Genomic DNA, 57,671 nt, shown 5'->3' on the forward strand with positions numbered 1-57,671 from the left:
TTTTCGTCTAAACTCCATTTCTTGTATTTCATATCTCAAATATATTAGTTTTGAAATTTAAAATAGCACTCCGAACTTTTAAGGGGCTAAACTAATAGAGATTGGTTTTGTGTAGGGAAAATTTTCAATTTGAATATCAATTTGGCTTAAATCGAGTTCATTATTTTCTTGTAGTTGAAAAAAAAAATCTTCATCTTTAGAAATATTATTTTTCATTTCAATTGGGTAAATAGTGATTATCTGAAGCTTAAAGGTCTCTCCATATACCAAAGGTGCGTTTACAAAATTTAGAGTAGAGGAGACGTCATCTTGTAAGAGTTTCCATTTTTCAACTAAAGGATAATGGCTTTTAAGAAACAACTGTGGTTCCGTTAAAAAGTAACCATCATTATAATCTAAAATGAAAGTGTTTCTATTCAAATCCGTATAACCACTAGACCAAGTGGCGTCTGCCAAATACCATTTGGTATTCAATTTTATGGCATTCCAAGAATGATTAGGAATTGATAATTCACCAATATTAACTTCGGGACTTCTTCCGTATCCGTCAATAATTTTAGCTTCTATATTTGCTAAAGAACATAATTCTCTAATTAAATAGGCATACCCAGTACAAACTGTCTTTTTATTTTTCAGTAATTTTTTAAATAGGACTTTATTAAAAGATTTGTTCCATAGGTTTAGTTTTATAGAATCATTTTTAAATCGTGTCCTTTTTCTGGTGTTTTTAGAAACTGCAGCATGATCACCTTTTATATTTTTACAAACCCAAATATAAATTGCTCTAAATTTTTCTGCATCCGTATCTAAATTTTTAGTTAATAGGAGTGCAAGTTTTGGCAAACTCTTTAAATTTTCATTTTTATAGCTATTAGCAATACTGTCTGCATTTGCAAAATTGATATGCTTAAAATCAGATTTTTGAGCGTATGTTTTTAATGATATTAGCACATAAAGGAAAAGGATTTTTTTCATTACTGTTTTTTAGAAATTAACCTTTTCCAGAATGAACGTTTGGTTTTATAAACTTCTTTTGTAGCCACTTTTCCCATTATTATACAAGAATCTAGCTTTAATTCTAAATTATAATTCAGTTTTAGGTTTAATTGTTTTTCCTTAAATACTATGTTTTCCGTTTTGTAACCTAAATAACTAATAATTAAAATAGCACCTTTTTCTAAAGGTTTCGGAAATGTAAACTCGCCATCAAAATTAGTGGCAACTCCAATTGTTGTTCCTTTTAAAAGGATGCTTACACCCGGTAGAACTCCATCCTCATCGCTAATAATTCCTTTAACAATTTGTTTTTTTGCAGGTAATACGGATGTTTCTTTAGTTTGATTACTGTTTTTATTTATTTCTATGGGGTTATTTTTCTCTTGAGCTTTTATCTCGCTTACAGAAAACAAAGAAATAAAAGACAATCCCAATCCAGCAAGTGCTCTAAATTGCCATCTGTTTACAGGTATTTCTTTCTCTTGATATGATGTTAATTGTGTTTTGTTAAAAATGCCACAAGTATTAATTTGGGGGTTCTTAAAATAGTGTATAATTTCTTGAGAAGTCATTTTTGTAAAATCGATAACTTCTTTATTGCAAGAATTGCAAAAACCACCCTTATTGGTTTTTGTGAAATTCTGGAACTTTTCTGAACAAGGCGTTTTTATTGATAAGTCAAATTGCGTTTTCATGATATGTTTTTTTAATAGTTACATATCAAAGCTATTGAATAGGGAAGGAGTTTAAAAATGATATTGAGTAATCTGGTTTATTTTATAAGTTAAGTACCATTTTGAGTTAGTTTAAATAAATTAATAATTTTAAAATCTAAAACCTATTTTTATTTAATTCTTTTAGATTGTGTAGAAAAAGATAAACCTTGTTGTCCTTTTGTAGAGTTCATAATTCCTTCAAACAAAGGTTCTGGACAGTCTTTTGGAGTCTTCCATTCAAATATAAAATTAGACCCCGTACCACCTTCTGTATCTACTTCGTCTATGATTATTTCTGTAGTTTCTAAAGGAGCTAAATAAATAGGTTTCTTAAAATATGTACGTACCAATTTACCATGTGTATCATAATAATTCGCTTTTAAAATGTAAATAGTATCTGTATCGCTTGTATTTCTTAAACTAACCATTGCTGTTAAACTATGTGTTTTATGTTCTGAAACACTGTAGATTTGAGAGTAAATAGAAAGGTAAGATTTACCATATTCTAAAGAATCTTTTGGGTTAATATTCGCATATCTTTTTGTCCAGTTTTTTACATTTATAGAACTTACTTCTTTCTCTTCTTTACAGCTTACTATTAAAAGACCAAGTATTAAAAATAGCGTGAATTTTTTCATTTTAATTTTTTAAAATCAGGTTATAATTGTTTTAAAACAAGATTTAACGAATTTACTCGTTTTTATCTTTAAAATCAAAAAACAATTCTGAATTAATAGAACTGTTTTTTATAATTAAGATATTTTTTTTATTTTGTACAGATTATATATATAAATAAATGTTCATCAAAAAATAATCTTATTTGTCCGTTGCAATTCCAAAATAAAGCCAAGTTACATTTTCTGAAAATGGATTGCTCATACTGTGGAATTCTCCTTGTTCAATAGTGATACAATCTCCAGGAACTACAATCATTTTTTGATCATTTACAATAAATTCTGCTTTACCAGATTGTATGTAAAATACTTCATACATTGTATTGTGTTTATGAGTTTCTACGGATTGACCAGGTGTAAAAGTTGCAGAGCCAAACATCATTAATTGAGGTACAATTCCTTTTTCGATAAAAACTTTTTTCTTAACATCTTCATCATGGCTTGTGCCTATTTCTGGTAATGTGTTTGTGTGTACTAATTTCATTATTAGTTAATATTAATTTTAATTAACAAAAATAGTTAAATCACAAAAGAATAAGATTTAATACTTAATGAATTTAATCCGTTATTTTGATGTTTATTTGGTATAACATCATTTTAAACTTCATATAAATTAGATGGTATTCTTTTTTTTAAGTGATACTATAAAAACTTCTCTGTACATACAAAGAGGTTTTTATAGTTATAAATTAATCTATTTTATCTTGATGTTCTATATGATGTTGATTTCCAAAAATGGATTTATCTTCTTCATTTATTGAGTTGGATAATCCAATCATAAATGCGGTAATAATCATTAAAAACTTTCTTTTGAGCCAATATTTTGCACGGATATACTTTCTTGTATGCGGATTTTTTTTCTGTTTATACATTTTAATAATGATAAAGAATGAGACATTAGTTTTATCATTTGTAGCTTTTCAGCATTTGCAAAGAACAAGGTAAAGTTCTAAGCAATGTATACATTAGAAATAAAATTACTAGCTGTAATTTTATTGATTAAGAAAATATGTTGATTGTTTTGTAAAGCAATTTCTAAATGCAATTGCTTTTGTAATTTTAGGGTAAGTAGAATTCGCTTTTGAAAAGTAAATTTTAGAGAAATATTTTGAAAGAGATAAACTAAAAAGCAGTTATAAGCTATTGTATTCTTATTAAAAGCACCAATTTTGGTGTTTTTATAACTTATTTTTTGTTGTTGATTTATTTTGGAAGACTGATAGTATTCTGAAGAGTTTTCTTGACAATAGATAGTAGATTCTGCAACCGAATGAAGAAATATCAGAAGAAAAACAAAAAGATGTTTCAAGTGCATTTTGAATCTATTTATAAAAATGGTTTAAAAAAACCTCTCTGAATACACAGAGAGGTTTATAATTTATCTGTGGTGATTCATCACTATTTAATTAACGCGTAAGAACGTTTTATAAAATTTGTTAATTCTTCACCATGTAACAAGTTTTGAGATAATCTAGCCAAATCAAAAGCTTGAGAAATTAAACCTTTCTGCTCAGCTTTGTCTTTATTGCTTAAAATATCAGAAACTAAAGGGCTATTTGTATTCACTATTAAGTTATACATGTCAGGGAAATTACCCATTCCCATCATTCCACCACCACCAGAAGCTTGCATTTCTTTCATTCTACGCATAAATTCAGGCACTGTAATCATAAATGGAGAAGCAGCAGAATCCATCGCTTCTAATTGAACCGTATATGTTTTAGAATTTACCGCACCTTCAATAATTGGTTTTAAAGTTGCAATTTCTTCCTCAGTTAATTTAGAAATTACGTTATCGTCTTTCTTAATTAAGTTGTCTACGTGATCTGCATCAACTCTAGAGAATTTTACTTTTGCATCACCACCTTCTAATTTCTGCATTAAATGCGAAATAATAGGAGAATCTAATAACAAGACTTCATATCCTTTAGCTGTTGCATCTTGAATATAACTGTGTTGTGCTTCTTTGTTTGATGTATATAAAATAACGTGATTTCCTTCTTTATCAGTCTGAGAATCTTTCGTTTTTTCAATTAATTCATCAAACGTAAAATACGTATCTGCAACTGTTGGGTACAATGCAAATTTCTTCGCTTTGTCAAAGAATTTATCTTCAGACAACATTCCGTATTCAATAATTACCTTAATATCATTCCATTTTTTCTCAAAATCTGGTCTGTCTTTTTTGAATATAGAAGATAATTTGTCGGCTACTTTTTTAGTAATGTAACCAGAAATTTTCTTTACAGCTCCGTCTGCTTGTAAACCAGAACGAGAAACGTTTAAAGGAATATCTGGAGAATCAATTACACCTTTTAGCATTTGTAAAAAGTCTGGTACAATTCCTTCTACATTATCCGTTACAAAAACTTGGTTTTGGTATAATTGAATTTTATCTTTTTGTACATCCATGGATGGAGATAACTTAGGGAAAAATAAAATACCGGTTAAGTTAAAAGGATAATCTACATTTAAATGAATATGGAATAAAGACTCTTCAAATTGCATTGGATACAATTCTCTGTAGAAGTTTTCATAATCTTCATCACTTAAATCTGCAGGCGCTTTGGTCCAAGCAGGTTCTGTATTGTTGATGATATTATCAACAGTAATTTTTTTATGAGGCTCTGTAGTTTCTTTACCTTCAGCATCTGTTGTAGTTGCAGGTGTAAACTCAGGATCGTTAATTTCTTCTGTTCCAAATTTAATTGGCACTTGGTTAAAACGATTGTATTTGTTTAGTAAACCACCAATTTTACTTTCTTCTAAGAAGTCTAAAGAATCTTCTGCAACGTGTAAAATAATTTCTGTTCCTCTGTCTGTTTTATCGCTTTCTACTAAAGTAAACTCTGGAGAACCATCACAAGTCCAATGTGCAGCAGGTGCATCTTTAAAAGACTTTGTAATTAATTCTACTTTTTCTGCAACCATAAAAGCAGAGTAAAAACCTAGTCCAAAATGACCAATAATTCCTGCTTCGTTGTCTTTATATTTATCTAAAAACTCTTCAGCTCCAGAAAATGCAATTTGGTTGATGTATTTTTCAACCTCATCTGCAGTCATTCCTAAACCTTGATCTTTTATTGTAATAGTCTTAGCATCTTTATCTATACTCACTTCAATTTTAGCATCGCCTAATTCCGTTTTAGCTTCACCAATAGCAATTAAATGCTTTAATTTAGAAGTTGCATCTGTTCCGTTAGAAATCAATTCACGTAAAAATATTTCGTGATCTGAGTATAAGAATTTTTTAATCAGTGGAAAAATATTCTCTACCGATACATTAATATTTCCTTTTGCCATTTTATGTCTATTTTGTTTAATTTATTATTTCTGTTAAGTACTATTCAAAAAAAATACCAAAGCGTTTTTTATGACAAGATGACAGAAATATTATTTTATTTGGCAAGTATCTTATTTATTATTAAAAATTAGTATTTTTATGTATTACAAATTTGCAAATAATTAAAAAATCAAAATATAATTATGTATAATTCAAAAATTACTGGACTAGGCTATTATGTTCCCGAAAATGTTGTTACTAATAACGACTTAAAAGAGTTCATGGAAACTTCAGATGAATGGATTGAAGAAAGAACAGGTATAAAAGAACGACGTTGGATAGATCCAAAAACAGGAGATACTACGGCGGTTATGGGAGCTAAAGCGTCTAGAATAGCAATTGAAAGAGCGGGTTTAACAAAAGATGATATCGATTTTATTGTGTTTGCAACTTTAAGTCCAGATATGTATTTTCCTGGAGGTGGCGTGCAAGTGCAAGATATGTTAGACATGCCAACAATTGGTGCTTTAGATGTGCGTAACCAATGTTCTGGGTTTATTTATGCAATGTCTGTTGCAGATCAGTTTGTAAAAACCGGCATGTATAAAAATGTTTTAGTGATTGGTGCAGAATATCATTCTGGTGGATTAGATAGATCTACAAGAGGAAGAAATGTATCTGTAATTTTTGGAGATGGAGCGGGAGCAGCAATACTTTCTAGAAGTGAAGAAGCCGGAAAAGGAATTTTATCTACTCATTTACATTCGGAAGGAAAACATGCAAAAGAATTAATCTTAGAAGGTCCATCTACAAAACATTGGGTGCCAGAAATATTAGAAGCCAATGATCCGAATGATGTTTCTTATTATCCTTATATGAATGGTCAGTTTGTTTTTAAACATGCCATTACTCGTTTTTCTGAAGCGATAGTAGAAGGTTTAGAAGCCAATAAATTAGAGAAAGAAGATATAGATATGTTAATTCCGCATCAAGCTAATTTACGTATTTCACAATTTATTCAACGTAAGTTTAGATTGCCAGATGATAAAATATATAATAATATTCAAAAATATGGAAATACCACTGCAGCTTCTGTAATTATTGCATTAACGGAAGCTTGGGAATTAGGTAAAATAAAAGACAACGATTTAGTAGTTTTGGCAGCTTTTGGTAGCGGATTTACTTGGGGTTCTGTTATTATCCGTTGGTAATTTTTAGAATTTAGGAATCAATATTTTTTAAGTAAAAACAAATGCCAATATAAACTTATATTGGCATTTTTTTTTGTTACATATTATAAAAACACTCTTTAAAAGTAGTTTTTAAACTATTTTTATCAAATAAAAGTACGTTATTTAGATACTTTAGGGTAATCTGTATATCCCTTAGATCCTTGGGTATAAAAAGTATCTTGATTCCATTCGGCCAATTCTAAATTGTTTTCAAAACGTTCTACCAAATCTGGGTTCGAAATAAATGGTTTACCATAAGCTACTAAATCAGCATCTCCATCTTCTAATACTTTATTTCCTTTTTCTTTATCAAACGAAGTGTTAATCATTAAAGTTCCATTATATAAAGGACGGAAATGTTTTGCAATTTCTGTTACTGCAAAAGGAACATTAGAAACATCTGTAAACGGTTCCGAAAGGTGTACATAAGCTAAATTGTAATCGTTTAATTTTTTAATAATGTATTCGAAGGTTGGTATGGTTTCTTCGTCTAAATTGATGCCAAACAGACCGTTTAAAGAAGGATTGAAACGTACGCCTATTTTTTCTTGAGGTATTACTTCTTTCATTGCATCTAAAACTTCAAAAAAGAAACGCGTTTTGTTTTCAATGCTTCCTCCATAATTATCTGTTCTTGTGTTAGAACAGTTTGTAAAAAATTGATGAAATAAATAACCATTAGAAGAGTGAATCTCTACACCATCAAAACCTGCTTTTACAGCATTCGCAGCTGCATTTTTAAAATCGTTAACCGTAGTTTTAATATCTTCAATAGTCATTTCTTTTGGTGTAACGGTATCTTTAAAACCTTCTGGTGTAAAAGATTGTGCGTTTGGGTTTATTGCCGATGGAGAAAGAGGTAATTCTCCATTATGAAAATCTGGATGCGATATTCTTCCAACATGCCATAATTGTATAAAGATTTTTCCACCTTTATCATGTACACGTTTGGTTACTTTTTTCCAACCTTCTACCTGCGCGTCAGAATATATTCCTGCTGTATAAATATAACCAACTGCATCTTTAGATACCTGAGATCCTTCTGTTATAATTAAACCTGCAGAAGCACGTTGCTCATAATACAAACCATGCAATTCGTTCGTAGCTACGTTACCTTCGTTATTTGCTCTACTACGCGTCATGGGAGCCATTACGACTCTGTTTTTTAAACTAATATTTCTATTATATGGAGTTAATAACTGTTGCTTGCTCATTTAATGATGATTTTTATATTGTTAATATAGATACAAAGTTACAAGACTTGTAGGCTAATATTATTGATCTATATTAATTAAGAAAGATTTAACTTTTAGGTTGTCTTCTAACCCGGCTTAAGTTTTCTGGAGAAACACCTAAATAATTTGCAATGTCGTAATTAGGGACTCTATTTTCTATGTTTGGATAAGAAGAACAAAACTCTAAGTAACGCTCTTGTGTGTTTTTTTCTAATGTAGATAAAATTCTTTTTCGCTGCGCGATGACAGCCTTGGTGGTTAAAATTCTAAAATAACGTTCAAAAACAGGAGCTTCATCATAAATCTTTTGAAGATTATTATAGCTAATAGATAATAATTTAGAGTCTTCAATTGCTTCTATGTGTAGTATGGAAGGTATTTGATTGTAAAAAGCATCAAAATCTCCTATCCACCAATTTTCTACTGCAAACTGAATGATGTGTCTATGGCCTTTATCATCAGAATAATAAGCCTTTAAACAACCTTTAACAACAAAATATTCTTGGTTTACAATGGCTCTAGGTAATAATAAAAACTGACCTTTTGGTATAGAAGTTTCAGTTAAAAGCGCATTAAAAAATTCTAAATCAATGGTTGTTGGTGTAATATGATTGTTGATGTGATTTGTTATAGATTGATACATCTTAGAAATATACTAAAATGATTATTTATTTAAAATGAAATACACTTTTTTTATTTTGATATGAGCGTGTTTATTATAATAAACTCATAAAATAAAATAGTGTTTAGAATGTGATGTATTGTTGTTTTACAATGCTTTTATTGGGCAATTAATACTTCATTCTCTGTTTTTATATTTTTTTCAAAATTAGAAATATTCTCTATAGTTATTTTGGCTATTTGTTCTAATGCTTCTTTGGTTAAAAAACCTTGGTGAGCTGTGATTAATACATTTGGGAAACTTATTAGTCTTAATATTAAATCATCATGAATAATATCTTCAGACAAGTCTTTATAGAATAGTTTCTCTTCTTGTTCGTATACATCTATACCTAAATACCCTATTTTATGACTTTTTAAAGCGGTAATAGCATCAGCGCTATCAATTAACGCACCTCTACTGGTGTTAATAAGCATCACACCTTTTTTCATTTTTGAAAACGTTTTTTTATTCATTAGGTGATGCGTTTCTGGTGTAAGTGGGCAATGTAAAGAAATAATATCAGATGTTTTTATCAATTCATCAAAGGGTAAATAATCAACACCTATTTTTAGCAATTCTTTGTTTTCATAAAGATCATAAGCAACTACTTTACAACCAAAACCTTGCATTATCTTTGAAAATGCTTCACCAATTCTACCTGTACCAATTACACCAACGGTTTTGTTATGTAGATTAAAACCTATCAGTTTTTCTAAGGAGAAATTACCTTCTCTAATTCTGTTATATGCCTTATGGGTTTTTCTATTTAATGTCATAATTAAAGCAACTGCTTGTTCTGCAACTGCTTCTGGAGAATACGCGGGAACTCTAACAACTGTAATCTTATTTTCTGCAGCTGTTTCTAAATCTATATTATTAAAGCCTGCACAACGCAAAGCAATTAGCTTAATTCCATTTTTTGCAAGTTTTTTTATAGTTTCACTATCTAATTTATCATTTACAAAAACACAAACAGCATTAAATCCTAATGCTAAATTGGTTGTTTTCTTATTTAAAGACTCTTCAAAATAGGTAAAAGAAAGGGCTCCTTTAATGTTGTGTTTTTCTAATGATTCTTTATCGTAAGACTTTGTACTAAAAACAGCTATTTTCATAATAATCTAGTTTGTAATGCTCTATAAAAAGTATAAGTTGGTGTTATATAAAGGTAATTATATTTATAGATTAATAACTAAAAAAAATTATCAACTTTATGTTGGTTTTTACCTTTTGTTAAAGTTGATTTTTTTGTATAAGTGAGCTTAAAACTTAAAATAGTGAAGCTAAATTTTATTTTTTTTTAGTATGGAATGGTTTATAGAAATCTCATTGTTTATATTTGTTATGATATTAAATTTGTTTAACGTAAATTAACGGAATGAAAAATGTAACATTAGTTCTAGGCGCTTCAACAAATCCTAATAAATATTCTAATATTGCTATTAAAAGGCTCGTAGATAAAGAAATACCTGTTGCTGCTTTAGGAATAAGAAAAGGAACTGTATTAGGGGTTGTAATTGATACTGAAAAAAAAGAGTATAAAAATATAGATACGGTTACTTTGTACCTAAACCCAAAAAATCAAGAAGCGTACTATGATTATATAATTGGTTTAAAACCTAGAAGAGTAATTTTTAATCCTGGATCTGAGAATGAGGAGTTTGTAAAACTTTTAGAGAAGAATTCTATAGAGGTAGAAGTTGCTTGTACATTAGTAATGTTAAGTATAGATCAATATTAAAAAGTAAATTATTAATGGCAAAATTTAATAAACTTATTAGCCAAAGCTGTATGTCTTTCGGGTGATACAAAGTCCAGAAATAATTTACACCTCCTTCTTTCCTTTTTTCTCAAGAGAAATCAGTACGTGCTGTAAAGTTTTTACTTAGATATTCAAAATTTTAATGAGCTGTATTTGTAATACAGAAGAAGGTAGTGAAGTAAGGATTGTAAAAATCAAGTTCAATTAACTTTTTTATAAGTTCTTCTATTTCTACTTTTGGGTAGGTGTTTAACGTTTCGTTGTATATTGAATTTATTTCAACTGTTCGAAATAATAAATTATTAGTTATACTTTAAACATTTTTCCAGGTTCAGCTAAGTAAGTGTTTTTAAATATTTCTTGTGCTTCCTCTTTAAAAACGTTAATGTCTTTATATCTTCCAGAATAATGACCTATTATTAATTGCTTAGCGTTTGCTTGTTTTGCAATTTCAGCAGCTTGTTTTGTTGTAGCGTGTTTTGTCTTTTTTGCCAAGTCTTCTCTGTCTGCTAAAAAGGTAGCTTCATGGTATAATAAATCGACTTCTTTTATAAGAGGAACAATATCTGGTTTGTAACACGTATCGCTACAAAAAGCAAAACTTAAAGGTTTTTCTGGCGGAATTGTTAATTCTAAATTAGAAACAACTTCTCCAGAAGGCAAAACTACATCTCTACCTGCTTTAATATTTAAATAATCGGCTTTATCAATTTCTGGATATCCACTAATATTTAACATGTTTAGCTTTCTAGATTTCTCTTTTTCTGTAAACAAATAGCCGTTTGTATACACTCTATGGGTTAACGGAATAGTGCGTACGGAAACCTTATCGTCTTCAAAAATAAGTTCACTTTCTTTAGAAGTTAACTCATGAAAAATCATTTTATATTTTGCGTGAGATTGAGAAATTTTTAATTGTAATAAAGTAACTTCTTTTATGCCTTTTGGGCCATAAATATGGAGTTCTTTTTCTCTATTTAAAATTCCGAAAGTAGCTAATAATCCAACCAATCCATAAAAATGATCACCATGTAAATGTGTTATAAAAATATGATTGATTTTAGAAAAACCAACTTTATATTTTCTCATTTGACGCTGAGTACCTTCACCACAATCAATTAAAAAATGGCTATTGTTAATTTCCAAATACTGTGAAGTAGGAAAAGCGTTTATTCTAGGTGTTGCAGAATGACAACCTAATATAGTTAGGGTTATGCTCATCTAATAACAAGTCGTTTAGATATGGTTTTCTTTTTGTCTTGTATGCTATAAATATACATACCATTAGGCAAATCGTTTTTATAAAAAGGAATATTGTTTTTACCCGGTTTTGTTTGAATACTTTTTCTGAAAACAGTTTTTCCTAATACATTTTTGACGGTAAAATAAATAGTCGATTTTGAGTCTGATGAAAAACTAATTTTGGTAGTATTTGTAAAAGGATTTGGAGCAGCAGATAAACCATCAATAGAGTTTTCCTGAGAAAAAACTATAGAAGTACAACTTAAAAATAATATAAAAAGTAGTTTTTTTACCATTTGCTTTTTGTTTAAAATCCTAGTTCCCTTTCCATAGCTTCCATTTCTATTACATCTATTGCTTCTTGCAAAGTAGGAGTAATGTTAAAGTTTTCTGGAAAATCGTCTATATTAATACTAGAATTTACTATTACAAATGATGTGCCATTTTCCTTTTTTTGAGCTGCTATTCTCAAAAATAGTGAAAAATCTTTTATTGAAGCGTTAATGTTGTCTGAAATTTGTATGATAATATGTTCTTTACTCCTTTTTTCTTCTTCAATTAAGAAAGAATTGTAAAATTCGGTAAATGATTTTTCATCACTTAAAATAAGTGTATAGGTGTCTTTTTTGTCTATTTTCATTATTACAGATTTAGTACAGCGATCTTAAACTTCGTTTAGATTCATCTCTTAACTTGTTGTGCTAATAAATAAATAACGGCCATTCTTACGGCAACTCCGTTTTCTACTTGGTTTAATATAATAGATTGATCAGAGTCGGCAACATCACTTGTAATTTCTACACCACGGTTTATCGGTCCTGGGTGCATAATCACAATTTTCTTGCCAAGGTTGTCTAAAATTTCTTGATTAATTCCAAAAAGTTGGGTGTATTCTCTCGTAGAAGGAAAATATTTAATATCCATTCTTTCGTTTTGAACACGTAAAACATTGGCAACATCACACCATTCTAGTGCTTTTTTTAGATTGGTTTCTACTTTTACTCCTAAACTAGAAATGTATTTAGGAATTAACGTTGTTGGGCCACAAACTCTTACTTCTGCACCTTGTAATTGTAATGCAAAGATGTTAGATAGTGCTACTCTAGAGTGTAAAATATCACCAACAATTACAATTTTTTTACCTTTTACGCTTCCTAATTTTTCTCGAATAGAATAAGAATCCAATAAAGCCTGTGTTGGGTGTTCATGCGTTCCGTCACCTGCGTTTACTATTTTAGCATCTACATGTCTAGATAAAAAAACACCGGCACCAACACTTGCATGTCTCATTACAACAATATCTACTTTCATAGCTAAAATATTGTTTACGGTATCAATGAGAGTTTCTCCTTTTTTTACAGAAGATTGCCCTGCAGAAAAATTAATTACATCTGCAGAAAGTCGTTTTTCTGCCAATTCGAAACTTAATTTGGTACGCGTACTGTTTTCAAAAAACAAGTTAGCAATGGTAATATCTCTAAGAGAAGGTACTTTTTTTATAGGTCTGTTAATTACCTCTTTAAAATGATCTGCAGTTCTAAAAATAAGATCAATATCAGTTTCTTTTAGATACTTTATTCCTAATAAATGTTCTACACTTAATTCTGACATAATTATTTTGATTCTATGTAAACTGCGTCTTTTTTATGCGTTTCTTTCCAAGTAACCAACACTTTTTCGAGGTTAATAGCGTCTACTTGTCTACCTCTATAATTTGGTTGTATTGGTAAATGCCTACTAAAACGTCTGTCTATTAATACTAATAATTCAATATTATCAGGTCTTCCATAGGCTTGCATTGCAGTTAATGCAGCTCTAACACTTCTACCAGAATACAAGACATCGTCAATAATTACTACATTTTTACCTTCAATAATAAAGTCCATTTCAGTTGCTGTAGCTGCTAAAGGCGCATCTCTTCTTCTAAAATCGTCTCTGTAAAAGGTAATATCTAATAGTCCTAATTGTAAGTCTTTAACGTTATAAGTTGTTTTTAATAAATCGGCTAATCTATTAGCTAAAAAACTACCTCTTGGTTGTAAACCTATTAATACGGTATTAGAAAAATCGTTATGATTTTCGATTAACTGACAAGCCAATCGATGTAAAATTATTTCAATATCCTTTGAGTTAAGTAAGTTTTTTTTGCTCATAAAGAAAGCTATCAATTTAGCTTGATAGTTATTGAAAATCAAAATTAATGTAAATTAATGTATGTGCAAAATAAAATGAGACTCGAATTGTAATTTTTACAATAGATTTATAAGAAAAGAACTATTTAATAGTAGTTTTAAGTACGTAGAAGTCTTGTTTTTTTAAGTGATTTTTAGTTGATTTTGATGTTAATTAAATTGTTGAAAACAAAAAAACCTAAATACTATGAATCTTAGGAGTTGTAGTACCTTTAATAAACTAATTCAAATCTCATAGTTATGTCTCTCTTAAAGTTTGAATCGATGCTAAAAACCAACGCAGTTTATTTTTTTGATTTGGTAGAGTTCGAAGAAATAATTGTGCATTATTTAGACGCAGGTAAACATGCTTTGGCTAAAAAAGCAGTAAAACTTGGGCTGCAACAACATCCTGCTTCCGTAGATTTAAAATTACTGCAAGTAGAGATTTATGTTTTTGAGGATGAATTAGATAAAGCTTCTATGTTGTTGAAAATTATTGAGCGCTTAGAGCCTAATAATGATGAAGTTTTTATACAAAAAGCAACCATTAGTTCTAAGCAAGGAAATCATAAAGAAGCCATAGAATTATTAAAAAAAGCCTTAACATTTACAGATGATAAGGTAGATGTGTGGTCTCTTTTAGGAATGGAATATTTGTATTTAGACGACTTTAAAAATGCACGTTTAACCTTTATAAAATGTGTGCATGTAGATTTTGAAGATTATTCTGCGCTGTATAATGTGGTGTATTGTTTTGATATGGAGCAAGAACATGATGCAGCAATAACCTATTTAAATGCTTATGTAGATATTAATCCATATTGCGAAGTTGCGTGGCATCAATTAGGAAGACAATATTTTATTTTAGAAAAATATAAAAAAGCATTAAATGCTTTTGATTATGCTGTTATAATTGATGAGTCTTTTATTGGAGGTTATTTAGAAAAAGCAAAAACATTAGAACAATTAGGGAGTTATAAAGAAGCTATAGATAATTATCTAATTACTTTAGAATTAGATGACGCAACAGCTTTTGTGTACCTAAGAGTAGGAGAGTGTCATGAAAAATTACTAAATTTTGATAAAGCGATTTCTTTTTATAAAAAGGCGGTTCACGAAGATCCTTTATTAGATAAAGGTTGGATGTTATTAACCAATTTATATTATCTAGAAGAAAACTATCAAAAAGCAGCATATTACATCTCTAAAGCGTTAAAAATAGAAGAAGATAATTCTTTGTATTGGAGACAATATGCAGAAATTAATCTTAAACTTAATTTTTATGAAGAAGCTGTGACTGGTTTCGAAAAATGTTTAGATTTAAATGATGATTCCTTAGAAATATTTATAGGTTTAGCAGATGTATTATCTTTTTTAGGCGAATTTAATGATGCTCTTAATACTTTAATTAAAGCGCAAAAAGTGTATAAAAATGCAGCTGAAATTGCGTATAGATTGTCAGGGTTATTTTTTATTCTGAATAAAGAAAAATACGGATTTGATCATCTAATAGCAGCTTTAAAAATAGATTACGATTACAATATCGTTTTAAAAGAATTGTACCCAATTGTGTATGATAATAAAAAAGTACAAAAGCTTTTAGTTGATTTTAAAAAAGCGATGGAATAACTTTTTCTGAGACTTAATTTCTAATAAATTTCAAATTTATTTTATCCTATGCAACGGATATAACTATTTGTTGATTTTAGCTTTACCCAATGTTTTTTATTCATTTTTTTTATAAAAAATTTCCAATAAAAAACAGAAAGCAATAATTCCTAAAGCAATAAATACATCAAATTTATTAACGGAATATTGTTGAATAAGTAGGGCTATCATTGCTGTAAAACATAAGATAGCGCCTAAAATAGGAATACTCTTTTTACTTCCTGTTTCTTCAGATAATTTAAAACCACTATAGTTTACAACGGCAAAAATAAATAGAAAACCAACACTACCAGCAGTTGAAATGCTTTCTAATTTTAAGGTATTTACTAATACTAATGTGGCAATTGCTGTTATAAATAAGCCAATTGGTTGGTTCCATAATTTGTGTGTAAATTCTTTAGGAAGTTCATCATCTTCTGCAATTTCATAATTTACTTCGCTTCCTCCATAAAGTGAAGCATTTATTGCAGAAAAAGTAGAAATTAGTGCTGCAATAGTAATAATTGTAAATCCAGGTTTACCTAACATGGGTTTTGCCGCTTCTGCTAAAACATAATCTTGTGCGGTTGCAATTACATTAAAATCTAACGAGCCAACGGTAATTGCAGCAATAATTATATATAGAAAGATTACAAAAAGAACGGACCAATAATAAGCTCGTGGAATATTTACTTTTGGGTTTTCTATATCAGGAGCAGCATTGGCAATCAATTCAAAACCTTCGTAGGCTACAAAAATTACCATTCCTGCAGTAACTAGTTTAAAAGGAGATTCCCAATAAGCTGGTGATAATTGTTCTAAATGCGTGTTTCCAAACAATCCATAGATCCCAAAACCCACAAAAGATAATAAGATTATCAACTTTATAATAACAGCATACGCTTCTATTTTTCCAACAACAGAAATACTATAATAATTAATTGCAGTAGCAATAATTACAATTGCAGAAGCATAAACATGCGTGTCTATAACTTTGTTACTAGTTAATTCAAATAAATTTGGGGCATAAGAACCAAAAGCAGAAGCGTATAAAGCTAACATAATAATATAACTTGCCCAAAGTAAATTATTTATTCCTCCACTAAAAACGCCAACTCCAAAACCTTGGTTTATAAACTTAACAGTTCCACCTCTGTCTGGATATTTTAGAGATAATTTTACGTAGCTATAAGAAGTTATCAAAGCAATAAAACCTGCAATTAAAAAAGAAATGGGAGTGCCTCCTTTTGCCAAGGCGACTGCCAATCCTAGTACTGCGAAAATTCCACCACCAACCATTCCTCCAATTCCAATGGAAATAGCTTCTTTTAAATCTATTTTAGTGCTCATTTTTTTATGTAGATTTTTTTAAAGGTAACCACTTAGAGGTTCTTATCGTTTTATATTTAATAAATTTATTCTTTTGAAGCTTTATCTACAATCAATCTTGTTTCTCTATTAGCAACTTCCCAAGCTGTGTAAAAAACTAATTGCGTTCTTTTTGCTAACAAATCATATTCAATTTTATCTGGAGTATCAGTGGGTTTGTGGTAATCTTCATGTGTACCGTTAAAATAAAAAATAACAGGTATATTATGTTTTGCAAAGTTGTAATGATCAGATCTGTAGTAAAAACGATTTGGGTCATTTTCATCATTATAGGTGTAATCTAAATTAATGTTGGTATATTTTGTATTTGCATTTTCAGAAATTTGTTGAAGCTCAGTACTCAATTTATCTGCACCAATTAAATATACATAATTAGAATCTGTTTTGTGTAAATCATCAACTCTACCAATCATATCAATATTTAAATCACAAACAGTATTTGCTAGCGGAAATATTGGGTTTTCTGTATAGTATTTAGAACCTAATAATCCTTTTTCTTCACCTGTAACATGTAAAAACAAAATAGATCTTTTAGGTCCTTTACCTGCTTTTACTGCTGTTTGAAACGCTTTTGCAATTTCTAAAATAGCCATGGAACCAGAACCATCATCATCGGCTCCATTGTAAATTTGTCCATTTTTTATGCCTTCATGGTCTAAATGTGCAGAAATTACAACTATTTCATCGGGCTTTTCGGTTCCTTTTATAAACGCTAAAACATTTTCGGAATCTTTGTATTTACCACGACGTGTATTTTTATTAATCCAATCAGCAGGCACTTTTTGGTAATAATTATCACCTCCTAAACCAGAAGAGATTCCTTTAGCAACATAAAAGTTTTTTAAAAATTCAATTGCTTTTTTCTGTCCAGGTTCTCCCGTATTTCTACCTTCAAACTCATCTGAGGCAAAAATGTATAAATTGGTTTTTAAGTCTTCTGCTGTAATTGTTGCTGCATATTTAGCAGCATAATCAGTGTTTACATCTTCTTTAGAAGTATTTTGACTAGAGCTACATGCTATAAAAAAGAAAAGACCAAATGTGTAAAGGATGTTTTTCATAAATTAGGTTGAATAAAGTTTGTAAGATGTAATATTATAATAAAATGATTTGATTGTCCGTAAAGCAACATAACGCTGTAAATGACCTAATTATAGAACTTTTTTATACTGCGTTAATTTGTAAAATCTACAGGGAAATTTTTCAAAATGCTAAAACTATTTTTGTACTGATGTTTACTTTTTTTACAAGTATTACAAATTACGGATATATGAGTAAAATAAACATCAAACTTAACTTTTGTTAATTACAAATTGTTGTAAGGTTTTGTTAAAGTTAACAAGTTCTTTAGGAAATAAAGTATCAAAAGCATTATTATTAATTAATTCTTTTGGAGTGCCAAAATGAACGGTGTTTTCTGTTAAAAGCATTACTTCATCTGCCAACTGAATAGATAAATTAATTTCGTGAGATGATATAATAACGGTTTTATTGGTGTCTGCAACTAACTTTTTTAACAATGAAAATATTTTAATGGTATGATGCATGTCTAAATGTGCCGTTGGTTCATCTAAAATAATAATTTCGGTGTCTTGCGCTAACGCTCTAGCTATAAGAACCCTTTGTAATTGACCATCGCTTAATTCGTAAAAACGATTGTTTTTTAAATGTTCAATTTCTGTTTGTCGTAATGCTGTATCTACTTTTTCTTTGTCTTTGTCAGAAAGTTTATCAATCCAATTGGTGTAGGGTTGTCTGCCCAATGCAATTAACTCGTAAACGGTTAGTTGGCTCTCAGGCAATCGTTCTGTTAATACCAAGCTTAATTGTGTAGAAAGTTCTTTTTCGCTAAGGTTTTCTAAGTTTTTCTGATGAATAAATACAGCTCCAGAAATAGGCTTCTGAACTTTAGAAAGAGTTCTTAATAAAGTAGATTTTCCGATTCCGTTTTTACCTAAAACCGTTACTAATTTTCCTTTTTCAATTTCTAAATTGATGTTGGAAGCAATAATTTTGGAGTTCTTTTTTTGCTGATAACCTATGGATAGATTTTCAGTTTTAAGGATGATATGTATATTTTTTAGTTTCAAAGTTTCAAAGTTTCAGGGTGGCAGATTTACAAAGTTCAGCTTGTTTGCTTACAGCTTTTTAACGCTGTAACTTTGTGGCTATTTTTAACTTTGCCACTTAATTAAACAAACAATCTCTTTTTTCTAATTAGTAACCAAATAACTATTGGTGCACCAAATAAAGAGGTAATTGCATTTATTGGTAGTGTAAATTCGCTTGTTGGCATTTGTGCAATAGCATCACAAATTAGCAAGACAATTGCACCAATAATAGCAACTGCAGGTAATAATATTTTATGATTAGAACTAGAAAATAACATTCTTGCGATGTGCGGAACAGCTAAACCTACAAAGGCAATTGGTCCGGAAAATGCAGTGATAACACCTGTTAACAAACTAGTAATTAGTAATATAATATTTCTACTTCTCTTTACATTAATTCCTAAACTTTTGGCGTAATTTTCACCTAATAAAAAACTGTTTAAAGGTTTAATAACGGTGATGGTTCCTAAAATACCGATGCAATAAATAATAGCAAAAATAGTAATTTCATTCCAAGTTAAATTACCCAAACTACCAAAGCTCCAAAATAAATATTGCTGAATTTGGGCTGCTTCACTAAAATAAGCCAAAACACTAATAACTGCAGATGTTAATGAACCAAACATCAATCCGATGATTAAAATAGACATGGTGTTTCTTACTCTGTTTGCAGCAATTATTACTGCTGATAAAACTAAAAAAGCGCCCAAACTTGCGGCAATGGGTAAAGACCAATTAGAAACAGAACTTGTTAGAAAAAGTCCTCCAAAAACAGAAGAACCTAAAATTAAAATAGCCACGCCTAAACTTGCACCGGAAGAAATTCCCAACACAAAAGGGCCTGCTAAAGGATTTCTAAATAAAGTTTGCATTAACAAACCGCAAATAGACAAACCAGAACCAACTAAAACGGCTGTTATTGCCTTCGGAATTCTAAAATTAATAATGATAGTTTCCCAACTTTCTTTGGTTATAGTGCCGCCAAAAAGACTATTAAAAATATCCTTAAACGGAATGGAAACAGACCCAAAACTGATGTTCAAAAAAAACAAGACTACCAGTAATATAGATAAAAAAATAAAGTGTCTTGTATATGATTTGTTTTCCATTAATGAATGTCTGGTTCAGTGGGGCTTAAAATTACGCTTTTATAATCAAATTAATTTTTAATGATTTAATAATGTTTGATCAGGTAAATTTAATATTTATATTTTGATAGAAATCTTACTAATTTCTGAATGGCAATTCCCCTATGAGAAATGCTATTTTTTTCTTCAGAAGTCATTTCTGCAAAAGACTTTTTAAATCCGTTTGGTTTAAAAATAGGATCGTAACCAAAACCTTTTTCTCCATGCTTTTCTTTTAAAATTTCACCTTTGCAAATTCCTTCAAAAAGAAAATTTTCATCATTTAAGTTTAAAGCAACTACGGTTCTAAATTGTGCTTTTCTATTGCTAGCAGGTTTTAAATCTACCAACAACTTTTGCATATTGTTTTCAGAATTAGAAGGCTCACCTGCAAAACGAGCAGAATATACTCCAGGTTTTCCATCTAAACTATCTACTTCTAAACCTGTATCATCAGCAAAACAATTAAAACCAAATTTTTTGGTAATATAATCCGCTTTTAATTTAGCGTTTCCTTCTAAAGTGGTTTCTGTTTCGTCTATTTCATCAAAACAGTTAATATCTTTTAAACTCAATAATTGTATGGAGTCTGGTAACATTTCCTGAACTTCACTCAGTTTGTTAAGGTTATTTGTAGCGAATACTAATTTCATATTTTTAGTAGCAAAGTTTTAAAAGTAAGAAACAAAGTTACAAAGTTTTTAAGGTTTAAGTAAGTTGCAAAGTTAAAAATAGTATCAAAGTAACAAAGTGTCAAGATATTCTGATTATGAACGAAATAAAGTTTGAATTTCATTCAATAGATTAAAAATAAAAAGATCTAAATTAACAAGGTGACTATTCATGATGATACGGTTCGTTTTTAAGAATTGTAAAACCTCTGTATAATTGTTCTACAATAAATAAACGAATCATTTGATGCGAAAATGTCATTTTAGATAATGATATTTTTCCGATTGATTTTTTATAAACTGCATCAGAAAAACCATAAGGTCCACCAATAACCAATACTAGTTGTTTTATACCGGCGTTCATTTTCTTTTGTAAATAGACAGAAAAATCAATAGAACTGTAATGTTTTCCTTTATCATCTAACAAAACCAATTGATCTGTGTTTTGTAGTTTAGATAAAATCAATTCACCTTCTTTTTCTTTTTGTTGAATTTCGCTTAAATTCTTCACATTTTTAATATCCGGAATTATTTCTAACTCAAACTTTATATAATGTTTTAACCTTTTTTGATATTCATCAATTAATAACATTAATTGTTTGTTGTCAGTTTTACCAATGGCAAGTAATTTAATTTTCATTAGAAACAATGTTTTTTATGATAAGAATTTTCTTTAAAAGCACCTATACCAGATTTACTTAAAGTATTGTAGGTTGCTAACCAATCTAATTTTAGTTTAGACCAATCTTCATTTTTAAGTAGTTTTTTTAATAAATTATTGGGTAAATGCCCTCCGCTAATAAAATACTTTCCATCAGGTTTTATAATTAAAAAATTACCACTATAAATAATTTTAAAAAAAGCATTTTTAAAAAGGCCTCTATCTTTTATCCATTTAATATCATTGTATTCTTTCATGTAGCCATAATCATATTTAAAAACATAAAATGTTTCTGCGCCTAATTTATTAAATTTCTCTCTACATTTTTTTTGAGAATTAACCCATTTTTGTCTTCTAAAGTGATATTTTTTAGAATTAAAATCTTTATGCTCTAATGTTTTGTGTGTTTTTGTATGTCTTATAAAACTTTCTTTTATAGCTTTAGTATTAAAAAGAGTGTCTCTGTAACTAATCATTAAAAAAGCATTTTTATGAATTTTTCGATTACTGTTTTTTAATAATAAAGTTCTTACTTGAGAGTAACCAATAGAATCTGTAGTTCCAAATTTAAATTTGTAAACCACTTTATTAATATTTAAAGAATCTGTTTTAAAGTTTAAACATTTTAAAACAACAGAATTACATTTTTTATAGTAAGTTATAGAGTCTATAGACTTCATCTTTTCATCTATATAATTTACAGATTGAGAAAAACCATAAAAAACGCTAAAGAGTAAAGTTAAAAAGAGTATTTTTCTTTTCATTTTCATACAAGATTTCCTCAAAAATACTATATTTTTGAATTGATAAAAATATTATGCAATGATATCTAAAAAACAATTTCAAAACGAATTAGATTTAATTATAAAAAATGCCATAAGAGAAGATATTGGTGATGGAGATCACACCTCACTTTCTTGTATTCCTGCGGATGCACAAGGAAAGGCAAAATTGTTGGTAAAAGAAGACGGAATTATAGCAGGAGTAGAGTTTGCAAAACAAGTTTTTAGCTATGTTGATAAAGATTTACAAGTAGAAACGTTTATAAATGATGGAGAGGATGTGAAATATGGTGATATTGTTTTTCATGTTTCAGGAAAATCTCAATCTATTTTAATGGCAGAACGTTTGGTTTTAAATGCCATGCAAAGAATGAGTGCAATTGCTACCAAAACAGCTTTTTTTGCAAACTTATTGAAAGGAACAAAAACCAAAGTTTTAGATACAAGAAAAACAACTCCGGGAATTAGAGCAATTGAAAAATGGGCTGTTAAGATTGGTGGGGGAGAAAACCACCGTTTTGCATTATATGACATGGTGATGATTAAAGACAATCATATAGATTTTGCGGGTGGAATTACAGCGGCAATTACCAAAACAAAAAAATATTTAGCAGAAAAGAACATCGATATTAAAATTATTGTGGAAGCTAGAAGTTTAGAAGAAATTAAAGAAATTTTATCTAACGAAGGTGTTTACAGAATTCTAATTGACAACTTTAATTATGAAGACACTAAAAAAGCCGTTGCTTTAATTGGTGATACTTGCCTAACAGAATCTTCTGGCGGAATTAATGAAGATACCATTAGAAAATACGCAGAATGTGGTGTAGATTATATTTCTTCTGGTGCATTAACACACTCTGTGTCTAATTTAGATTTGAGTTTAAAAGCTTTTTAAAAATCATTAGAAATGAAAAAATATATAACAATAGCAGCGTCTTTAATGTTGGTGATATCTTGCAACACTAAAGAAGCTAAAAAAGAAAATACCATGGATATTTCTAAAAATCCTTTATTAGTAAAAAGTACACTAGAATACGGAACGCCCGATTTTACCAAAATTAAAGCGAAACATTTTTTACCGGCTATTTTAGAAGGTATGAAAATACAAAACGAGGCAATTGCAAAAATTACAGAGAACACAGCGGCTCCAACTTTTGAAAACACCATTTTAGCTTTAGAAGAAAGTAGCAAAAAATTAGATGATGTAACTGCTGTTTTTTATGGATTGGCAGGTGCTAACACAAACGATACTATTAAAGAAAATCAAAAAGAATTAGCACCAAAATTTTCTAAGCACAGCGATGATATTTTATTGAATACAAAATTGTTTGCAAAAGTAAAGGCTGTTTATGATAACCTTTCTGAAGCTAATTTAGATGCAGAATCTAAACATTTAGTTGGTGAATATTTTAAAAACTTCTCTAAAGCGGGTGCTAATTTATCCGAAGAAAAAAAGGAGCAATTAAAAGAAATAAATTCAGAAATAGCCAGTTTATCTAACGATTTTGGGAAGAAATTATTAGATGCTAGTAAAAAAGGCGGAATTGTAATTACCGATAAATCGAAATTAAAAGGTTTTTCTGATGAAAAAATAGCTTCTTTAGAAAAAGATGGAAAATATGAAATTCAGTTAATTAATACGACGCAACAACCTTCTTTACAAACGTTAGAAAACAGAGAGGTTAGAAAGGAATTGTTCGAAAAATCTATTCATAGAGCAGATGCTGGTGAATATGATACAAGTGATCTTGTTTTAAAAATGACGAAATTAAGAGCTAAAAAAGCGCAGATTTTAGGTTTTGATAATTATGCAAGTTGGAGTTTACAAGGCACCATGGCTGCAACACCAGATAAAGTTTTTAAGATGTTTAAAAATTTAATTCCGGGTTCTTTAGATAAAGCAGCATCTGAAATAAAAGAAATTCAGGCCGAAATTAATAAGGAAGGAAAAGGTTTTAAACTAGCACCTTACGATTGGAATCTTTATGCCGAAAAAGTGCGTAAATCTAAGTACAATTTAAATGAAGACGAGGTAAAACCTTATTTTGAAATGACCAACGTTTTAGAAAAAGGGGTGTTTTATGCTGCTACAAAATTATACGGAATTACCTTTAAAAAACGAACAGACATACCAACGTATCACCCAGATGTTGTCGTTTATGAATTGTTTGAGGAGGATGGTTCTAAATTAGGATTATTCTTTGGAGATTATTTTGCAAGAGATAGCAAACGTGGTGGTGCGTGGATGAGTAGTTTTGTAAAACAATCTAAATTACGCAATCAGAAACCCGTTATTTATAATGTGTGTAATACTCCAAAACCAGCTGATGGAGAACCAGTTTTAATTAGTTTTGATGAAGTAGAAACTATGTTTCATGAATTTGGACATGCATTACACGGATTTTTTGGGAATCAAAAATATGCATCAATTTCTGGTACAAGTACCGCAAGAGATTTTGTAGAGTTTCCATCGCAGTTCAATGAAAATTGGGCTACGCATCCAGAAATTTTAAATAACTACGCAATACATTACAAAACAGGAAAAGTAATTCCGGCAGCATTATTACAAAAAATTAAAGATGCAGGTACTTTTAATCAAGGATATTCTATGATAGAAAACTTATGTTCTTCTAGTTTAGATATGAAATGGCATACAATTTCTGCAAATGAGAATATTGAAGACGTTGCTAAGTTTGAAAAGGAAGCTTTAAAAAGTATGAAATTAAATATTGATGAAATTCCACCAAGATATCGTTCAACTTATTTTGCACACATTTTTAGTGGTGGTTACGCAGCAGGTTACTATTCTTATTTATGGACAGAAATGTTGAGTCATGATGCGTACGATTGGTTTAAACATAATGGATTGTTAACTCGTGCAAACGGACAAAAATTCCGTGATCAAGTTTTATCAAAAGGAAATACTATGGATTATGCAGAAATGTATAAAACCTTTGCGGGTAGAGACCCGGAAGCAGCACCAATGTTAGAAGCTAGAGGATTAAAATAGTAGATTAAATGAAATATATTATAAAAGTTGTAGCTGTAGTTTGTATTCTTTTTTTAGCATGTAAAAATAATGCTCCGGTAGATGTTACAGGAGTTTATGTAGGCGAATTTCCTTGTGCAGATTGTATTGGAATCGATAATAAAATGACTTTGAATACCGATAGTACTTTTGTGTTAGAAAAAGTATACAAAGGAAAAGGAGATGAGCATACTTATAAACAAGAAGGAACGTACGTTGTTAAGGAAGGAAAACTAATTTTAGAATTAAAAAAATCGCCTTTTAAATATGCAATTGGTAATAATTATATTGAATTGTTAGATATTGATGGTCATAAAATTGAAAGCGAGTTAAATTATAAGCTAATAAAACAAGAATAAGTTTAGATGACAGAGACTTATTTTGATAGCGAAGAGTTCACTAAAATTGATTTCACTAAAACGAAAATCAACAAAGGAGAATATGATAATTGCACTTTTTTAGATTGTAATTTCGAAAATGTGCATGCATCAAATATTCAGTTTGTAGAGTGCGAATTTATAGATTGTAATTTTAGCAATGCCATTGTAAAAGATACAGCTTTTAAAGAGGTGAGTTTTATCAATTGTAAAATGATAGGAATTAAATTTAATGAATGTGATGCCTTTTTACTGCAATTTAGTTTTAAAGACTGTCAATTAAGTTTTTCTTCTTTTTATCAATTAAAAATTCCGAAAACAAAATTTATCAATTGTAATTTGCAAGAAGTAGATTTTACAGAAACGGTTTTAATAAGTTCGCTTTTTGATAATTGTGATTTGAAAAGTGCCATTTTTGATAGAACTAATCTTGAAAAGTCAGATTTTAAGACTGCTTTTAATTTTAATATCAATCCAGAAGAAAATAGTTTAAAAGGAGCAAAGTTTAGTAAAGAAAATATTTTGGGTCTTTTGTCGGAATATAAAATTGTAGTTGAGTAAAAAGTTATAAAAAAGAAGAGTCTGACTTTGATGCTTTGTAACTACTTTTAACTTTACAACTCATAAAACATAAGATTAAACAGGTGAAAACATTTAGAGATATATTAGTTTAGCAAAAGTCTATGAACTTTGTTTCTGAAATTTATAAAGTGTCTAAATCATTTCCAAAAGAAGAAATATTTTGCTTAACTTCTCTATTAAGAAGATCTACAGTATCAATACCTAGTAATGTTTTTGAAGGTAATGGTAGAGAACGACTGAGAGAGTATCTTCGTTTTTTTAATATTGCAATAGCATCGCTTTTTGAGTTTCAAACTCATGTGGAAATTGCTTTTAATTTAGAATAGATCAATAAAGAAAAATTTGATAATTTGTATAAATTATCAAGAGAAATCGAAAGAATGTTATTCAGTTTTATTAGAAGTATAAAATCTCAACGAAAGTAAATTAATTATTGTTTTTATTCATTCAGTTTGTAACTTTGCTACTTATTAACTTAGTGCCTATGGAACTAACTTTAACTTTGTAACTCAAATAATGAGTAAAGAAATAGAAGATAAACTAGAAAAAATACCAGTTGTAAACCTTCTGGTTAAATTTGGAAAAAGAATAAAAATTCCAGGGTTAGAAGGTATGTCTTTATACGATGTATTAGAAATGTACATTATTGGTATTGTAAGAGGGGCCTTAACAACGAGAGCAGGTGGAATTGCTTTTAGTTTTTTTATGGCTGTTTTTCCTTTTATGCTGTTTATTTTAACACTAATCCCTTATATTCCTATAGAAGGTTTTCAAGAAGGATTATTTTCTTTTATCAAAGAAATTTTACCACCTCAAACTTTTGATGCTGTAAATGTAGTTATTGGAGATATTATTAACAATCAATACGGAGGCTTGCTTTCTTTTGGTTTTTTATTTTCTATCTTTTTAATGACAAATGGTGTCAATGCTATTTTTGGAGGGTTTGAATACTCATACCATGTAACAGATGTTAGAAATGTTTTTAGATCTTATTTTATCTCATTAGGAGTTTCTTTATTGATGTCGTTTTTTTTAATTGTTATGATTACCATACTTATTTTATATCAAGTAGCATTGTCTAAAATAGATGAAACAGGTTGGTTAGATACCGGAGATCTAGATTTATTTCTAATAGGTAAAAATGCTCTTTTTTTAGTGATGCTTTTCACTATAGTCTCCTTACTTTTTAGATATGGAACAAAGCAAGGGAAAGAAACTAAGTTCTTTTCTGCAGGTGCTCTGTTAACGACAGTAGTTTCATTATTTACCTTTTATTTATTCGGAATTTACGTAGTTAAGTTTGCTCAATACAATCAATTATATGGATCTATTGGTACTCTTTTAATCTTGATGCTATTTGTGTGGTTAAACGCAATAATTCTATTATTAGGTTTCGAATTAAATGCTTCTTTACATAGTTTAAGACAAAGAAATAAAACCTTTACAACTCCTAAAAAAATATAATTTTTCACGATATTTGCGCTCGCAAAACAATTATCTATAATCAATTATCAGTGTTCTGATATATTGATAAAAGATAATTGAACATTGAACATTGATAATTGATTTACATGAAACCAAGCATACCAAAAGGAACTAGAGATTTTTCGCCAACAGAAGTAGCAAACAGAACGTATATAATGAATACGATAAAAACTGCTTTTGAAACCTTTGGGTTTCAACCCATAGAAACACCAAGTTTTGAGAACTCATCTACTTTAATGGGGAAATATGGTGAAGAAGGAGATCGATTAATTTTTAAAATATTAAATTCTGGAGACTTTTTAAAGAAAGCAGATGAAACTCTTTTATCAGAAAAAAATAGTTTAAAAGTTACTGCTCAAATATCAGAAAAAGCATTGCGTTACGATTTAACAGTGCCTTTTGCACGTTACGTTGTTCAGCATCAAAATGAAATTACTTTTCCTTTTAAAAGATACCAAGTACAACCCGTTTGGAGAGCAGACAGACCACAAAAAGGTCGTTTTAGAGAGTTTTTTCAGTGCGATGCAGATGTTGTTGGTAGCAAGTCTTTATGGCAAGAAGTAGAGTTTGTGCAATTATATGATACTGTTTTTACCAAATTAGGTTTAGCAGGAACAACGATTAAAATTAACAATAGAAAAATATTATCTGGTATTGCAGAAGTTATTGGTGCTCAAGATAAATTAATCGATTTTACAGTTGCTTTAGATAAGTTAGATAAAATTGGTAAAGAGGGCGTTGTAAAAGAAATGTTGTCTAAAGGAATTACAGAAGAGGCTATTGAAAAGGTGGATCCTTTATTTAGTTTTGATGGTTCTAATTTAGATAAATTGGCTTCTTTAGAAAGTATGTTATCAACTTCAGAAGAAGGATCAAGTGGAGTAGAAGAGTTGCGTTTTGTAATTAATTCTGTTGAAGAATTAGGGTTAGAAAGAGCAGCTTTAGAAGTTGATGTAACTTTAGCAAGAGGATTAAATTATTACACCGGTGCAATTTATGAAGTTGCTGCTCCAAAAGGTGTAAAAATGGGGTCTATTGGTGGAGGTGGAAGATATGATGACTTAACAGGTATCTTTGGTTTAAAAGATGTTTCTGGAGTTGGAATTTCTTTCGGATTAGACAGAATATATTTAGTTTTAGAAGAGTTGGGCTTGTTTAAAACGGTTGATTTGCCTAAACCAAAGGTGATTTTCTTAAATTTTGACGCAACTACAGATATTCTAAAAATGAAAGCTATTAAGGTTTTAAGAGAAAGCAATATAAAAAGTGAGTTTTATCCTGATTTAGGTGAAAGTAATAAGGCACAAAAACGACAATGGAAATATGTTACTAATAGAGAGATAGAGTTTGTAATATCTAAGGTAGAAAACGATGTTTTTGTGTTGAAAAACATGAATTCTGGAGAGCAAATAAATTGCTCTTTATCTGAAATGATAATACAACTAAAAGCATAAATTATAATTTTATAATTTTTATTGATTACGAAATTAAAATAATACGTTGCAAACACGTAAATTTGCACTTTAATAAAGAATGAAATGTTTGAATTAAGCAGCAAAATGAATGACGAAAGAATTGAAGAAATAGGTGAGAATCACGTTGGTACATCAGCGAAAACTCCATTAAGAGCAGACGCTTTTGATATTTCTGACGAAGAAAAAATTGAAAGAATCCAAGAAAGTGTAAAAGATATTTTAATCACTTTGGGGATGGATTTAACAGATGATAGTTTACAAGGAACTCCTAAAAGAGTTGCTAAATCTTTTGTAAATGAGTTGTTTATGGGTTTAAATCCTAAAAATATGCCAAAAGCATCAACCTTTGACAATAATTATAATTATGGTGAAATGTTGGTAGAAAAAAACATTGTTGTGTATTCTACTTGCGAGCATCATTTATTACCTATTGTTGGTAGAGCTCATGTTGCATATATTTCGGGTGGTAAGGTAATTGGCCTTTCTAAAATGAATAGAATTGTAGAGTATTTTTCTAAAAGACCACAAGTACAAGAGCGTTTAACCATGCAAATAGTACAAGCAATGCAAGAGGCTTTAGGTGTACAAGATGTAGCTTGTGTTATTGATGCTAAACATTTATGTGTAAACTCTAGAGGGATTAAAGATATTGAAAGCTCTACGGTAACTTCAGAATTTGGAGGTAAGTTTAAAGAAAAAGATACTAAAAGAGAGTTTTTAGAATATTTAAAAATGAATTCTATTTTTGAGTAAAGAGGCTGTTTCTGTGAATGCAGAGCTTTAAAATATTAAAAACCGTTTAGATTTATTTCTAAACGGTTTTTTAATTTTAAGATAAACTTATAATATGGATATTTATCTATTTATTTTTTTTAAAATAGGTATCTAAGACTGTTTTTCTTCCAATAGTACTCGTAATAATATCTTTATCTAAATCCCAACCTCTTGCAGGAGAATATTCGCGTCCGTACCAAATAATTTGCAAATGTAAGTCGTTCCATAATTCTCTAGGGAACAAACGCTTTGCATCCTTTTCTGTTTGAGCAACACTTTTTCCGTTGCTTAAGTTCCAACGAAACATCAACCTTAAAATATGCGTATCAACTGGAAAAGCGGGGACACCAAAAGCCTGACTCATAACTACACTTGCTGTTTTATGGCCAACTGCAGGCAATTCTTCTAAACCTTCGAAGCTTTGTGGTACTTCTCCATGGTATTTTTCAATCAAAATTTTAGACAAACCGTAAATCCCTTTACTTTTCATTGGCGACAAGCCACAGGGTCGAATAATTTCTTTAATTTCTTCTACCGTCATTTTTACCATATCAAAAGGATTATCCGCTTTAGCGAATAATATAGGCGTAATTTTATTTACTCTTACATCGGTGCACTGTGCAGATAATAAAACAGCAATTAATAAGGTATAAGGGTCTTTATGATCTAAAGGAATTGGTATTTCAGGATATTTTTCTTGAAGTGTATCAATTACAAATTGTACTTTTTCTTGTTTGGTCATTTATTAGAGTTACTAAGTTTACAAGTTACAAAGTTACAAAGTAATATTTAGGTTTTATTTTAAACTTTGTAACTTAGCTACTTTGTACCTTTGTAATTAAAATTTATAAAAATGACATCACTAAAAATAGGAGACAAGGCTCCACAGTTTAAAGCAAAAGACAATGCAGGAAATACCATTAAATTAGCTGATTATGCAGGTAAAAAGTTAGTTTTGTTCTTTTACCCGAAGGCAAGTACACCTGGTTGTACTAATGAAGCGTGTGATTTACGAGACAATTATCAATCTTTTTTAGCAAAAGGATATGATGTTTTAGGTGTAAGTGCAGATTCTGCTAAAAGACAACAAAATTTTATCAATAAAAACGAATTGCCTTTTCCGCTTTTAGCGGACGAAGATAAAGCCGTAATAGAAGCTTTTAATGTTTGGGGACCCAAAAAATTTATGGGAAAAGAATATGATGGAATTCACAGAACTACTTTTGTAATTGATGAAAACGGAGTGATTGAAGATATCATTCTAAAAGTAAAAACGAAAGCACATGCAGAACAGATTTTAGGATAAAAAAACGTCATTTCGAGGAACGAAGCAATCTGTATAGAAAGAGATTGCTTCGTCCTTACAATGACGATTATATCTTATTTAAAACTTCATACCCACTTTAAAGTTTAAAACTCTACCTGTCATATAATTCGGAATCCCGAATTGTGTTTTAGAATACACATCTCTAACCCAAGTATTGGTAATTGAGTTTTGTATGTCAAACATATTAAAAAGTTCTAATCCGGCTGATAATTCTTTAAATTTAGACAACCAACCTGTGGTGTATTGTTTATTTGCATCTACAAAAATATAAGAAACACCTAAATCTGCACGTTTATAATCTCTTAAACGACTTTGGTAGTCATACACATCAGCATAAGAAGGTGAGCCGCCAGGAACACCTGTATTGTACACTAAGTTTAAATATGCTTTTAGGTTTGGTAAATTAGGAACATAATCTTGAAAAAGAATTCCGAATTTGATACGTTGGTCAGAAGGTCTTGGAATATATCCTCGGTTATCAATATTTTCCTCTGTTTTTAAATAGCCTAAGCTTACCCAACTTTCGCTACCAGGAACAAACTCACCATTTAAACGAACATCTAAACCAGTTGCATAAGCTTTTGTTACATTGTCTGCTCTGTATCGAATTCTAACATTGTCTATAGAATACGCATTTACATCAGATAAATCTTTATAATACAGTTCTGTAGTTAGTTTAAAAGGTCTGTCCCACATTTCAAAACTATAATCCATTCCTGTAACTAAGTGAATCGATTTTTGCGCTTTTACATTTATATTAATATCACCATTAAAATCTCTTAATTCTCTATAAGAAGGAGGTTGAGAATACCATCCGCCAGAAACACGAAACAACATATCTTTGTCCCAATTAGGTTTGATGGCAAATTGACCTCTAGGACTAATAATGGTCTGATTTGCAGATTTTATTCCATTTCCGGTTACGGACCAACTTTGCGCTCTAATACCTAAATTGTAAAAAATCTCGTGTTCATTCCAAAAAGAACGTTGGTTAAATTGGGCAAAACCAGAAACTCTATTAATTGTTACATTATTATCTTTTCTAATGTTTTGATACGGCGTAATTTCACCTTCAAAAGGTTGATAAGGTTGGTTGTTAGAAGTGTGATTTGGGGGGCTTATAGAAAAACCTAAAGAATCGATCATTTCCCATTCTCTAATACGGTCTCTAATATCTTCTTTCTGATATTTAGCACCAAAACTCCATTGTGTTTCTTCGTTTTTAATGGCTCCTTTCACCTGAATATTGGTAATTACAGCGTCTAAATCGTTACGAGCATGGTTTAATTGAGATCCAATACCTTGAGAGAAATCTACTTCCCCAAAATTTTCGGATCCAATATCAGAATCTATTTCACCTAAATTATAAGCAGCTGCAATGTCAAAATGTTCTTCTTCCTGGGTATTGTATCTAGAAGCAGTTGTAGTTAAAGTAAAATTATCATTCACTTTATAATCAGCAGACAAAGCGCCAAACATCGTTAAATATTTGTCTTCCTCTTGACCCGAATAGAAAACAATTAATTCTAACGGATCTGCAACAGTACCAAAACGTGTGCTTCTAGAAATTGGTTGGTAATTGTAGTCATTTAAAGAAAAATTTCCTAGAAAATTTAATGTAAACTTTTCTGAAAACTCATAAGACAAATACGTTTGTATATCTGTAAATTTTGGTTTAAAGTTAGTTTCAATTTGTTTACTATTTACAAATAAACTATTGTCTCTGTATCTAACACCGGTAATAGTGCTTAGCTTTTTATTTAAAAAATTACCTTCAAAGGTAACACTAGCGCCTAATAAGCTAGCATCGATTGTGGTGGCAGTTTCCGTAGGTTTTTTATATGTAATGTCTAAAACAGATGATAATTTATCGCCATACTTGGCTTGGAAACCACCTGCAGAAAAATTAATATTCTGCACCATATTAGAGTTTATAAAACTTAAGCCTTCTTGTTGCCCAGATCTAATTAAAAAAGGTCTGTAAATTTCAATTCCGTTTACATATACCAAATTTTCATCAAAATTACCACCTCTTACATTGTATTGTGTACTTAACTCGTTATTGTTACTAACACCAGGTAACGTCATTAAAACGTTTTCTACTCCAGCATTTGGGCCAATTACATTTTTAACCACTGCAACATCAATCTTCTTTATACCTTGTGCATTCCTTACATTGTCTTTAATGATAACTTCTTTTAACTCTTCTGTTTTAGAAGAAAGCACAACCGAATAACGAGATCCATTTCTACTGTTTCCAATATATTTTTTAGTGAAAGTTCTATAAGAGATATGGCTAAAAACTAAGGTGATTTCTTCTTTATATGGAATTCTAATAGAGTAGTTTCCGTTTTTATCTGTGGTGGTACCCACGTTGTTATATTTTATAGAAACTTTTTCTATAGGTTGTTTGTTTTTGTCGTTAACGGTTCCTTTTAGGATTGTTGTTTTTTGAGCAAAAGCAATGACCGGAAGAAAGCATAAAAAGAGTAAGATTTTTTTCACGTAAGTTTAGTTTACTTGTTTCTTAAAGAACGTAGTAGAAAGCGTATTCGTATTTCCAACATTGTCCGAGACTACAATTTTAAAGATATGTTTGCTACCAACCAATTTTTTATCACTAAAATTATAGGTTAAAATCCTTTTTTTATGATTGTATTCCATTAAAATCCATTTTCCATCAAGGGTAGCTCTGTAATCTTTAATACCAGAACCAATATCAGAAATTTTAACTTTGATGGTTTTACTTTTAGAAATCCATTGGTTATTTTTAAAATACAAGATATTTACTTTAGGTTTATGAGTATCTGAAACTAAAGCATATTTGCCCAATGTTTTTGTTGTAGTGTAAAATGTGCTGTCTTTTTTTCTAGTATATTGATACCAAGGATATTTAGGGTTTTCTACATTGGCAATATATAGCTGTTGTTTTTCTGCTTCAGAATATTTAGAAACGTTAAATGTTAAGGTAAAACTTTTATCTAAAGGAATAGTAGGAGTATGAATTTTTGCAACGCCTTTATCAACTTTAAAATCTAAATACACATCCTCATAAAAGGTGTTTTTAGGAAAAGCAACGGTTACGTTTTTTTGTGTGAATTTATAAAAGTTTTTAGCGATTATTTTATAAGCAGTAGTGTCTTTTGGTTGGGTAAAAATGGCATTACTTTCTTTCCCCGCAATCGAAATTTTTAGAGAGCTGGTGTTTTCTTCATAATCTTTAGCAATAATCTCTACATTATAATTCAATTCGTTTTTAATATTTACTCTTCCATTATTTATCAATTCTTTGTAGGTAGAAAGTTTATTTGCGCTTTCCTTATAAGTTTTCTGATATTTCTTCGAATATTTTTTATAATGAGGATAATCTATATGTAAGTTGATGTATTTACTTTCTGCAAACGAAAAGGTTTCTACATCATGATGATAATAGCGTTTGCCATTTACAAACATTTCTAAACTATAAATTCCGTTTTTATTGGAGGCTTTATCCAATTGATCAAAAACATTAACACTAAAACCAATAGTACCTGAAGCCGAAATTTTATCAACTTTATACTTCCCTTTTGCGATACTTTTTAAAGAAACAACTGTACTCTTATTTTGATTATTAACTCTAGCGTTTTTGTTAAGAGGATACACTTTTAACGCTAAAAAAGTAGGGGGTTTTGTGTCTACTGGTTTCAAACCAAAAAACAACGGATTAATAATATTTTCTGTTTTAGTGTTTCTAACTTCAAAGTGCAAATGTGGCCCACCAGAACTACCTGTATCACCAGAAAACGCAATGATTTCTCCTTTTTTTACAGGAAATTGATCTTCTTTAAAAAATAAATTACCAGTTTCATAAAGCTCTTTTTTATATTGAACAGACTTTACATATTTTTGAATTTTGTCTGCATATTTACTTAAATGTCCATAGACCGTTGTAAACCCGTTTGGGTGTGTAACATATAATGCTTTTCCATATCCATATTGACTCACTTTTATTCTAGAAACATAACCATCTGCCGGAGCATACACTTTTAAACCTTCTCTTCCCTGGGTTTTAATATCTACGCCAGAATGAAAATGATTACTCCTTAATTCGCCAAATGTACCCGCTAAAACAGTTGGGATACCAAGTGGATTTCTGAAATAGGTTTGAGGGTATTTCTCTTGAGAAAAAGTGAAAAAAGTAGATAAGAATGTGAATAACAATAAAGTTTGTTTCAAAATGTAAATATTTTCTACAAAAATAGTGAAAATCATTTTTTTGTTAAAATGTTAATCTTTAAACTTTTAATAAAATTAGTTACTATTGATAACTAAAAAGACTTAATACCGCAGCGCTAATGGATACCATAAATAAGACGCTCTCAATTAAATGTTTTAAGTATTTTTTGGATATTAAAAAATCATTTATATAAAAATATTTTTAGTTTGACAAACTCTTTTTAAATAATGAATTTTAGTTTTTTTTAAATGATACCCTTGCTTTTTTGTAATAATTTTATTGAGATAAAGCGGCCCATTTTTATTTTAAGTTACCTCTGTTTGTTAGGTCGTTAGAGTGAAGTCTTGGTTCTTGATTCTAAAAGCGAAGCGGTCATTAATCTTTTATTATACAAGAATGATTTTTATTCAGAATATAATTTTTAAAATCAAACCTTCACGTAATAATTTCTGTCTAAACAAATTGAATTCCATAATGTTAACAGAAGCTTGTGATGTGTTTAGTGAACATTAATGAAAATAAGCAACAAAATGTTGTAAAGTTTAAAACAGAATGTTAACTTTGTAGTTATAGTTTTATTCTTAAAATATAGATGAGTAATACAATAGAAGCAATTCATTTACTGGAAGATAAGCTACAAAGCTTATTGTCAAATTATGAATTTTTAAAGAATGAAAATGAAATTTTGCTTCAAAGTACCAATGAGTTACAACATCAGTTAAAAGAAAGAGAGCAATTATTAGCAGCGAAAAAAAAAGAATATGATTTGCTTAAAATTGCAAAAACTATAGATGGCAGTAGTACAAATACAAGAGATACAAAACTCAAAATAAATACTTTAATTCGAGAAATCGACAAGTGTATTATACAATTACACGAATAAAGTTCATTAAATTGTGGGAAAACTTAAAATTAATGTTGTTATAGCAGGTAGAACCTATCCTTTAAGTGTGAATAACACAAAGGAAGAGGAAGGCATGAGAAAAGCCGCAAGAGCTATTAATAAATTAATTTCTATGTATGAAGAAAATTATGCAGTGAGCGATAAACAAGATGTTTTAGCAATGTGTGCATTACAATTTGCTTCTAAAGCAGAAATAACATCATTAGAAAAAGATTCTACAGATAGAGAAGTAGTAGATAAAATAACAGCGTTAACTAATTTAGTTGATGCTCATTTAAAATAAGTTCTTTAAAATACACATTAACAACACACTGCCTACGTTAGTACATTGTTTATTAAACTCAACACGATTCAATTATGAAGGATGAGTCTTAACTACTAAAGCAAGCCACTAGTGCTGAACTCGTTTCAGTATCTTTAAGTGGATCCTTGAACAGTTAGTTAGTCCTATAAGTAACCATATTTGGAGTTTAAAAAACCTCACTAATGTAGGCTTTTTTTTATATATTAAATTTAAATTATGGATGGAATGATACTTCCCATTATTGTGGGAGTTTTGATAGGAATTGCAGTTGGATTTTTAATTGCAAAAGCGATGGAAAAAGCAAAAGGCAAAAAGATACTTAGTGGCACTAGAAAAGAAGCCGCTACAATCTTAAAAGAAGCAAAAATAGATGCAGAATCTGTAAAAAAAGAAAAAATACTTCAGGCGAAAGAGAAGTTTATTGAATTAAAATCTGAGCATGAGAAAGTAATTCTTACTAGAGAAAAAAAGATTTCTGATGTAGAGAAGCGTATAAGAGATAGAGAATCTCAGGTTGCTTCTGAAGTAGATAAAAACAAAAGATTAAACAAGTCTTTAGAACATAAAGAAGGTGAGTTTAATAAAAAATTAGACTTTTTAGAAAACAAAGAATCAGAGTTAGAAAAAATGCACAAGCGTCATGTAGACATGCTAGAGCAAATTTCTGGTTTATCGGCAGAAGATGCTAAAAAGGAATTGATAACTTCTTTAAAAGATGAAGCTAAAACAGAAGCAATGGCTTTTGTACAAACTTCTATTGAAGAAGCAAAGTTAACAGCAGAGCAAGAGGCTAGAAAAGTGGTTTTAGGAACCATACAAAGAGTAGGTGTAGAGCAAGCAGTAGAAAACTGTGTGTCTGTATTTACTTTAGAATCAGATGATGTTAAAGGTAGAATTATTGGTAGAGAAGGGCGTAATATTAGAGCTTTAGAAGCTGCAACGGGTGTAGAAATTATTGTAGATGATACTCCAGAAGCTATTATTCTTTCTTGTTTTGATCCTGTTCGTAGAGAGATTGCTAGATTGGCAATGCATAAGTTAGTAACCGATGGTAGAATTCACCCTGCAAGAATAGAAGAGGTTGTTAAAAAGACAGAAAACCAAATTACCCAAGAAATTATTGAGGTTGGTAAAAGAACTGTAATTGAGTTAGGGATTCACGGATTGCATCCAGAATTGATAAAAACAGTAGGTAGAATGAAATATCGTTCTTCATACGGACAAAATTTATTACAACACTCGCGTGAAGTAGCAAATCTTTGTGGAATTATGGCTGCAGAAATGGGCTTAAATTCTAAAGTTGCAAAACGTGCTGGTTTATTACATGATATTGGTAAAGTGCCAGATACAGAAAGCGAACTTCCACACGCATTATTAGGTATGGAATGGGCTGAGAAATATGGTGAAAAACCGGATGTTTGTAATGCTATTGGTGCTCACCACGATGAAATTGAAATGAAAACCTTAATAGCGCCAATTGTACAAGTTTGTGATGCTATTTCAGGAGCGAGACCAGGAGCAAGACGTCAGGTGTTAGATTCTTACATTCAACGTTTAAAAGATTTAGAAAACATAGCATTTGGTTTTCCAGGTGTTCAAAAAGCGTATGCTATTCAGGCAGGACGTGAATTACGTGTAATGGTAGAAAGTGGTAAAGTAAATGATACCAAAGCTGCTGAATTATCTTTTAGTATTTCTCAGAAAATACAAAATGATATGACGTATCCAGGTCAAGTAAAAGTAACTGTTATTAGAGAAACAAGAGCGGTGAATGTGGCGAAGTAAAAGCCTATCATAATCTTCCGGAAGGGAAGAGACATTTTTGTGTTATCAAGATATTTTTAAAAATCCCTACCATGTTTATGGTAGGGATTTTTGCTTTGAAACATTTCTTCGTAATTATAAGTTTTACTTTAAACTAATTTAGAATCTTTAATACCAACGGCATTATAGAACCCGATAAACTAAAAATTAATTAACCTTAAGTGTATTCTTAAGGTTTTCTATATGGCCTTATTTCTTAAATTAATGTTAATTTATGATGAAAAGTACCGCTCTAGGTAACACAATCTTATCTTGTTATTTGGTTTTGGTTGCAATATACTAACGTTCGTTTTAGGTTGATTTAACTTAATATATTTTGCTTTGTAACTCAATTACAAAACTAAATCAACTATAAAATGAAACACAAATTTTTAAGTAAATTTTTAATTTTAATGTCACTTTTTCTGGGGACAATTGCTTTTTCTCAGCAAGTTTTAACAGGGAAAATAATAGATGAAACAGGTATTCCATTAATGGAAGCAAGTGTTCATATTATAAAAGGTAATAAATGGACTACTTCTAATATTGATGGAGAATTTAAAATAGAATTTAAAGATGAGCATAGTAAAATAAAAGTAGAATTTCTCGGGTACCAAAGCAAAGAGATTGTTATTGGAAACAGAAAAAATATTACCATAACGCTATTACCCGAAGTAAATACTTTAAGTGAGGTTATTGTTACTGCTTTAGGTATTAAAAGGGCACAAAAGAAAGTAGGGTATGCTACTCAGCGAGTAGATGCTTCTACCATAAAAGAAGTTGTTGCTCCAAATGCAGCGGGTTTAATTACGGGTAAAGTTGCTGGTCTAACGGTTAGTAATCCAACAGGTTTATTTCAAGCTCCTTCATTTACATTAAGAGGGAAATCTCCATTAATTGTCGTGGATGGTATTCCTGTAAGCACAGATTTTTACGATATTTCTCCGGATGATATTGTAGATATTACGGTTTTAAAAGGAACTTCTGCATCTGCCTTATATGGGTATAGAGGAGGGAATGGAGCCATACAAATTACAACTTCTAAAGGTCAGAAATCAGACGGATTAGAAATTACAGTTTCTCATAACACGATGGTGAGTGCAGGTTTTACGGTTTTTCCAGAAACTCAAACAGAATACGGAAATGGTTCTAACGGAAAATATGAGTTTTGGGATGGACAAGATGGAGGTATTTCTGACGGAGATATGATTTGGGGGCCAAAATTTGAGCCTGGTGTAAAAATAGCACAATGGAATAGTCCTATTAAAGACAATGTTTCTGGTGATGTTACTCCTTGGTGGGGAGATGTGAGTGGAACAAAATACGATGATAAATCTCGCTATTCTAGAGTGCCAACTGATTGGGAATATCATAACAACTTAAAAGATTTTTTAAGAACAGGAGTTATCAATACCACTTCTTTTTCTGTTGCCAACTCAACAGCAAGAGGTTCTTATAGATTATCGGGTAATTACAAATCTCATACTGGTAGAGTACCAAATACCAATTTAAAAACGGGAGGGTTAACTTTTAATTCAACAACAAAATTATCAGATAAATTAACCTTAGATAGTAAGTTGGCGTATAATAAAGTGTTTTCTCCTAATTATCCAAGACATGGTTACGGTCCTAAAAACCACATGTACACTATTTTAATTTGGATGGGAGATGATGTAAACGGAAAAGAATTAAATGAACACAGATATATTCCTGGTCAAGAAGGATATAGACAAGCAAACTTTAATTACGCTTGGTATAACAATGTATATTTTGCTGCTCATGAGTTAAATCAGCGATATGACTCTAATGTTTTAAACGGGCAATTAAAATTAAATTATCAATTTTCAGATGATTTCAGTATTCAGGCAATGGGATCTTCTGTAATGAAACATCGTTTTGAAAATAGAGAAAGTCCGAAATCTTATTTAAACTACGGAGACCCAAGAGATGGAGATTACAAAACTTGGAATACTAGTTCTGTGGATGTAGATTATAATGTTTTAGCTACCTATAATAAAAAAATTACAGATAAATTTTCTTTAGGTGTCAATGCAGGAGCTTCATCAGAATACCATAAATACCAACAAGAATACAATGCTACAGATGGTATTATAGTGCCAGAATTGTATAGTTTAAACAATACAAAAGGAAATATAAAAGGAGCAACTGAATTTTCTGAAAGATCTGTAAACAGTTTATACGGAATGTTAGAGTTAGATTTTGATAATAAATTATTCTTAACATTTACAGGTAGAACAGACAAACACTCTACATTACCAATAGATAATAACTCATTATTTTATCCATCGGTATCTTTAAGTAGTATGCTTTCGGAATGGTTTAAATTGCCAGAATCTATCAATTACTTAAAAGCATTTGGGTCTTGGGCTCAGGTAAAAAGATCTTTAAGTGCCTATCAAATTAATTCTTATTATGACAACGCAGGTACTTTTAACGGTAGCCCAGAATTATCGTATTCAGGTAGTTTGGTAAACCCAGATATTGAAGGATCTTTAACAACCAATGTAGAATTAGGTTTTAGCGCAGGTTTCTTAAACAATAGAATAGGGTTAGATTTTGCGTACTATAATGCCGTTGATGAAAACGCAATTATAGATTTACCAATTTCTTTAGGATCTGGTTTTTCATCAAGAAAAGAAAATGCACACCAATTTACCACCAATGGTTTGGAGGTTTCAGTAAGAGCTACACCAATTAAAAATGCAGATTTTAGATGGGATGTGTTAGCTAACTGGTCTAAAAAAGTACAACGTTTAACAAGATTAGATGAAGGCGCAGAGCAGTACAATAGTTTACGATTAAATGATAGAACAGATGCGTATTATGCAACCGTTTGGGAAAAATCTGCAGATGGAGAATTAATCTTAGATGCAAATACAGGGATGCCAACTAAAAATCCGTATCAACAAAATATAGGAAACAAGAATCCTGATTTTAGGTATGGTTTAGAAAATACTTTTAAATACAAAGGCTTTTCTTTAAAAGTAGGTATAGATGGTGTTTGGGGAGGTTTAATGAGGTCTAAAACTGTAGAAAAAATGTGGTGGGGTGGTAAACATCCAAACTCTACGGAATATAGAGATGCAGAATATGCAAGCGGAATTGGAACGGTGTATGTACCAACTGGTGTAAATGTAACAGGTGGTTCTGTGCAAAGAGATTTAAATGGAAATGTTACTTCAGATACTAGAACCTATGCAACACATACTTCTCCAGTGAGTTGGCAATCTTGGTCGCAAAACTACCCGTATAGAGCGCAAGTTACAGAAGAAGAAAGCAAAACTTTTGCTAATGTTTTTGATAGATCTTATCTAAAATTAAGAACGGTAGCTTTAAGTTACGATTTAACAAACGTGCTTAAAGTAAAAGGTATCAAACAAATTAATGCAAGTCTAAATGGTTACAACTTATTCATCTTAAAAAAAGCAGATATTATTGATCCAGACTTTGGTAATGATGATGATTTACAAGACCCTTCTACAAGATATTTAGGTTTAGGTTTAACTTTTAAATTTTAATAAAAATGAACAATTTTAAAATAATATTATTTTTAATGATGGCTGTTGTTATGTCTTCTTGTGAAGAATTAGACATCAATGACAATCCAAATAAAGTAAGTGTAACGCATCCAGATTTATTACTGACTAATATTGTAACTTCTGCTTTTCAGGTGAAAGGAACTGGGGGAATGTACGCTTCTAGAATGCTTGTGCAGACCGATGGTGAAAGTACTTCGCAGTTTTACAAATGGGACAGAGCTAGTTTTGACGCTTATAATAGCTTAAGACAAGTGACTAAAATGATGGAAGAAGCAGACAGAATAGCAGACGATTCTTACAAAGGTATTGGTTACTTTTTTAGAGCGTATTATTTTTATGATTTGGCATTAACTTTTGGAGATGTGCCTTATGCAGATGCTTTAAAAGGAGAATCAGACAAATTATATCAACCAATATATAATACACAAGAAGATGTTTTTAGAGGGATTTTAAAAGAGTTAGCAGAGGCAAATTCATTGTTAAATGGTACAGATATCATTACCGGAGATCCTATTTTTAATGGAGATGTTAGCAAGTGGAAAAAGTTAGTCAACTCTTTTCGTTTAAAAGTATTATTAACGCTTTCTAAAAAGGAAGGAAGCTCTTCTTTAAATATTAAAAATGAATTTGCATCTATTTATAATACTGAATCAATCATTGTAACTCCAGAAGAAAGTGCACGTTTAGAATTCGTAGATGTGGTAGATTCTAGATATTCAGAATTCAATTCTAGTGGTTATGGTTCTGGTTTATACATGGCGTCTACTTTTGTAGATATGTTAAAAGAAAGAGAAGATGCACGCTTATTTGCTATTGCAGGTCAAACTAAAAATGCAAAAGAAGCAGGTTTGTCTATTGGTGATTTTACTGCGTACGCAGGAGGAAATCCTATTGCGGCTTATAACGATGTAAATTTAGTAGCTGCGGCAGGTAAAGTATCAAAAGTAAATGAGCGTTATACAAAAGATCCAACGGCAGAAGCACATAATTTGTTAAGTTTTTCTGAAGTTCAGTTTATTTTAGCAGAAGCAGCCGTAAAAGGATGGATTTCTTCTACAAGTGCACAAATTTTTTATGAAAACGGAATCAAAGCAAACTTCCAATTCTATAATACGTATGCAAAAGGGTATGAAGCGTATTATACGCAAGCTGAAGCTATAAAATATATTGCAGGAACAAAAGTGAACTTTTTAAATGCTAGTTCTAATGAAGAAAAATTAGAATTAATTTTAACCCAGAAATATTTAACATCTTTTTTACAAGGAGGTTGGAGAATGTATTTTGATCATTTGAGAACTGGATATCCTAACTTTCCTTATTTAGGTTCAGACACGCCACCAACCAGATGGATTTATCCTTTAGATGAATACAATAACAATGCGGCCAATGTAACCGAAGCTATTGATAGACAATTTGGAGGATCTAATGACGGAATTAGAGAAATTACTTGGTGGTTACAGTAGGAAGATAAAGACTAATTTTTAAGAAGTTGTCTAAAATGAGTTTTTTTGTCAATCTGAATTTATTTCAGATTCGTATCAACATTGAAATTCTTTGATTTGAGATACTGAAACAAGTTCAGTATGACACGAATTAATCCTTTTTAGACAACTTCTTATTTTTATTTAAAATAAAATGAAAAAAAAGATACTTATAACATTTTCGATCCTCTTTAGTGTTTCCTTTTTATCGGCACAAAAAATAGAGATAAAACCTTATTTGCAAGACTCAGAACCCACTGCTATCAAAATTATGTGGCAAACAGATTTTGGAGAAGAAGCGGTAGTGTATTGGGGAACAAAAAAGAACAAATTAAAATATAAAGCTAAAGGAACTTCCTTCGATATTAATTTTACGGAAAAAAGAGTACATGAAGTTGCTATAACGGGCTTATCAAGATTTACCACCTATTTTTATAAAGTACAAACAGGAAAAGCGGTTTCTGAAGTGTATCAATTTAAAACGCCTCCTTTTGCAGGTAGTTCTAAAAAAATAAATTTAGTTGCTATGAGCGATATGCAAAACGACTGGCAACATCCAACAAAGTTTCAAGAAGTGGTAGAAGAAGGTATTTTACCGTATTTTAAAAAGAATTTTGAAGGCGATCTTTCAGACAATTTAGCTATGGTGGTGATTCCTGGAGATTTGGTAGATAGAGGTACTACTTTTAATCAATGGGAAGATCATTTTTTTAAGCAATCAGAAAAATTGTTTTCACAAATACCTGTGTATCCAGTTCCTGGAAATCATGAGCGAAATTCAGATTATTTCTTTAAATACTTTAGCCTTCCAAAAAACGGAAGTCCGGAATATGCAGAACATTGGTGGTTTAAAGATTACGCAAATACCAGAATTATTGGGCTAGATTCTAACGATGGTTATCGAGATATAAAACAACAATTAGCGTGGTTAAAAGAGTTGTTAGCTAAAACCGCTAAAAATGATTCAATAGATTTTGTTTTTGCGCAATTACATCATCCGCATAAATCGGAATTATGGATTCCGGGTGAAGAAGATTTTTCTGGTGAAGTAGTAAAATTGTTAGAAGCCTTTAGCAAGGAATCTAACAAACCAAGTTTACATTTTTTCGGACATACGCACGGATATTCTAGAGGGCAGTCTAAAGAACACAAACATCTTTGGGTAAATGTTGCATCCGCTGGAGGCGCTATTGATAATTGGGGTGAATTTGAAGGTAGAGATTATGACGAATTTACGGTAACACAAGATGAATATGGCTTTGTTTTGGCAACCATAGACCCAGATAAAGAGAATCCTTCTTTTACCTTAAAAAGAATTAGTAGAGGTAATAATATCAAATTTAGAAACAACGAGTTAAGAGATAGTATTACTGTTTTCAAGAAAACAATTCAGCCAAATACACCTGTTTTAGCTAATTTTAGTAAAGAAGCAAAACCTACTTATAAAGTAGTTTTAAAAGCAGGTTCTTTTAAAAGTGATAAAAAGAAGGCTTTCCATGCAGCCTCTAATTGGCAGGTGTCTACAACAGAAGATTTTGCTAAACCAGTGTACGATTCTTGGAAACAACACGAAAATTGGTATTACAGAGAAAATAGACAAAAAGACGATGATTTAACGGATGAGGTTTTAGATAGAAAGCTAAATAATAACACAACCTATTATGTGCGTGTTCGTTACAGAGATCAATTTTTAAATTGGAGTAATTGGTCTATTATAAAAACATTTAAAACTATTAAATAATGAAAAGATTAAAATTATTAAGTGTCTTTTTTTTGTTGATGTTAGCTGCGTGCTCTTCAGAAAAAAAAGAAATCAAAAAAATATTGAAAGACGATTCTAATAAAGTTTTTGTAATTACATTAGATGGTTTGCGTTGGCAAGAATTATTCTCTGGAGCCGATTCTTTATTGGTAGAAAATAAAGAATATGTTAGTGATACAAAAGGATTGAAAACACAATTTTGGAGAGATTCTGCCACAGAAAGAAGAAAAGTGTTATTTCCTTTTATTTGGAATGAAGTTGCTAAAATGGGACAAATTCATGGAAACCGATGGCAAGGAAGTAAAATGAATGTAACTAATGGAATGCATTTTTCGTACCCTGGTTATAATGAAATTTTAACAGGAAAAGCAGACGATGCAAGAATTGATAGCAATCGTAAAATTCCGAATCCGAACCTTACTATTTTAGAAATAGCAGAAAATACCGAAGCTTACAAAGGTAAGGTAGCAGCTTTTGGTAGTTGGGATGTTTTTCCGTTTATAATCAACGAAGAAAGAAGTGGATTGTATGTAAACGCAGGTTTTAGAGAAGCAAAAGGTACTGATTTGTCAGATAAAGAAGTTTTCTTAAATGAGTTGCAGGCAGAAACTCCGAGTCCTTGGGGTGGTGTTCGTTTAGATGTTTTTACACATCATTATGCTTTAGAAACGATTAAAAAGAAACATCCGAAGTTGGTGTTTATTTCTTACGGAGAAACCGATGATTTTGCACACGATGGAGAATATGATGCGTATTTAAGATCGGCAAATAGAACCGATGCGTTCATCCAAAAACTTTGGAATTATACTCAAAAAGATCTTTTCTATAAAGGAAAAACGACTTTTATAATTACGACAGATCATGGAAGGGGCACAGCGCCTTTAGAAACATGGAAGCATCATGGAGACGCTATTAAAGATTCAGACCAAGTTTGGGTACTTTCTTTTGGAAATGAAATAGCATCAGAAGGAGAAATTATAACGGAAGAACAGTTGTATACAAATCAAGTGGCGGCTTCTGTAGCCAAACTTTTAGATGTAGAGATGATAACAGATTCAATAGGAAAACCATTTTATTTTATAAAGTAAGGAGTTGTTTTATCAACTTAAAAAAGGCTGTCTATAAATTTATTTTTTTGTCAACCTGAATTTATTTCAGGTTCTTATGATGTTTGAATTTCAGTACGTTGAGATGCTGAAACAAGTTCAGCATGACAAGGTTTAAACTTTTTTAGACAGTCTTTTTTATTTTGAATCTATTTCGAAACGCTCATTTCTAGTGATTTTTATTTTTTTCGAAATTGTATCGGGAATCATTTTTTTTAACTTTATCAAAAATAATACAAAGCATAACACACCGATTTGTCATTTCGACACAAGGAGAAATCCCATAAAGTTGCTCAATTTTGTGTTCGTTTCTTGTGAGACTTCTCCCCAAAAGTCGAAGTGACACGATTATGATTTTTACACAGTTTTGTCTTTTTTAAGCTGAAATTTAGGTAGAGAAATCCCATAAAGTTACTCCGTATTGTAGATTCAAAAGCATGAGTTCCTTCCCTTCGGGAAGGTTAGGATGGGCTTTACTTTCTAGGATGATAGGTTTCAACAACTTCCTTTAAATAACTTTTATCTAAATGTACATATACTTCTGTGGTAGTAATACTTTCGTGCCCTAACATTTGCTGAATAGCTCTTAAATCTGCGCCGTTTTTTAATAAATGAGTAGCGAAAGAATGACGCAAGGTATGCGGACTAATTTTCTTCTTTAAATCAATTTCTAGAGCTAGATTTTTAAGAATGATAAAAATCATTTGTCTGGTTAACCCTTTGCCGCGTCTGTTTAAGAAAACAGTATCTTCAAATCCTTTTTGTGGGTTTATATGCGTTCTAATTACTTTTATATATTGCGAAATATACTTTTGTGCATTGTAGTGAATTGGCACAAAACGTTGTTTATTTCCTTTTCCAATAACGCGTACAAAACCTTCTTCAAAAAATAAATCAGAAATTTTTAGGGTGATGAGTTCACTTACACGCAAGCCACAACTATATAAAGTTTCTAAAATAGTTCTATTTCTTTCGCCTTGCGGATGGCTTAAATCGATAGCAGAAATCAATTGGTTAATTTCATCTTCAGACAGTGTATCTGGTAATTTTCTACCAATTTTTGGAGCTTCAATTAAATCTGTAGGATTGGTTTCTCTATAATCTTCAAAAATTAAATAATCGAAAAAACTACGTAAACCAGAAATAATTCGCGCCTGACTTCTGGGGTTCACTTTTTTAGCAACATCATAAATAAATTGCTGAACGGCATCCTCATCAATAGTTATAGGAGTGAGGTTTATTTCATTTTCCTCTAAAAACAACATTAGTTTTTCTAAATCTCTCGTATAACTATCAATAGTGTTTTTAGAAAGCCCTCTTTCTATCTTTAAAAAAAGTTGAAAATCTTTAATTGCGTTTTGCCATTTCATGGGATAAAGATATTAAATCTTAATTATCAAATTGTTAGAATCTAAAAATTGTAAAATATTTTTTTTAGAGATATCAATATTGAAAGATTCATGTTTTTTTACCTAAAATTTATTAGATTATTCTTTTTTTTGATTAATTTTGGACTATAATTTAAAACATATATTATGAAAAAATTATTAGTTATGGCTGCTTTTGTATTCGCTGGATTAGGTGTTGCAAACGCACAAGAAGGAAGTTTTAATGCAGGTGTTAATTTGGGTATACCAACTGGAGATTCTAGTGATGCGTATTCTTTTGCTATGTCTGTAGAAGCTAACTATTTATTTGATGTATCAGAATCATTTAAAGTAGGGCCTTCTGTATCTTATTCTCATTATTTAGGGAAAAATGATGTTTTAGGAAGTGGATTTGATGTTGATGATGCTTCTTTTTTACCGATTGCTGCTGCTGGACGTTATGCAGTGTCAGATAAATTTACCGTAGGAGCTGATTTAGGTTATGGTATCGGAATTAGCCCAGATGAAAATGATGGAGGTTTTTACTATAGACCAATGGTTGGTTATTCTGTAAGTGAAAAAGTAATGATTCAAGCATCTTATTCTGCAGTTGATACTGACGGTATAACTGTTTCTAACTTTGGTGTAGGAGCAATGTTTGCTTTATAGTATTATTTAAATATATATTAAAAACGGAAGCAAATTGCTTCCGTTTTTTTATGCCTAAAATGTAACAGATTTCATTTGAGTCAATTTTTAAATCTTTTCCGTTCATGTAAAAAGGAGTACTGATTTACTTTTGTATAGAACTTAAAAATTAAATATTATGAAGAAATTATTGTTAGTTGCTTTTGTAGCAATCATGGGTGTAAGCAGCATAAATGCGCAAGAGGGAATTTTAAACGGAGGTGTAAATGTAGGAATCCCAACAGGAGATGCCAATGACTTTTATGGTTTAACATTAGGAGCCGAATTAAATTATATGTTTCCAATTTCAGAAGGCTTTACTTTTGGTCCGTCTGTACAGTATTCTCATTTTTTTGGAAAAGATATTGATGTAATAGGAGTTAGTTCTATTGAGGTTTCAGATGCTTCTTTTTTACCAATATCTGGTGCAGCAAGATTTAATGTGTCAGAAAAATTTGTAGTTGGGGCAAACCTTGGTTACGCTGTTGGTTTAAGTGATGGTTTAGATGGTGGTTTTTATTACAGACCTCTAGTTGGTTATAAAGTAGGAGATAGTACCCAATTAAATGTCTCATATTCTGGAATTACAAATGACGGTATCGATGTTAATAACATCAGTTTGGGCGTAATGTTTGGAATCTAAAATATAAATATTGAATATATTTACGAACGGAGGCTGAAAAGCTTCCGTTTTTTTGTTTTAAAACTGTATTTTTGAATCATGAAATTATTGATACTAAACGGCCCAAACCTAAACTTGTTAGGTAAAAGAGAGCCAGAAATTTATGGTTCGGAAACTTTTGAAGATTTCTTTAGAACACTTCAATTAAAATTTAACGAGATAGAATTGTCTTATTTTCAGTCGAATAGTGAGGGAGCCATTATAGATAAATTGCACGAAGTTGGTTTTAGTTTCGATGGTGTTGTTATCAACGCAGGTGCTTACACGCACACTTCAGTTGCTATTGCAGATGCTATTAGTGGTATTACAACTCCGGTTGTTGAGGTACATATTTCTAACGTGCATAAACGAGAAACTTTTAGACACCACTCTTTTTTATCACCCGTTTGTAAAGGTGTTATATTTGGTTTTGGGCTAAAAAGCTATGAGTTGGGGATTGAGAGTTTTATGTAAACTTTAATATTAATCGGCAAGTTCTAAAAATCAATTTTAATTCTTATAAAAATCGTAAGAATAAAAATTGATTTTTAGTGTTAAAAAATATATAATAAATTATATTTGTTTTCCCTAGAATATTGAATACATGAACAAAGAAAAGTGGCTTTTTGAGATTACGCCCAAAAACAATTTATTTGACTTAAATTTAAAAGAAGTTTGGCAATATAGAGACTTGTTAATGCTTTTTGTAAAGCGAGATGTTGTAACAGTTTATAAACAAACAATATTAGGTCCGCTTTGGTATTTAATTCAGCCTTTGTTTACATCCATAGTTTTTACCTTAGTTTTTAATACCATAGCAAATATTAGCACTGGAGGAATCCCTCCATTTTTATTTAATTTAGCAGGGGTTACCAGTTGGAATTATTTTAAAGAGTGCCTGACTGGTACTTCAGATACTTTTAAAAAAAATCAAGCAATTTTTGGTAAAGTTTATTTTCCTAGAATCATTATGCCGATGTCTGTAGTTGTTTCAAACTTATTAAAGTTTGGAATTCAGTTTGGAATATTAGTTGCATTTTATGTGTATTATGTTTTAAATGGAAGTTTAATTAGACCAAATATTTATTTTTTAACCTATCCAATAGTAGTACTATGTATGGCTTTATTAGGTTTAGGTTTAGGAATGATTATTTCTTCTATGGTTACTAAATATAGAGATTTAACTTTTTTAGTTTCGTTTGGTGTACAATTGTTAATGTATGTTTCATTGGTAAGTTTACCATATAGTTTGTTTCAAGAAAATGATTTAACATGGGCGGTAGATTACAATCCGGTAGCACATATTATTGAGTATAGCAGGTTTGTAATGTTAGGAGAAGGAACTGTGAGTCAGTTTGGTATTATTTATACTTTAGTTACTTCGGTAGTAGTATTTTTATTAGGAATTTTAGTTTTTAACAAAACAGAAAAGAGCTTTATTGATACGATTTAAAAAAGTGAATGGTGAATAGATAAAAGGGAATCGTTAAAAAAGAGTTTATGGATTATAAAGATTTGTATGTTTGGAAAAAGAGTATGGATTTGGTAGCGTCTATTTATAAATTAACTTTAAATATCCCTGATTCAGAGAAATTTGGATTAATTAGCCAAATGCGTAGATCCGTTGTTTCAATACCATCTAATATTGCGGAATGAGCAGCTAGAAAAGGAGATAAAGAATTAATACAATTTATTCACATTGCTTTAGGTTCTTTATCAGAACTAGAAACTCAATATTTAATAACACTACGTTTAGGGTTTGTGAAGGTTAATGTAGAAGTAGAAGAATTGTTAGTAACAGTAAAAAAATTATTACTAGGTTTTAAAAAATATTTAGCAAAAAAATAAATTAATAATGACGAATTACCATCAAATTTTCGATGCCCACCTTTCACGTCTCACTAAAAACGATTCACTATGAGTGAAACTATTTTAAAAGTAGAAAATGTATCTAAACAATATCGTTTAGGAACCTTAGGCACTGGTACCATTAGTCATGACTTAAATAGATGGTGGGCTCAAATAAGAGGGAAAGAAGATCCTTATTTAAAAATTGGTGAAACGAATGATCGGTCTACAAAAGCAACTTCAGAGTACGTTTGGGCATTAAAAGATATTAATTTTGAAGTAAAACGGGGTGAAGTTTTAGGAATTATAGGAAAGAACGGAGCAGGGAAATCTACCTTACTTAAAATTTTATCTAAAGTAACGGGGCCTAGTACGGGAAGTATAAAGTCTAGAGGAAGGATTGCTTCTTTGTTAGAAGTGGGGACAGGTTTTCATCCAGAAATGACTGGACGAGAAAATGTTTACTTAAATGGTGCTATTTTAGGGATGACCAAAAAAGAAATTAATGCTAAAATTGATGAAATTATTGAATTCTCAGGTTGTGAGCGTTTTATAGACACACCTACTAAACGTTATTCTAGCGGTATGACGGTTCGTTTAGCATTTGCTGTGGCTGCTTTTTTAGAACCAGATATTTTAATTGTGGATGAAGTGTTGGCTGTTGGTGATGCTGAGTTTCAAAAGAAAGCTATTGGTAAAATGCAAGATATTTCTAGTGAAGGAGGTAGAACTGTTTTGTTTGTAAGTCATAATATGGCTGCAGTAAGGAGTTTATGTACAAGAGCAATTGTGTTAGGAAATGGTGAGGTTGTATATATTGGTGGAACTAATGATGCTGTAGATCATTATTTAAATATGGATACACATCAAGTAGCTAGTATTATAGAAGGTATTAATCATCAAAGCAAAGATATTTTAATAGAAAGTATTTCTATTAATAAACAATGTAAGAATGTTGTTTATGTAGATGAACAACATTCGGAATTAAATGTAAATATAAAAGGAGAATTACTTACTTCTAAGATAATGGATTTAGAAGTACGTTTTTATGATGAAAAAGAAAATTTACAGATGTTATATGCTCCTGGGCACTTAAATGGAGAATTAATAAACTATAAAAAAGGAGTTTTTGAAATAAATGAAGTTATAAAATTACCAAATTCATTAACAAAACAAGAGCTTTTGTTAGATGTTGATATTACACACCCAAACATTGAATTTATAGTTAAAATTTCAAAACATGTAAAGGTTATTTCTAAAGGAATTGTAGGTAAAACGGGATCTGATTTTTCTTTTAAGAAATATGGATTTATGGTTTTAAAGTAATGATATATTAATTATATTTAAAATTATAATTTAGTAAATGAAAAATAAAGATATTACTATAATTACAATTAATTACAACAACCTTTTAGGTTTAAAGAAAACAATGGAAAGTGTTTTTGATCAAACTTATAAAAATGTTGAGTATGTAGTTATTGATGGTGGGTCTACAGATGGTAGTAAGGAATTTATTGAAGAAAATAAAAATAAATTAGATTATTGGGTAAGTGAACCTGATAAAGGTATTTATAATGCCATGAATAAGGGTATTGATAAAGCTGTAGGTGAGTATTTGTTGTTTTTAAATAGTGGAGATTATTTATGTGATAAAGATGTGCTAAGTCAAATTTCATTAGAATTAAATGATTATGATATTTATTACGGAAATTTGATAGAATTAAATTCAAATAGTAGTTGTAATAAAAAAAATAAAGGGACAGAAGGTAAAGAAATTACAATTTCAACATTTATCACAGGATCAATAAGTCATCCTTCTTCTTTTATAAAAAGAAACTTATTTGAAAAGTATGGTTTTTATGATGAAAGTTTAAAAATAGTATCCGATTGGAAATTTTTTTTGATAGCGTTAGGGATGAATAATTCAGATATAAAATACCTTAACATAGATGTTTCTTATTTTGATATGACAGGAATTAGTAATACCAATATTGATTTAATAAATATAGAGCGTAAAAAAGTTCTTTTAGAAATAGTGCCGAAATCAATTTTATCTGATTGTTATAAATTAATAGAACTCCAAAATAGATTTAGTACGGATAGAGCTAAAATGTTCTTAAAGTTGGAAAAACATTTTTTTGCAAGAAAAATTAATAATATAATATTTAAAGTTATTTTAAAGTTATATGAAAGATTTAATAAGTGAAATTTATAACTATGAATAGCCATTTTATTGTGACAGCATGAATAAAGTAGAATAGTTGAAAATAAAAATAGATTAGTTAATGTGTTTTTATATACTAAGAAAAAGAATTAGTTATAAAAATAAATATATCTTTATTTTTTCTTTCAATACTGTATGTTATCCTTGGGTTTGTATAACAATAATTTAAAATATTTTTCAATAAAATTTAATTTTATAACTTGTTAATAAAAAGGTCATGCTAATTTCCATAATCATACCAACCTATAACAGAGCTCATATAATTAGTGAAACGTTAAATTCTATTATAGCACAAACCTACAGAAACTGGGAATGTATTATTGTTGATGATGGTTCTACTGATGGAACAATTACTGTTATAGATCAATATATTAAGAAAGATAATCGTTTTCAATATCATAAAAGACCAAGTAATAGGCTTAAAGGAGCTAACGCTTGTCGTAATTATGGTTTTGAATTATCTAAAGGAGATTGTATTCAGTGGTTTGATAGTGATGACTTATATCTTAAAGAAGCTTTTGAAACTTATATAAACAATTTTAAAAGTAATATTAATGTAGTAATTTCTCCTTTAAGAAAAGTTGATTTTAAAATGAGGTCTTTATCAATTTCTAAAATTGAATCAGAAGATTTAATCAACAATTATCTTATTGGAAAGGTTGCTTTTTTTGTTTCAGGCCCAATGTGGAAAACATCTTTTTTAAAAGAGCAGAAGCATTTATTTGATGAGAAGTTAGGTAATTTAGATGATTGGGATTTTAATTTAAGAATGTTATATAAACAACCAGTTATTAAGTTTTTAGAAAAACCATTAATACTTTATAGAATTCATGAAAATAGTTTTTCTCATGAAATAGGTAAGCTAAATAGAATAGAAATAGATTCGGAATTTAAAGCAAGGCAGAAGCATCTAAGTTTATTAAAGAAATATAATTATAATAATGAGTTAAAAACCTTAAAATATTTTATTTTAACTAGATATATTTATTTTATAAAACAAAGTTTAATTGCAAGAAAATATAAATTATTGATTAATTTATATTTAAAATATTTAAAATATTCATTTAAGTATTTAGACATTAGAGTTATTAAGGTTTCTGTTGGCACGGTTTTGTGTGTATTTTTTAATAAAGGATATAAATGGGTAAAGTAAAAAAAATTCTTTTAGTATCTATACCTTCTATTCATTTTTTTAGATGGATTCATCAGCTTGAAGGAGATGAGTTTGAGTTGTATTATTACAATATAAGAAATAATAAAATTGAACATGTTTTTCCTGTTAATTGTAAAATTGTTAATTCAGAGAGTTTAAGACCATTTAAAGGGGAAGAATTTTTAAAAAAGAAGAATGATGTATTATATCAGATTGTAGATAATGTATTTTCATTTTTCTGGAAGTCCTCTTTTGAAAAGGTCTTAGATGCAGTAAAGCCAGATATTGTACAAGCTTTTGAACTTAATACGAGTGCATATCCTATTTTATCAATTATGCAAAGACATAAAAAGATAGCTTTTATTTATACTATTTGGGGGAATGATATCTATTATTTTAAGAATTTAAAATCTCATAAATTTAAAATTAAAGCAGTTTTTAAAAGAGTTAATTTTTTGTTTTCAGATTGTAAAAGAGATTATTTTTTAGCTAAAGAAGAGGGCTTTAAGGGTAGATATTTTGGTCCATTTCCTGGAGGTGGTGGATTTGAGTTAAAAAAAGTAAAAGAGAATTTATTTTCTGAAAAAGAAAATATAATTTTGGTAAAAGGTTATGAACATCAATTTGGTAGAGCTATAAATATTTTGAAATCTTTAAGAAGTATTATTAAGGATTTGAAAAATTATAAGATAGTAATATTTTCTGCAAATAAAAAAGTTATTGAATATTGTAATTCAGAGGGACTATTCAAAGATATGAAGATTGAAATTTTATCAAAAAATATATCTCATGAAGAAATGAGTAAATTATTTATAAAATCAAAAATATACATAGGTAATAGTATTTCTGATGGTATGCCAAATACTTTATTAGAGTCAATTTGCTTTGGAGTTTTTCCAATTCAATCTAATCCAGGAGGAGCTTCAGCAGAGGTAATAAATGATGGTGTAAATGGTTATTTGATAGAAGACCCTAATAATATTAGAGATATTTCTTTAAAAATTAAAATAGCAGTCACTGACTTGGGGTTATTAAAAAGAGCTTTTGATATAAATATGAAAAATATACGTAATGAGTATGAATATAATTATATTAAAGAAAAAGTATTGAAAAGTTACAAAAACATTTTTTAAATGAATAGGGTTGATATATCTGTAATTATTCCTGTTTATAACGCAGATAAATATATTGAAAAAGCAATTAAATCATCTTTAATACAAAAAGAAGTTGATGAAATTATTATTATAGATGATGGAAGTACAGATAATTCTTTAAAAATATGTTTGAATATTTGTGAAACTGAAAATAGAATAAAAATCTATTATCACAAAAATCATGAAAATTTAGGTAGATCGGCTTCTAGAAATTTGGGAATAAAGATGGCTACATCTAAGTATATTGCATTTTTAGATGCAGATGATTTTTATTTACCCAATAGATTTACAAATGATTTCAAAATATTTAATAAAGACAATTCTGTAGATGGAGTATATAATGCAATAGGAAGTTTTTTTTATAGAGAATTTGATAATATTGAAAAAGAAAAATTAAAATTAACAACTGTTTCAGAAAAAATTAAGGCTAACGAGTTATTTGATAAAATGGGGCCAATGGGGCATTATGGATATTTTTCTGGAATTGGATTAACTGTAAAAAAAGACAGTTTTTTAAAATGTGGTTTTTTTAATGAAACCTTACAAGTCGCTGAAGATACAGAGTTATGGTTAAGAATGGCATTGGTATTAAATTTAAAATCAGGAATTATTGATGAACCAATAGCATTAAGAGGGGTACACGATACTAATGTTTCTTTTAAAAGAGATGATTTATATCAAATTAATAATCTTAAAATGTATTTTGTATTATTAGAGTGGATGTTTCAAAAAAAGATATCTTTTATTAGAATAAATAAAGTGTGGACTAAATTTTGGAATCAAAATTTAATTAATAATACAAGTTTTTGGTTTAGAATAAAATATTGGGTTGTTAGTTTATGCAAACATCCTATTTTATTAAAAAGTATAACTACGTATAAGTCTTTTCCAATATTAAGATTGTTTAAATAAAATATATGATAAATAATTTAGTATCAATTATTATACCTACTTTTAATAGAGCTAATTTAATTAATGAAACATTAAGCTCTATTATTGCTCAAACTTATACTAATTGGGAGTGTATTGTTGTTGATGATGGCTCTACTGATGAAACTAAAAATGTTGTTAATAATTTTATTAAAATAGATAATAGAATTAAACTTTATGATAGGCCTAAAAGTAGATTAAAAGGGGCAAATGCATGTAGAAATTATGGTTTTGAAAAATCTGTTGGAGAATACATTCAATGGTTTGATAGTGATGACTATATGGATAAAGATAAACTAAAATTAAAAGTTGAAGTTTTAAAAAAAAATAATGTAGATTTTGTTGTATGTGAAGGAATTGAATTTAAAGGAGAGTTTTCAAATATTATTAATAAATGGAATAAAATTTACTCAACCTTTGATACCGTTTTCGAAGATCATATTACTGGTAAAGTTAATTTTCATACAAATGGACCTTTATTTAAAAGAACTTTTTTAGTTAAGGATAAACTCTTTGATGAACTACTTCAAAGAAAACAAGAATGGGAGTTTTTTACCCGTTTGTTATCTAGGTCTATAAACTTTAAACCAATATATATACCGTTGTATTACTTTAGATCACATGACAATAGTATTAATGGTAAAAATTCTTTAAATACACTTAAATCAAGAATAAAGTCTAATCAATTAGTCTATAAATTAGTTGAGTCTTTTTTTAAAGAAGAAAAATTAGCATACTTAAATAGACATTTTTTAAATAAATACATTTTTTTGTTTAAGATTGCTGTGAAGTCAAAAAAAATAAATTTAATTTATTTTGCATCAAAAGCATTAATTTCTCATTTAAAATTAAAAGGTTTATTATTTGCTCTTTTTAGATTACTAAAAAAACCTCATATTTTAAAAAATATTTTTAAGAAATGAGAGTAAATTATAATCCAAATAAAGATTTAAAAGGTGAAATTAAAAGCTATAAACACAGAATAATTATACCTGTGTATATTCCTGAGTTGAGTAATTATCATATTAATGCCTTAGAAATATTAAAAATTTCTATAAATACATTATTAGATACAATCTCTTTTAATTCTGCAA

At 29.7% G+C, this 57,671-nt stretch carries 55 protein-coding genes and 1 pseudogene (1 of these 56 running past the window's edge); 31 read left to right on the forward strand and 25 right to left on the reverse strand.

What is annotated here, in order from left to right; genetic code table 11:
* Positions 1–78 precede the first annotated feature (78 nt).
* The 6 genes from MPF19_RS12065 to htpG all read right to left on the reverse strand — a co-directional run bounded on the left by MPF19_RS12065 (position 79) and on the right by htpG (position 5,689).
* Positions 79–975 (reverse strand): transglutaminase domain-containing protein, encoded by an 897-nt coding sequence (locus MPF19_RS12065; protein ID WP_249988443.1) that lies wholly within the window; start codon positions 973–975, stop codon positions 79–81.
* Entirely contained in the window at positions 975–1,691 is a 717-nt protein-coding gene (locus tag MPF19_RS12070; RefSeq protein ID WP_249988444.1) for a carboxypeptidase-like regulatory domain-containing protein, read from the reverse strand. Before MPF19_RS12070 ends, MPF19_RS12065 begins: the two co-directional genes overlap by 1 nt.
* A gap of 149 nt (positions 1,692–1,840) precedes the next feature.
* Positions 1,841–2,350, reverse strand: coding sequence for a DUF3124 domain-containing protein (locus MPF19_RS12075; protein ID WP_249988445.1), 510 nt, complete (start codon positions 2,348–2,350; stop codon positions 1,841–1,843).
* 178 nt (positions 2,351–2,528) lie between these two features.
* Positions 2,529–2,870, reverse strand: a complete 342-nt coding sequence (locus MPF19_RS12080) for a cupin domain-containing protein (RefSeq protein ID WP_249988446.1) — start codon at positions 2,868–2,870, stop codon at positions 2,529–2,531.
* A 205-nt stretch (positions 2,871–3,075) separates the two neighbouring features.
* Positions 3,076–3,258 carry a hypothetical protein gene (locus tag MPF19_RS12085; protein ID WP_249988447.1) on the reverse strand — a complete coding sequence of 61 codons (183 nt, stop codon included), beginning with the start codon at positions 3,256–3,258 and terminating at the stop codon, positions 3,076–3,078.
* Positions 3,259–3,784: 526 nt separating this feature from the next.
* A complete protein-coding gene (gene htpG / locus MPF19_RS12090; protein WP_249988448.1) occupies positions 3,785–5,689 on the reverse strand; it encodes a molecular chaperone HtpG in 1,905 nt (634 codons plus the stop codon).
* A gap of 183 nt (positions 5,690–5,872) precedes the next feature.
* Between htpG and MPF19_RS12095 the strand changes: the two genes are divergently transcribed.
* Entirely contained in the window at positions 5,873–6,880 is a 1,008-nt protein-coding gene (locus tag MPF19_RS12095; RefSeq protein ID WP_203395028.1) for a 3-oxoacyl-ACP synthase III family protein, read from the forward strand.
* A gap of 140 nt (positions 6,881–7,020) precedes the next feature.
* Here MPF19_RS12095 and MPF19_RS12100 read toward each other — a convergent pair whose 3' ends face one another.
* The 3 genes from MPF19_RS12100 to MPF19_RS12110 all read right to left on the reverse strand — a co-directional run bounded on the left by MPF19_RS12100 (position 7,021) and on the right by MPF19_RS12110 (position 9,915).
* Positions 7,021–8,115: an alkene reductase gene (locus MPF19_RS12100; protein WP_249988449.1), complete on the reverse strand. Its 1,095-nt coding sequence runs from the start codon at positions 8,113–8,115 to the stop codon at positions 7,021–7,023.
* An 88-nt stretch (positions 8,116–8,203) separates the two neighbouring features.
* Positions 8,204–8,779: a Crp/Fnr family transcriptional regulator gene (locus tag MPF19_RS12105; protein ID WP_203395030.1), complete on the reverse strand. Its 576-nt coding sequence runs from the start codon at positions 8,777–8,779 to the stop codon at positions 8,204–8,206.
* A gap of 137 nt (positions 8,780–8,916) precedes the next feature.
* Positions 8,917–9,915, reverse strand: a complete 999-nt coding sequence (locus tag MPF19_RS12110) for a 2-hydroxyacid dehydrogenase (protein WP_249988450.1) — start codon at positions 9,913–9,915, stop codon at positions 8,917–8,919.
* Positions 9,916–10,178: 263 nt separating this feature from the next.
* Between MPF19_RS12110 and MPF19_RS12115 the strand changes: the two genes are divergently transcribed.
* Positions 10,179–10,541 (forward strand): CoA-binding protein, encoded by a 363-nt coding sequence (locus MPF19_RS12115; RefSeq protein ID WP_203395032.1) that lies wholly within the window; start codon positions 10,179–10,181, stop codon positions 10,539–10,541.
* A gap of 327 nt (positions 10,542–10,868) precedes the next feature.
* Here MPF19_RS12115 and MPF19_RS12120 read toward each other — a convergent pair whose 3' ends face one another.
* From MPF19_RS12120 to pyrR, 5 genes are read right to left on the reverse strand one after another with little or no spacing between them, the layout of a single operon-like run.
* Positions 10,869–11,783 carry a ribonuclease Z gene (locus MPF19_RS12120; RefSeq protein ID WP_249988451.1) on the reverse strand — a complete coding sequence of 305 codons (915 nt, stop codon included), beginning with the start codon at positions 11,781–11,783 and terminating at the stop codon, positions 10,869–10,871.
* The gene (locus MPF19_RS12125) at positions 11,780–12,100 is read right to left on the reverse strand and encodes a T9SS type A sorting domain-containing protein (protein WP_203395034.1); all 321 of its coding nucleotides are present in this window, start codon (positions 12,098–12,100) and stop codon (positions 11,780–11,782) included. The genes MPF19_RS12120 and MPF19_RS12125 overlap by 4 nt, the downstream gene beginning before the upstream one ends.
* 11 nt (positions 12,101–12,111) lie before the next feature.
* On the reverse strand, positions 12,112–12,444 hold the full coding sequence (locus MPF19_RS12130) for a hypothetical protein (protein ID WP_203395035.1): 333 nt from the start codon (positions 12,442–12,444) through the stop codon (positions 12,112–12,114).
* A gap of 41 nt (positions 12,445–12,485) precedes the next feature.
* Entirely contained in the window at positions 12,486–13,415 is a 930-nt protein-coding gene (locus MPF19_RS12135; protein ID WP_203395036.1) for an aspartate carbamoyltransferase catalytic subunit, read from the reverse strand.
* A gap of 2 nt (positions 13,416–13,417) precedes the next feature.
* Complete coding sequence (gene pyrR, locus MPF19_RS12140) at positions 13,418–13,957, reverse strand: bifunctional pyr operon transcriptional regulator/uracil phosphoribosyltransferase PyrR (RefSeq protein ID WP_203395037.1); 540 nt, start codon at positions 13,955–13,957, stop codon at positions 13,418–13,420.
* A 279-nt stretch (positions 13,958–14,236) separates the two neighbouring features.
* Between pyrR and MPF19_RS12145 the strand changes: the two genes are divergently transcribed.
* Positions 14,237–15,607: a tetratricopeptide repeat protein gene (locus MPF19_RS12145; RefSeq protein WP_249988452.1), complete on the forward strand. Its 1,371-nt coding sequence runs from the start codon at positions 14,237–14,239 to the stop codon at positions 15,605–15,607.
* Between the two features lie 96 nt (positions 15,608–15,703).
* Here MPF19_RS12145 and MPF19_RS12150 read toward each other — a convergent pair whose 3' ends face one another.
* The 7 genes from MPF19_RS12150 to MPF19_RS12180 form a co-directional block, all read right to left on the reverse strand.
* Positions 15,704–16,975 carry an APC family permease gene (locus MPF19_RS12150; RefSeq protein ID WP_249988453.1) on the reverse strand — a complete coding sequence of 424 codons (1,272 nt, stop codon included), beginning with the start codon at positions 16,973–16,975 and terminating at the stop codon, positions 15,704–15,706.
* Positions 16,976–17,040: 65 nt separating this feature from the next.
* The gene (locus MPF19_RS12155) at positions 17,041–18,075 is read right to left on the reverse strand and encodes a M28 family metallopeptidase (RefSeq protein WP_249988454.1); all 1,035 of its coding nucleotides are present in this window, start codon (positions 18,073–18,075) and stop codon (positions 17,041–17,043) included.
* 231 nt (positions 18,076–18,306) lie between these two features.
* A complete protein-coding gene (locus tag MPF19_RS12160; protein ID WP_203395041.1) occupies positions 18,307–19,104 on the reverse strand; it encodes an ABC transporter ATP-binding protein in 798 nt (265 codons plus the stop codon).
* A 101-nt stretch (positions 19,105–19,205) separates the two neighbouring features.
* The gene (locus MPF19_RS12165; protein WP_249988455.1) at positions 19,206–20,234 is read right to left on the reverse strand and encodes a FecCD family ABC transporter permease; all 1,029 of its coding nucleotides are present in this window, start codon (positions 20,232–20,234) and stop codon (positions 19,206–19,208) included.
* Positions 20,235–20,323: 89 nt separating this feature from the next.
* Complete coding sequence (locus MPF19_RS12170; RefSeq protein WP_203395043.1) at positions 20,324–20,905, reverse strand: non-canonical purine NTP diphosphatase; 582 nt, start codon at positions 20,903–20,905, stop codon at positions 20,324–20,326.
* Between the two features lie 184 nt (positions 20,906–21,089).
* Entirely contained in the window at positions 21,090–21,563 is a 474-nt protein-coding gene (gene rlmH, locus MPF19_RS12175; protein WP_203395044.1) for a 23S rRNA (pseudouridine(1915)-N(3))-methyltransferase RlmH, read from the reverse strand.
* The gene (locus MPF19_RS12180; protein ID WP_203395045.1) at positions 21,563–22,348 is read right to left on the reverse strand and encodes a hypothetical protein; all 786 of its coding nucleotides are present in this window, start codon (positions 22,346–22,348) and stop codon (positions 21,563–21,565) included. Before MPF19_RS12180 ends, rlmH begins: the two co-directional genes overlap by 1 nt.
* A 58-nt stretch (positions 22,349–22,406) precedes the next feature.
* On the opposite strand from MPF19_RS12180, the gene nadC reads away from it, so the two are divergent.
* The 8 genes from nadC to folE all read left to right on the forward strand — a co-directional run bounded on the left by nadC (position 22,407) and on the right by folE (position 30,069).
* Positions 22,407–23,264, forward strand: coding sequence for a carboxylating nicotinate-nucleotide diphosphorylase (gene nadC, locus MPF19_RS12185; protein ID WP_203395046.1), 858 nt, complete (start codon positions 22,407–22,409; stop codon positions 23,262–23,264).
* A gap of 12 nt (positions 23,265–23,276) precedes the next feature.
* A complete protein-coding gene (locus MPF19_RS12190) occupies positions 23,277–25,379 on the forward strand; it encodes a M3 family metallopeptidase (protein ID WP_249988456.1) in 2,103 nt (700 codons plus the stop codon).
* Between the two features lie 8 nt (positions 25,380–25,387).
* Positions 25,388–25,756 (forward strand): copper resistance protein NlpE, encoded by a 369-nt coding sequence (locus tag MPF19_RS12195; RefSeq protein WP_249988457.1) that lies wholly within the window; start codon positions 25,388–25,390, stop codon positions 25,754–25,756.
* 6 nt (positions 25,757–25,762) lie between these two features.
* Positions 25,763–26,335, forward strand: a complete 573-nt coding sequence (locus MPF19_RS12200; RefSeq protein WP_203395049.1) for a pentapeptide repeat-containing protein — start codon at positions 25,763–25,765, stop codon at positions 26,333–26,335.
* A 122-nt stretch (positions 26,336–26,457) separates the two neighbouring features.
* A complete protein-coding gene (locus MPF19_RS12205; protein WP_249988458.1) occupies positions 26,458–26,682 on the forward strand; it encodes a four helix bundle protein in 225 nt (74 codons plus the stop codon).
* 190 nt (positions 26,683–26,872) lie between these two features.
* On the forward strand, positions 26,873–27,820 hold the full coding sequence (locus tag MPF19_RS12210; RefSeq protein WP_203395050.1) for a YihY/virulence factor BrkB family protein: 948 nt from the start codon (positions 26,873–26,875) through the stop codon (positions 27,818–27,820).
* Between the two features lie 107 nt (positions 27,821–27,927).
* Positions 27,928–29,295, forward strand: a complete 1,368-nt coding sequence (gene hisS, locus MPF19_RS12215; RefSeq protein ID WP_249988459.1) for a histidine--tRNA ligase — start codon at positions 27,928–27,930, stop codon at positions 29,293–29,295.
* 84 nt (positions 29,296–29,379) lie between these two features.
* Positions 29,380–30,069 carry a GTP cyclohydrolase I FolE gene (gene folE / locus MPF19_RS12220; protein ID WP_203395052.1) on the forward strand — a complete coding sequence of 230 codons (690 nt, stop codon included), beginning with the start codon at positions 29,380–29,382 and terminating at the stop codon, positions 30,067–30,069.
* Between the two features lie 106 nt (positions 30,070–30,175).
* Here the strand turns inward: folE and MPF19_RS12225 are convergent, their stop codons facing one another.
* A complete protein-coding gene (locus tag MPF19_RS12225) occupies positions 30,176–30,832 on the reverse strand; it encodes an endonuclease III domain-containing protein (RefSeq protein WP_203394545.1) in 657 nt (218 codons plus the stop codon).
* 111 nt (positions 30,833–30,943) lie between these two features.
* On the opposite strand from MPF19_RS12225, the gene bcp reads away from it, so the two are divergent.
* Positions 30,944–31,396: a thioredoxin-dependent thiol peroxidase gene (gene bcp, locus MPF19_RS12230; protein WP_249988460.1), complete on the forward strand. Its 453-nt coding sequence runs from the start codon at positions 30,944–30,946 to the stop codon at positions 31,394–31,396.
* 78 nt (positions 31,397–31,474) lie between these two features.
* On the opposite strand, the gene MPF19_RS12235 is transcribed toward bcp, so the two are convergent.
* Positions 31,475–33,922: a TonB-dependent receptor gene (locus tag MPF19_RS12235; RefSeq protein WP_249988461.1), complete on the reverse strand. Its 2,448-nt coding sequence runs from the start codon at positions 33,920–33,922 to the stop codon at positions 31,475–31,477.
* A 6-nt stretch (positions 33,923–33,928) separates the two neighbouring features.
* On the reverse strand, positions 33,929–35,668 hold the full coding sequence (locus MPF19_RS12240) for a M23 family metallopeptidase (RefSeq protein WP_249988462.1): 1,740 nt from the start codon (positions 35,666–35,668) through the stop codon (positions 33,929–33,931).
* A gap of 557 nt (positions 35,669–36,225) precedes the next feature.
* On the opposite strand from MPF19_RS12240, the gene MPF19_RS12245 reads away from it, so the two are divergent.
* From MPF19_RS12245 to MPF19_RS12275, 7 genes are all read left to right on the forward strand, one after another.
* On the forward strand, positions 36,226–36,516 hold the full coding sequence (locus MPF19_RS12245) for a coiled-coil domain-containing protein (protein ID WP_203394542.1): 291 nt from the start codon (positions 36,226–36,228) through the stop codon (positions 36,514–36,516).
* Positions 36,517–36,529: 13 nt separating this feature from the next.
* The gene (locus MPF19_RS12250; RefSeq protein WP_203394541.1) at positions 36,530–36,820 is read left to right on the forward strand and encodes a cell division protein ZapA; all 291 of its coding nucleotides are present in this window, start codon (positions 36,530–36,532) and stop codon (positions 36,818–36,820) included.
* Between the two features lie 237 nt (positions 36,821–37,057).
* Positions 37,058–38,626, forward strand: coding sequence for a ribonuclease Y (rny, locus tag MPF19_RS12255; RefSeq protein ID WP_249988463.1), 1,569 nt, complete (start codon positions 37,058–37,060; stop codon positions 38,624–38,626).
* A 395-nt stretch (positions 38,627–39,021) separates the two neighbouring features.
* Entirely contained in the window at positions 39,022–42,183 is a 3,162-nt protein-coding gene (locus MPF19_RS12260; RefSeq protein WP_249988464.1) for a SusC/RagA family TonB-linked outer membrane protein, read from the forward strand.
* A 5-nt stretch (positions 42,184–42,188) separates the two neighbouring features.
* Positions 42,189–43,667, forward strand: coding sequence for a SusD/RagB family nutrient-binding outer membrane lipoprotein (locus MPF19_RS12265; protein WP_249988465.1), 1,479 nt, complete (start codon positions 42,189–42,191; stop codon positions 43,665–43,667).
* A 172-nt stretch (positions 43,668–43,839) separates the two neighbouring features.
* The gene (locus tag MPF19_RS12270; protein WP_249988466.1) at positions 43,840–45,426 is read left to right on the forward strand and encodes a purple acid phosphatase family protein; all 1,587 of its coding nucleotides are present in this window, start codon (positions 43,840–43,842) and stop codon (positions 45,424–45,426) included.
* Positions 45,426–46,535 (forward strand): alkaline phosphatase family protein, encoded by a 1,110-nt coding sequence (locus tag MPF19_RS12275; protein ID WP_249988467.1) that lies wholly within the window; start codon positions 45,426–45,428, stop codon positions 46,533–46,535. The genes MPF19_RS12270 and MPF19_RS12275 overlap by 1 nt, the downstream gene beginning before the upstream one ends.
* A 491-nt stretch (positions 46,536–47,026) precedes the next feature.
* On the opposite strand, the gene xerD is transcribed toward MPF19_RS12275, so the two are convergent.
* Complete coding sequence (gene xerD / locus MPF19_RS12280) at positions 47,027–47,923, reverse strand: site-specific tyrosine recombinase XerD (protein WP_249988468.1); 897 nt, start codon at positions 47,921–47,923, stop codon at positions 47,027–47,029.
* A 165-nt stretch (positions 47,924–48,088) separates the two neighbouring features.
* Between xerD and MPF19_RS12285 the strand changes: the two genes are divergently transcribed.
* The 12 genes and pseudogenes from MPF19_RS12285 to MPF19_RS12340 form a co-directional block, all read left to right on the forward strand.
* Positions 48,089–48,589, forward strand: a complete 501-nt coding sequence (locus tag MPF19_RS12285; RefSeq protein WP_249988469.1) for an outer membrane beta-barrel protein — start codon at positions 48,089–48,091, stop codon at positions 48,587–48,589.
* A gap of 157 nt (positions 48,590–48,746) precedes the next feature.
* On the forward strand, positions 48,747–49,250 hold the full coding sequence (locus MPF19_RS12290; protein ID WP_249988470.1) for a hypothetical protein: 504 nt from the start codon (positions 48,747–48,749) through the stop codon (positions 49,248–49,250).
* Between the two features lie 78 nt (positions 49,251–49,328).
* Positions 49,329–49,742, forward strand: a complete 414-nt coding sequence (aroQ, locus tag MPF19_RS12295; RefSeq protein WP_249988471.1) for a type II 3-dehydroquinate dehydratase — start codon at positions 49,329–49,331, stop codon at positions 49,740–49,742.
* A 130-nt stretch (positions 49,743–49,872) separates the two neighbouring features.
* Positions 49,873–50,721: an ABC transporter permease gene (locus tag MPF19_RS12300; protein ID WP_249988472.1), complete on the forward strand. Its 849-nt coding sequence runs from the start codon at positions 49,873–49,875 to the stop codon at positions 50,719–50,721.
* A 47-nt stretch (positions 50,722–50,768) separates the two neighbouring features.
* Positions 50,769–51,116 (forward strand): annotated as a pseudogene (locus tag MPF19_RS12305) (four helix bundle protein).
* 69 nt (positions 51,117–51,185) lie between these two features.
* Positions 51,186–52,442 carry an ABC transporter ATP-binding protein gene (locus tag MPF19_RS12310; protein ID WP_249988473.1) on the forward strand — a complete coding sequence of 419 codons (1,257 nt, stop codon included), beginning with the start codon at positions 51,186–51,188 and terminating at the stop codon, positions 52,440–52,442.
* A gap of 37 nt (positions 52,443–52,479) precedes the next feature.
* Positions 52,480–53,322 (forward strand): glycosyltransferase family 2 protein, encoded by an 843-nt coding sequence (locus MPF19_RS12315; protein ID WP_249988474.1) that lies wholly within the window; start codon positions 52,480–52,482, stop codon positions 53,320–53,322.
* A 235-nt stretch (positions 53,323–53,557) separates the two neighbouring features.
* The gene (locus tag MPF19_RS12320) at positions 53,558–54,493 is read left to right on the forward strand and encodes a glycosyltransferase family 2 protein (RefSeq protein ID WP_249988475.1); all 936 of its coding nucleotides are present in this window, start codon (positions 53,558–53,560) and stop codon (positions 54,491–54,493) included.
* Positions 54,481–55,626, forward strand: a complete 1,146-nt coding sequence (locus MPF19_RS12325) for a glycosyltransferase (RefSeq protein WP_249988476.1) — start codon at positions 54,481–54,483, stop codon at positions 55,624–55,626. The genes MPF19_RS12320 and MPF19_RS12325 overlap by 13 nt, the downstream gene beginning before the upstream one ends.
* On the forward strand, positions 55,627–56,559 hold the full coding sequence (locus MPF19_RS12330; RefSeq protein ID WP_249988477.1) for a glycosyltransferase family 2 protein: 933 nt from the start codon (positions 55,627–55,629) through the stop codon (positions 56,557–56,559).
* Positions 56,560–56,564: 5 nt separating this feature from the next.
* Positions 56,565–57,500, forward strand: a complete 936-nt coding sequence (locus MPF19_RS12335; RefSeq protein WP_249988478.1) for a glycosyltransferase family 2 protein — start codon at positions 56,565–56,567, stop codon at positions 57,498–57,500.
* On the forward strand, positions 57,497–57,671 hold the start of the coding sequence (locus tag MPF19_RS12340; RefSeq protein ID WP_249988479.1) for a glycosyltransferase. It continues 848 nt past the right edge of the window; the window shows 175 of its 1,023 coding nt (coding positions 1–175); it begins with the start codon at positions 57,497–57,499; the stop codon falls past the right edge of the window. Before MPF19_RS12335 ends, MPF19_RS12340 begins: the two co-directional genes overlap by 4 nt.

It is taken from the genome of Polaribacter sp. Z014, from assembly GCF_023555435.1.
Classification (GTDB): Bacteria; Bacteroidota; Bacteroidia; order Flavobacteriales; family Flavobacteriaceae; genus Polaribacter.

What these genes read in the sequence shown, in the direction of transcription:
- MPF19_RS12300 (WP_249988472.1), top strand. Translation starts at nt 49,873, where the DNA reads ATGAACAAAGAAAAGTGGCTTTTTGAGATTACGCCCAAAAACAATTTA.
- MPF19_RS12130 (WP_203395035.1), bottom strand. Translation starts at nt 12,444, where the DNA reads ATGAAAATAGACAAAAAAGACACCTATACACTTATTTTAAGTGATGAA.
- rlmH (WP_203395044.1), bottom strand. Translation starts at nt 21,563, where the DNA reads ATGAAAATTAAATTACTTGCCATTGGTAAAACTGACAACAAACAATTA.
- MPF19_RS12075 (WP_249988445.1), bottom strand. Translation starts at nt 2,350, where the DNA reads ATGAAAAAATTCACGCTATTTTTAATACTTGGTCTTTTAATAGTAAGC.
- xerD (WP_249988468.1), bottom strand. Translation starts at nt 47,923, where the DNA reads ATGAAATGGCAAAACGCAATTAAAGATTTTCAACTTTTTTTAAAGATA.
- MPF19_RS12165 (WP_249988455.1), bottom strand. Translation starts at nt 20,234, where the DNA reads ATGGAAAACAAATCATATACAAGACACTTTATTTTTTTATCTATATTA.
- MPF19_RS12335 (WP_249988478.1), top strand. Translation starts at nt 56,565, where the DNA reads ATGATAAATAATTTAGTATCAATTATTATACCTACTTTTAATAGAGCT.
- MPF19_RS12325 (WP_249988476.1), top strand. Translation starts at nt 54,481, where the DNA reads ATGGGTAAAGTAAAAAAAATTCTTTTAGTATCTATACCTTCTATTCAT.
- MPF19_RS12180 (WP_203395045.1), bottom strand. Translation starts at nt 22,348, where the DNA reads ATGAAAAGAAAAATACTCTTTTTAACTTTACTCTTTAGCGTTTTTTAT.
- nadC (WP_203395046.1), top strand. Translation starts at nt 22,407, where the DNA reads ATGATATCTAAAAAACAATTTCAAAACGAATTAGATTTAATTATAAAA.
- MPF19_RS12155 (WP_249988454.1), bottom strand. Translation starts at nt 18,075, where the DNA reads ATGAAAAACATCCTTTACACATTTGGTCTTTTCTTTTTTATAGCATGT.
- MPF19_RS12135 (WP_203395036.1), bottom strand. Translation starts at nt 13,415, where the DNA reads ATGTCAGAATTAAGTGTAGAACATTTATTAGGAATAAAGTATCTAAAA.
- aroQ (WP_249988471.1), top strand. Translation starts at nt 49,329, where the DNA reads ATGAAATTATTGATACTAAACGGCCCAAACCTAAACTTGTTAGGTAAA.
- MPF19_RS12110 (WP_249988450.1), bottom strand. Translation starts at nt 9,915, where the DNA reads ATGAAAATAGCTGTTTTTAGTACAAAGTCTTACGATAAAGAATCATTA.
- MPF19_RS12285 (WP_249988469.1), top strand. Translation starts at nt 48,089, where the DNA reads ATGAAAAAATTATTAGTTATGGCTGCTTTTGTATTCGCTGGATTAGGT.
- MPF19_RS12275 (WP_249988467.1), top strand. Translation starts at nt 45,426, where the DNA reads ATGAAAAGATTAAAATTATTAAGTGTCTTTTTTTTGTTGATGTTAGCT.
- rny (WP_249988463.1), top strand. Translation starts at nt 37,058, where the DNA reads ATGGATGGAATGATACTTCCCATTATTGTGGGAGTTTTGATAGGAATT.
- MPF19_RS12085 (WP_249988447.1), bottom strand. Translation starts at nt 3,258, where the DNA reads ATGTATAAACAGAAAAAAAATCCGCATACAAGAAAGTATATCCGTGCA.
- MPF19_RS12170 (WP_203395043.1), bottom strand. Translation starts at nt 20,905, where the DNA reads ATGAAATTAGTATTCGCTACAAATAACCTTAACAAACTGAGTGAAGTT.
- MPF19_RS12270 (WP_249988466.1), top strand. Translation starts at nt 43,840, where the DNA reads ATGAAAAAAAAGATACTTATAACATTTTCGATCCTCTTTAGTGTTTCC.
- htpG (WP_249988448.1), bottom strand. Translation starts at nt 5,689, where the DNA reads ATGGCAAAAGGAAATATTAATGTATCGGTAGAGAATATTTTTCCACTG.
- MPF19_RS12150 (WP_249988453.1), bottom strand. Translation starts at nt 16,975, where the DNA reads ATGAGCACTAAAATAGATTTAAAAGAAGCTATTTCCATTGGAATTGGA.
- MPF19_RS12080 (WP_249988446.1), bottom strand. Translation starts at nt 2,870, where the DNA reads ATGAAATTAGTACACACAAACACATTACCAGAAATAGGCACAAGCCAT.
- MPF19_RS12265 (WP_249988465.1), top strand. Translation starts at nt 42,189, where the DNA reads ATGAACAATTTTAAAATAATATTATTTTTAATGATGGCTGTTGTTATG.
- MPF19_RS12125 (WP_203395034.1), bottom strand. Translation starts at nt 12,100, where the DNA reads ATGGTAAAAAAACTACTTTTTATATTATTTTTAAGTTGTACTTCTATA.
- MPF19_RS12190 (WP_249988456.1), top strand. Translation starts at nt 23,277, where the DNA reads ATGAAAAAATATATAACAATAGCAGCGTCTTTAATGTTGGTGATATCT.
- MPF19_RS12065 (WP_249988443.1), bottom strand. Translation starts at nt 975, where the DNA reads ATGAAAAAAATCCTTTTCCTTTATGTGCTAATATCATTAAAAACATAC.
- MPF19_RS12245 (WP_203394542.1), top strand. Translation starts at nt 36,226, where the DNA reads ATGAGTAATACAATAGAAGCAATTCATTTACTGGAAGATAAGCTACAA.
- MPF19_RS12195 (WP_249988457.1), top strand. Translation starts at nt 25,388, where the DNA reads ATGAAATATATTATAAAAGTTGTAGCTGTAGTTTGTATTCTTTTTTTA.
- MPF19_RS12115 (WP_203395032.1), top strand. Translation starts at nt 10,179, where the DNA reads ATGAAAAATGTAACATTAGTTCTAGGCGCTTCAACAAATCCTAATAAA.
- MPF19_RS12330 (WP_249988477.1), top strand. Translation starts at nt 55,627, where the DNA reads ATGAATAGGGTTGATATATCTGTAATTATTCCTGTTTATAACGCAGAT.
- MPF19_RS12145 (WP_249988452.1), top strand. Translation starts at nt 14,237, where the DNA reads ATGTCTCTCTTAAAGTTTGAATCGATGCTAAAAACCAACGCAGTTTAT.
- MPF19_RS12105 (WP_203395030.1), bottom strand. Translation starts at nt 8,779, where the DNA reads ATGTATCAATCTATAACAAATCACATCAACAATCATATTACACCAACA.
- MPF19_RS12310 (WP_249988473.1), top strand. Translation starts at nt 51,186, where the DNA reads ATGAGTGAAACTATTTTAAAAGTAGAAAATGTATCTAAACAATATCGT.
- MPF19_RS12100 (WP_249988449.1), bottom strand. Translation starts at nt 8,115, where the DNA reads ATGAGCAAGCAACAGTTATTAACTCCATATAATAGAAATATTAGTTTA.
- MPF19_RS12320 (WP_249988475.1), top strand. Translation starts at nt 53,558, where the DNA reads ATGCTAATTTCCATAATCATACCAACCTATAACAGAGCTCATATAATT.
- MPF19_RS12200 (WP_203395049.1), top strand. Translation starts at nt 25,763, where the DNA reads ATGACAGAGACTTATTTTGATAGCGAAGAGTTCACTAAAATTGATTTC.
- MPF19_RS12070 (WP_249988444.1), bottom strand. Translation starts at nt 1,691, where the DNA reads ATGAAAACGCAATTTGACTTATCAATAAAAACGCCTTGTTCAGAAAAG.
- hisS (WP_249988459.1), top strand. Translation starts at nt 27,928, where the DNA reads ATGAAACCAAGCATACCAAAAGGAACTAGAGATTTTTCGCCAACAGAA.
- MPF19_RS12240 (WP_249988462.1), bottom strand. Translation starts at nt 35,668, where the DNA reads ATGATTTTCACTATTTTTGTAGAAAATATTTACATTTTGAAACAAACT.
- MPF19_RS12225 (WP_203394545.1), bottom strand. Translation starts at nt 30,832, where the DNA reads ATGACCAAACAAGAAAAAGTACAATTTGTAATTGATACACTTCAAGAA.
- MPF19_RS12120 (WP_249988451.1), bottom strand. Translation starts at nt 11,783, where the DNA reads ATGAGCATAACCCTAACTATATTAGGTTGTCATTCTGCAACACCTAGA.
- MPF19_RS12210 (WP_203395050.1), top strand. Translation starts at nt 26,873, where the DNA reads ATGAGTAAAGAAATAGAAGATAAACTAGAAAAAATACCAGTTGTAAAC.
- folE (WP_203395052.1), top strand. Translation starts at nt 29,380, where the DNA reads ATGTTTGAATTAAGCAGCAAAATGAATGACGAAAGAATTGAAGAAATA.
- MPF19_RS12095 (WP_203395028.1), top strand. Translation starts at nt 5,873, where the DNA reads ATGTATAATTCAAAAATTACTGGACTAGGCTATTATGTTCCCGAAAAT.
- MPF19_RS12260 (WP_249988464.1), top strand. Translation starts at nt 39,022, where the DNA reads ATGAAACACAAATTTTTAAGTAAATTTTTAATTTTAATGTCACTTTTT.
- pyrR (WP_203395037.1), bottom strand. Translation starts at nt 13,957, where the DNA reads ATGAGCAAAAAAAACTTACTTAACTCAAAGGATATTGAAATAATTTTA.
- bcp (WP_249988460.1), top strand. Translation starts at nt 30,944, where the DNA reads ATGACATCACTAAAAATAGGAGACAAGGCTCCACAGTTTAAAGCAAAA.
- MPF19_RS12290 (WP_249988470.1), top strand. Translation starts at nt 48,747, where the DNA reads ATGAAGAAATTATTGTTAGTTGCTTTTGTAGCAATCATGGGTGTAAGC.
- MPF19_RS12205 (WP_249988458.1), top strand. Translation starts at nt 26,458, where the DNA reads ATGAACTTTGTTTCTGAAATTTATAAAGTGTCTAAATCATTTCCAAAA.
- MPF19_RS12315 (WP_249988474.1), top strand. Translation starts at nt 52,480, where the DNA reads ATGAAAAATAAAGATATTACTATAATTACAATTAATTACAACAACCTT.